Source organism: Rhodococcus sp. T7, from assembly GCF_009872365.1.
In the GTDB taxonomy this organism is placed as follows: Bacteria; Actinomycetota; Actinomycetes; order Mycobacteriales; family Mycobacteriaceae; genus Rhodococcus_F.
The window spans coordinates 82,716-137,902 of record NZ_WXYH01000390.1; the positions used below are offsets into that span (position 1 = coordinate 82,716).

General features: G+C 64.9%; 58 protein-coding genes and 2 pseudogenes (1 of these 60 only partly in view). 22 read left to right on the plus strand and 38 right to left on the minus strand.

All coding sequences use genetic code 11. The features are described from left to right. From MLGJGCBP_RS48860 to MLGJGCBP_RS48910, 11 genes are all read right to left on the minus strand, one after another. Window positions 1-4,944, minus strand: the 5' portion of a protein-coding gene (locus MLGJGCBP_RS48860) for a helicase-related protein (RefSeq protein ID WP_160098543.1). It extends 4,119 nt beyond the left edge of the window; only the first 4,944 of its 9,063 coding nucleotides appear in the window; the start codon lies at window positions 4,942-4,944; its stop codon lies beyond the left edge, outside the window. 77 nt (window positions 4,945-5,021) lie between these two features. Next, window positions 5,022-5,681 (minus strand): hypothetical protein, encoded by a 660-nt coding sequence (locus tag MLGJGCBP_RS48865; protein ID WP_201453180.1) that lies wholly within the window; start codon window positions 5,679-5,681, stop codon window positions 5,022-5,024. A 190-nt stretch (window positions 5,682-5,871) separates the two neighbouring features. Further along, window positions 5,872-6,084, minus strand: a complete 213-nt coding sequence (locus tag MLGJGCBP_RS48870; RefSeq protein ID WP_037198229.1) for a hypothetical protein — start codon at window positions 6,082-6,084, stop codon at window positions 5,872-5,874. A gap of 26 nt (window positions 6,085-6,110) precedes the next feature. After that, window positions 6,111-6,692, minus strand: coding sequence for a hypothetical protein (locus MLGJGCBP_RS48875; RefSeq protein ID WP_236581334.1), 582 nt, complete (start codon window positions 6,690-6,692; stop codon window positions 6,111-6,113). Between the two features lie 23 nt (window positions 6,693-6,715). Further along, the gene (locus MLGJGCBP_RS48880) at window positions 6,716-7,090 is read right to left on the minus strand and encodes a hypothetical protein (RefSeq protein WP_160098539.1); all 375 of its coding nucleotides are present in this window, start codon (window positions 7,088-7,090) and stop codon (window positions 6,716-6,718) included. 1,003 nt (window positions 7,091-8,093) lie between these two features. After that, window positions 8,094-8,624, minus strand: a complete 531-nt coding sequence (locus MLGJGCBP_RS48885) for a DnaB-like helicase N-terminal domain-containing protein (protein WP_160098537.1) — start codon at window positions 8,622-8,624, stop codon at window positions 8,094-8,096. A gap of 41 nt (window positions 8,625-8,665) precedes the next feature. After that, window positions 8,666-8,890 (minus strand): glutaredoxin-like protein NrdH, encoded by a 225-nt coding sequence (gene nrdH, locus MLGJGCBP_RS48890; protein ID WP_160098535.1) that lies wholly within the window; start codon window positions 8,888-8,890, stop codon window positions 8,666-8,668. 32 nt (window positions 8,891-8,922) lie between these two features. Beyond that, entirely contained in the window at window positions 8,923-9,312 is a 390-nt protein-coding gene (locus tag MLGJGCBP_RS48895) for a hypothetical protein (protein ID WP_160098533.1), read from the minus strand. A gap of 98 nt (window positions 9,313-9,410) precedes the next feature. After that, window positions 9,411-11,030, minus strand: a complete 1,620-nt coding sequence (locus MLGJGCBP_RS48900) for a ParB/RepB/Spo0J family partition protein (protein ID WP_160098531.1) — start codon at window positions 11,028-11,030, stop codon at window positions 9,411-9,413. 87 nt (window positions 11,031-11,117) lie between these two features. After that, window positions 11,118-11,486, minus strand: coding sequence for a hypothetical protein (locus MLGJGCBP_RS48905; RefSeq protein ID WP_160098529.1), 369 nt, complete (start codon window positions 11,484-11,486; stop codon window positions 11,118-11,120). Window positions 11,487-11,521: 35 nt separating this feature from the next. Continuing rightward, window positions 11,522-11,779, minus strand: a complete 258-nt coding sequence (locus MLGJGCBP_RS48910) for a hypothetical protein (protein WP_160098527.1) — start codon at window positions 11,777-11,779, stop codon at window positions 11,522-11,524. Between the two features lie 276 nt (window positions 11,780-12,055). On the opposite strand from MLGJGCBP_RS48910, the gene MLGJGCBP_RS48915 reads away from it, so the two are divergent. Together MLGJGCBP_RS48915 and MLGJGCBP_RS48920 are read left to right on the plus strand one after the other, a co-directional pair. After that, entirely contained in the window at window positions 12,056-12,370 is a 315-nt protein-coding gene (locus MLGJGCBP_RS48915) for a hypothetical protein (protein ID WP_160098525.1), read from the plus strand. 172 nt (window positions 12,371-12,542) lie between these two features. Continuing rightward, window positions 12,543-13,109, plus strand: coding sequence for a hypothetical protein (locus MLGJGCBP_RS48920; RefSeq protein ID WP_160098523.1), 567 nt, complete (start codon window positions 12,543-12,545; stop codon window positions 13,107-13,109). Between the two features lie 72 nt (window positions 13,110-13,181). On the opposite strand, the gene MLGJGCBP_RS48925 is transcribed toward MLGJGCBP_RS48920, so the two are convergent. After that, window positions 13,182-13,514: a hypothetical protein gene (locus MLGJGCBP_RS48925; protein ID WP_236581333.1), complete on the minus strand. Its 333-nt coding sequence runs from the start codon at window positions 13,512-13,514 to the stop codon at window positions 13,182-13,184. Continuing rightward, window positions 13,514-13,882 (minus strand): annotated as a pseudogene (locus MLGJGCBP_RS48930) (hypothetical protein); the annotation flags it as partial. The gene MLGJGCBP_RS48925 and the pseudogene MLGJGCBP_RS48930, both read right to left, overlap by 1 nt. Window positions 13,883-14,128: 246 nt before the next feature. Between MLGJGCBP_RS48930 and MLGJGCBP_RS48935 the strand changes: the two are divergent. The 5 genes from MLGJGCBP_RS48935 (at window position 14,129) to MLGJGCBP_RS48955 (ending at window position 18,378) form a co-directional block, all read left to right on the plus strand. After that, window positions 14,129-14,512, plus strand: a complete 384-nt coding sequence (locus tag MLGJGCBP_RS48935; protein ID WP_160098519.1) for an ArsR/SmtB family transcription factor — start codon at window positions 14,129-14,131, stop codon at window positions 14,510-14,512. Continuing rightward, a complete protein-coding gene (locus MLGJGCBP_RS48940; protein ID WP_160098517.1) occupies window positions 14,509-16,467 on the plus strand; it encodes a heavy metal translocating P-type ATPase in 1,959 nt (652 codons plus the stop codon). The genes MLGJGCBP_RS48935 and MLGJGCBP_RS48940 overlap by 4 nt, the downstream gene beginning before the upstream one ends. A gap of 88 nt (window positions 16,468-16,555) precedes the next feature. After that, a complete protein-coding gene (locus tag MLGJGCBP_RS48945; protein WP_160098515.1) occupies window positions 16,556-16,903 on the plus strand; it encodes a DUF3703 domain-containing protein in 348 nt (115 codons plus the stop codon). A 175-nt stretch (window positions 16,904-17,078) separates the two neighbouring features. After that, complete coding sequence (locus MLGJGCBP_RS48950) at window positions 17,079-17,723, plus strand: DsbA family protein (protein ID WP_160098513.1); 645 nt, start codon at window positions 17,079-17,081, stop codon at window positions 17,721-17,723. Next, window positions 17,698-18,378, plus strand: a complete 681-nt coding sequence (locus MLGJGCBP_RS48955) for a vitamin K epoxide reductase family protein (RefSeq protein ID WP_160098511.1) — start codon at window positions 17,698-17,700, stop codon at window positions 18,376-18,378. The genes MLGJGCBP_RS48950 and MLGJGCBP_RS48955 overlap by 26 nt, the downstream gene beginning before the upstream one ends. Window positions 18,379-18,450: 72 nt before the next feature. Here the strand turns inward: MLGJGCBP_RS48955 and MLGJGCBP_RS48960 are convergent, their stop codons facing one another. Both MLGJGCBP_RS48960 and MLGJGCBP_RS48965 read right to left on the minus strand, forming a co-directional pair. After that, window positions 18,451-18,972 carry a DUF6262 family protein gene (locus MLGJGCBP_RS48960; RefSeq protein WP_160098509.1) on the minus strand — a complete coding sequence of 174 codons (522 nt, stop codon included), beginning with the start codon at window positions 18,970-18,972 and terminating at the stop codon, window positions 18,451-18,453. Further along, the gene (locus MLGJGCBP_RS48965) at window positions 18,969-20,114 is read right to left on the minus strand and encodes a tyrosine-type recombinase/integrase (protein ID WP_236581330.1); all 1,146 of its coding nucleotides are present in this window, start codon (window positions 20,112-20,114) and stop codon (window positions 18,969-18,971) included. The genes MLGJGCBP_RS48960 and MLGJGCBP_RS48965 overlap by 4 nt, the downstream gene beginning before the upstream one ends. 143 nt (window positions 20,115-20,257) lie before the next feature. Here MLGJGCBP_RS48965 and MLGJGCBP_RS48970 point away from each other — a divergent pair. After that, window positions 20,258-21,489 (plus strand): IS3 family transposase gene (locus MLGJGCBP_RS48970; protein ID WP_160103114.1). Its coding sequence is split into 2 segments (ribosomal slippage): window positions 20,258-20,579 and window positions 20,579-21,489, totalling 1,233 coding nucleotides; the frame shifts between segments, so codons are not numbered across the junction. Window positions 21,490-22,813: 1,324 nt separating this feature from the next. On the opposite strand, the gene MLGJGCBP_RS48975 is transcribed toward MLGJGCBP_RS48970, so the two are convergent. The 5 genes from MLGJGCBP_RS48975 to MLGJGCBP_RS48995 form a co-directional block, all read right to left on the minus strand. After that, window positions 22,814-23,917 (minus strand): tyrosine-type recombinase/integrase, encoded by a 1,104-nt coding sequence (locus MLGJGCBP_RS48975; RefSeq protein WP_328799672.1) that lies wholly within the window; start codon window positions 23,915-23,917, stop codon window positions 22,814-22,816. A gap of 141 nt (window positions 23,918-24,058) precedes the next feature. Then, window positions 24,059-24,526 carry a hypothetical protein gene (locus MLGJGCBP_RS48980; RefSeq protein ID WP_160103059.1) on the minus strand — a complete coding sequence of 156 codons (468 nt, stop codon included), beginning with the start codon at window positions 24,524-24,526 and terminating at the stop codon, window positions 24,059-24,061. A 647-nt stretch (window positions 24,527-25,173) separates the two neighbouring features. After that, window positions 25,174-25,491 (minus strand): hypothetical protein, encoded by a 318-nt coding sequence (locus MLGJGCBP_RS48985; protein ID WP_160103061.1) that lies wholly within the window; start codon window positions 25,489-25,491, stop codon window positions 25,174-25,176. 56 nt (window positions 25,492-25,547) lie between these two features. Continuing rightward, entirely contained in the window at window positions 25,548-26,534 is a 987-nt protein-coding gene (locus MLGJGCBP_RS48990) for a hypothetical protein (RefSeq protein ID WP_160103063.1), read from the minus strand. 153 nt (window positions 26,535-26,687) lie between these two features. Continuing rightward, window positions 26,688-27,137: a hypothetical protein gene (locus tag MLGJGCBP_RS48995; protein ID WP_160103065.1), complete on the minus strand. Its 450-nt coding sequence runs from the start codon at window positions 27,135-27,137 to the stop codon at window positions 26,688-26,690. Window positions 27,138-27,188: 51 nt separating this feature from the next. Between MLGJGCBP_RS48995 and MLGJGCBP_RS52870 the strand changes: the two genes are divergently transcribed. Continuing rightward, window positions 27,189-27,650, plus strand: a complete 462-nt coding sequence (locus MLGJGCBP_RS52870) for a hypothetical protein (RefSeq protein ID WP_160103067.1) — start codon at window positions 27,189-27,191, stop codon at window positions 27,648-27,650. Between the two features lie 334 nt (window positions 27,651-27,984). Here MLGJGCBP_RS52870 and MLGJGCBP_RS49005 read toward each other — a convergent pair whose 3' ends face one another. From MLGJGCBP_RS49005 to MLGJGCBP_RS49025, 5 genes are all read right to left on the minus strand, one after another. Continuing rightward, window positions 27,985-28,413: a hypothetical protein gene (locus MLGJGCBP_RS49005; protein WP_160103069.1), complete on the minus strand. Its 429-nt coding sequence runs from the start codon at window positions 28,411-28,413 to the stop codon at window positions 27,985-27,987. Window positions 28,414-28,514: 101 nt separating this feature from the next. Further along, complete coding sequence (locus tag MLGJGCBP_RS49010; protein WP_160103071.1) at window positions 28,515-28,838, minus strand: hypothetical protein; 324 nt, start codon at window positions 28,836-28,838, stop codon at window positions 28,515-28,517. Between the two features lie 23 nt (window positions 28,839-28,861). After that, window positions 28,862-29,176, minus strand: a complete 315-nt coding sequence (locus tag MLGJGCBP_RS49015; protein WP_160103073.1) for a hypothetical protein — start codon at window positions 29,174-29,176, stop codon at window positions 28,862-28,864. A gap of 59 nt (window positions 29,177-29,235) precedes the next feature. Further along, a complete protein-coding gene (locus tag MLGJGCBP_RS49020; protein WP_160103075.1) occupies window positions 29,236-29,712 on the minus strand; it encodes a hypothetical protein in 477 nt (158 codons plus the stop codon). Window positions 29,713-30,071: 359 nt separating this feature from the next. After that, window positions 30,072-30,902, minus strand: coding sequence for a CopG family transcriptional regulator (locus tag MLGJGCBP_RS49025; RefSeq protein ID WP_160103077.1), 831 nt, complete (start codon window positions 30,900-30,902; stop codon window positions 30,072-30,074). Between the two features lie 547 nt (window positions 30,903-31,449). Here MLGJGCBP_RS49025 and MLGJGCBP_RS51210 point away from each other — a divergent pair. Next, entirely contained in the window at window positions 31,450-31,593 is a 144-nt protein-coding gene (locus MLGJGCBP_RS51210) for a hypothetical protein (RefSeq protein ID WP_201453340.1), read from the plus strand. A gap of 25 nt (window positions 31,594-31,618) precedes the next feature. Here the strand turns inward: MLGJGCBP_RS51210 and MLGJGCBP_RS49030 are convergent, their stop codons facing one another. Continuing rightward, window positions 31,619-32,569 (minus strand): recombinase family protein, encoded by a 951-nt coding sequence (locus tag MLGJGCBP_RS49030; protein ID WP_160103079.1) that lies wholly within the window; start codon window positions 32,567-32,569, stop codon window positions 31,619-31,621. Between the two features lie 219 nt (window positions 32,570-32,788). On the opposite strand from MLGJGCBP_RS49030, the gene MLGJGCBP_RS49035 reads away from it, so the two are divergent. Then, window positions 32,789-33,289: an N-formylglutamate amidohydrolase gene (locus tag MLGJGCBP_RS49035; RefSeq protein ID WP_160103081.1), complete on the plus strand. Its 501-nt coding sequence runs from the start codon at window positions 32,789-32,791 to the stop codon at window positions 33,287-33,289. A gap of 83 nt (window positions 33,290-33,372) precedes the next feature. On the opposite strand, the gene MLGJGCBP_RS49040 is transcribed toward MLGJGCBP_RS49035, so the two are convergent. Further along, window positions 33,373-33,675, minus strand: a complete 303-nt coding sequence (locus tag MLGJGCBP_RS49040; RefSeq protein ID WP_160103083.1) for a hypothetical protein — start codon at window positions 33,673-33,675, stop codon at window positions 33,373-33,375. Window positions 33,676-34,151: 476 nt separating this feature from the next. On the opposite strand from MLGJGCBP_RS49040, the gene MLGJGCBP_RS49045 reads away from it, so the two are divergent. From MLGJGCBP_RS49045 to MLGJGCBP_RS49075, 7 genes are all read left to right on the plus strand, one after another. After that, complete coding sequence (locus MLGJGCBP_RS49045) at window positions 34,152-34,676, plus strand: ATP-dependent DNA ligase (protein WP_442972148.1); 525 nt, start codon at window positions 34,152-34,154, stop codon at window positions 34,674-34,676. A gap of 49 nt (window positions 34,677-34,725) precedes the next feature. Further along, window positions 34,726-36,243 carry a site-specific integrase gene (locus MLGJGCBP_RS49050; RefSeq protein WP_236581663.1) on the plus strand — a complete coding sequence of 506 codons (1,518 nt, stop codon included), beginning with the start codon at window positions 34,726-34,728 and terminating at the stop codon, window positions 36,241-36,243. A gap of 80 nt (window positions 36,244-36,323) precedes the next feature. Further along, window positions 36,324-38,012 (plus strand): hypothetical protein, encoded by a 1,689-nt coding sequence (locus tag MLGJGCBP_RS49055; protein ID WP_160103086.1) that lies wholly within the window; start codon window positions 36,324-36,326, stop codon window positions 38,010-38,012. Next, entirely contained in the window at window positions 38,009-40,114 is a 2,106-nt protein-coding gene (locus MLGJGCBP_RS49060; RefSeq protein WP_160103088.1) for an integrase, read from the plus strand. Before MLGJGCBP_RS49055 ends, MLGJGCBP_RS49060 begins: the two co-directional genes overlap by 4 nt. Window positions 40,115-40,128: 14 nt before the next feature. Further along, a complete protein-coding gene (locus tag MLGJGCBP_RS49065) occupies window positions 40,129-40,539 on the plus strand; it encodes a hypothetical protein (RefSeq protein ID WP_141475986.1) in 411 nt (136 codons plus the stop codon). Window positions 40,540-40,587: 48 nt separating this feature from the next. Beyond that, on the plus strand, window positions 40,588-41,121 hold the full coding sequence (locus MLGJGCBP_RS49070; protein WP_236581664.1) for an ATP dependent DNA ligase: 534 nt from the start codon (window positions 40,588-40,590) through the stop codon (window positions 41,119-41,121). A 415-nt stretch (window positions 41,122-41,536) separates the two neighbouring features. Next, on the plus strand, window positions 41,537-41,797 hold the full coding sequence (locus MLGJGCBP_RS49075) for a hypothetical protein (RefSeq protein WP_160103090.1): 261 nt from the start codon (window positions 41,537-41,539) through the stop codon (window positions 41,795-41,797). Between the two features lie 8 nt (window positions 41,798-41,805). Here the strand turns inward: MLGJGCBP_RS49075 and MLGJGCBP_RS49080 are convergent, their stop codons facing one another. Continuing rightward, entirely contained in the window at window positions 41,806-42,555 is a 750-nt protein-coding gene (locus MLGJGCBP_RS49080; protein WP_160103092.1) for an SOS response-associated peptidase, read from the minus strand. A gap of 149 nt (window positions 42,556-42,704) precedes the next feature. Between MLGJGCBP_RS49080 and MLGJGCBP_RS49085 the strand changes: the two genes are divergently transcribed. Further along, window positions 42,705-43,427, plus strand: coding sequence for a hypothetical protein (locus MLGJGCBP_RS49085; protein WP_160103094.1), 723 nt, complete (start codon window positions 42,705-42,707; stop codon window positions 43,425-43,427). A gap of 70 nt (window positions 43,428-43,497) precedes the next feature. On the opposite strand, the gene MLGJGCBP_RS49090 is transcribed toward MLGJGCBP_RS49085, so the two are convergent. The 4 genes and pseudogenes from MLGJGCBP_RS49090 to MLGJGCBP_RS49100 all read right to left on the minus strand — a co-directional run bounded on the left by MLGJGCBP_RS49090 (window position 43,498) and on the right by MLGJGCBP_RS49100 (window position 46,221). Continuing rightward, complete coding sequence (locus MLGJGCBP_RS49090) at window positions 43,498-44,472, minus strand: hypothetical protein (RefSeq protein WP_236581670.1); 975 nt, start codon at window positions 44,470-44,472, stop codon at window positions 43,498-43,500. 129 nt (window positions 44,473-44,601) lie between these two features. Further along, window positions 44,602-44,748 (minus strand): annotated as a pseudogene (locus MLGJGCBP_RS54610) (zinc-ribbon domain-containing protein); the annotation flags it as partial. A 31-nt stretch (window positions 44,749-44,779) separates the two neighbouring features. Continuing rightward, window positions 44,780-45,127, minus strand: coding sequence for a histone-like nucleoid-structuring protein Lsr2 (locus tag MLGJGCBP_RS49095; protein WP_160103098.1), 348 nt, complete (start codon window positions 45,125-45,127; stop codon window positions 44,780-44,782). A gap of 77 nt (window positions 45,128-45,204) precedes the next feature. Next, entirely contained in the window at window positions 45,205-46,221 is a 1,017-nt protein-coding gene (locus MLGJGCBP_RS49100) for a hypothetical protein (protein ID WP_236581665.1), read from the minus strand. Window positions 46,222-46,390: 169 nt separating this feature from the next. Between MLGJGCBP_RS49100 and MLGJGCBP_RS49105 the strand changes: the two genes are divergently transcribed. The 3 genes from MLGJGCBP_RS49105 to MLGJGCBP_RS51215 all read left to right on the plus strand — a co-directional run bounded on the left by MLGJGCBP_RS49105 (window position 46,391) and on the right by MLGJGCBP_RS51215 (window position 47,989). Continuing rightward, window positions 46,391-46,810: a hypothetical protein gene (locus tag MLGJGCBP_RS49105; RefSeq protein ID WP_160103100.1), complete on the plus strand. Its 420-nt coding sequence runs from the start codon at window positions 46,391-46,393 to the stop codon at window positions 46,808-46,810. A gap of 171 nt (window positions 46,811-46,981) precedes the next feature. Next, window positions 46,982-47,446: a hypothetical protein gene (locus tag MLGJGCBP_RS49110; RefSeq protein WP_160103102.1), complete on the plus strand. Its 465-nt coding sequence runs from the start codon at window positions 46,982-46,984 to the stop codon at window positions 47,444-47,446. Window positions 47,447-47,515: 69 nt separating this feature from the next. Next, a complete protein-coding gene (locus MLGJGCBP_RS51215) occupies window positions 47,516-47,989 on the plus strand; it encodes a hypothetical protein (protein WP_236581666.1) in 474 nt (157 codons plus the stop codon). A 70-nt stretch (window positions 47,990-48,059) separates the two neighbouring features. On the opposite strand, the gene MLGJGCBP_RS49120 is transcribed toward MLGJGCBP_RS51215, so the two are convergent. The 6 genes from MLGJGCBP_RS49120 to MLGJGCBP_RS49145 form a co-directional block, all read right to left on the minus strand. Then, a complete protein-coding gene (locus MLGJGCBP_RS49120; protein WP_442972149.1) occupies window positions 48,060-48,620 on the minus strand; it encodes a recombinase family protein in 561 nt (186 codons plus the stop codon). 377 nt (window positions 48,621-48,997) lie between these two features. Continuing rightward, on the minus strand, window positions 48,998-51,253 hold the full coding sequence (gene katG / locus MLGJGCBP_RS49125; RefSeq protein WP_160103104.1) for a catalase/peroxidase HPI: 2,256 nt from the start codon (window positions 51,251-51,253) through the stop codon (window positions 48,998-49,000). Between the two features lie 47 nt (window positions 51,254-51,300). Continuing rightward, the gene (locus MLGJGCBP_RS49130) at window positions 51,301-51,732 is read right to left on the minus strand and encodes a Fur family transcriptional regulator (RefSeq protein ID WP_160103106.1); all 432 of its coding nucleotides are present in this window, start codon (window positions 51,730-51,732) and stop codon (window positions 51,301-51,303) included. A gap of 7 nt (window positions 51,733-51,739) precedes the next feature. Continuing rightward, window positions 51,740-52,285 (minus strand): hypothetical protein, encoded by a 546-nt coding sequence (locus tag MLGJGCBP_RS49135; protein ID WP_160103108.1) that lies wholly within the window; start codon window positions 52,283-52,285, stop codon window positions 51,740-51,742. A gap of 526 nt (window positions 52,286-52,811) precedes the next feature. After that, complete coding sequence (locus MLGJGCBP_RS49140; RefSeq protein WP_160103110.1) at window positions 52,812-53,057, minus strand: hypothetical protein; 246 nt, start codon at window positions 53,055-53,057, stop codon at window positions 52,812-52,814. A 370-nt stretch (window positions 53,058-53,427) separates the two neighbouring features. Then, window positions 53,428-55,176, minus strand: a complete 1,749-nt coding sequence (locus MLGJGCBP_RS49145; RefSeq protein ID WP_160103112.1) for a sigma-54-dependent Fis family transcriptional regulator — start codon at window positions 55,174-55,176, stop codon at window positions 53,428-53,430. Window positions 55,177-55,187 lie beyond the last annotated feature (11 nt).

Consider the following 55,187-nt stretch of genomic DNA (forward strand, 5'->3'; position numbering starts at 1 on the left):
CGAGGTGAAGTTCTCGATCGAGAGCACCATGCCGATTCGGGGATCACGCAGGATCGCACCCTTGAGGTGGTTCTGGTTCTTCTGCGGGATCGGCTCCGTAGCGGCCTTGTCCTGCATGTCCTCGAGGACATCGTCGGGGATCGGCCCCGTGTAGGGGCCGGCCTCCTCGGCGCTGAGCCCTTCCTCCCGCGCCTCGGCCTTGCCGGTCTTGATGCGCCACCGGGTGATGGCCTTGTCGAGGCGTTCGGCGATCTTCTTCTCGGTCAGCGGCGCGGGTTCGGTGAGGGTGAACCTGTTGAGCGGTCCCCACCGGTTGGTGTAGCGGTCGTAGAGGGTGCCCAGCTGAACTCGCAGGGCGTCGCGGTCGGCTCGGGTGGAGTCGGTCGAGCGGCTCGCCTCGGTCAGATTCATGACGGTCTCACCGAGTGCGATGAGTACCTTCCACTGCTCGGCCTTGTCCTTACCGATGCAGTTGACGTACGTCCATCCCTGACCGATCTTGAACTGCTCGAACTGGCCTTTGACCTCGTCGAACCGCATCGTTCCGGGTTCGACTGTGGTTGCTTCGATTCCGGTGCCGGTCAACAGGCCAGCGGAGGTGAACGGTTCGGCGGCCGTCGGCGACGGCCGGGGTGCGGTGAATCCGAGTCCGCGGTCGACGGCCCGGTCGATGATCGGGTCGAGCTGGCGGCGGATCTGCTCGGCCAGTGGTGTGTGGGTGCGGGGTTCGACGATCAGATTCAGTTTGCCGTTCGGACCGTTCCCGACCGCCAGGGTGCCCAGCACCCGCTCGGGGTGCTGTTCGAAGTAGCGGTTGATCCAGTACTGCGCTGTCGGTGCGCCGCCCTGGTCCGCGCCTTGGCGATGGTCGAGCGGAATGCTCTTGACCTCGCCGGCCCACGCCGCGGTCTCGGGGGATGGTTCCTGCCCGTCGGGGCGGCGCCGGAACACCAGTACGTCGGTGACGACCGCGGTCTTGGCCTGCCGGTCGAAAGCTCCGGTCGGCAGGCGCACCGCGCCGATCAGGTCCGCGGTCTCGGTGATCTTCTGACGTGCACCTGGCCGTCTCGCGTCGGAGGTGTACGCGGAGGTCACGACCGCGACGTAGCCGCCGGGGGCGGTGAGGGCGAGAGATTTGACGATGAATTGGTTGTGCAGGGAATGGCCGTCGGCGTTGTGGATCGGGTCGTAGACGCCGTCCTTGCCGAAGGGCACGTTGCCGATCGCGCCGGTGAAGGTGTCGTTTCCGGCGAAGTTGCGCTCGAATCCGTGGTTGCGGATCTGCTGCGACGGATACAGGTGGTGCGCGATCTGGGCGCTGATCGGCTCGATTTCGACGCCGACCATGTTCACTCCGGCCGGGGCGGTGCCGACGAAGTACCCGGCTCCGCAGCCGGGTTCGAGTATCAGGGCGTTCTTCGGCATCCCTGCGCGTTCGACGGCGCGCCAGAGTTCGTGGACCACGGCCGGATCGGTGTAGTGCGCGTTGAGGGTGGTCTCGCGGGCCTGCGCGAAGCCTCGCTCGCCGAGGAGCTCGTACAACTCGTCGCGTTCGGTGCGCCAGGTATCGCGGAACCGTGCCCGGTTGTCGAATACCTCGGGGACCGCGCCCCAGCCGGACCACTGGGCGAGGACTGTCTGTTCTTCCGCCGTCGCCAGCCGCTGTTCGCGGTCCAGCTCGGTGACCAGCCGGGCAGCGGCGATGTTGGCGCGGACACGGGCTTTCGCGCCGGACGGGACCAGGATGTCGGTGCCCAGCTCGAAGTCCGCGGGTGCCGCGATGGGCTCTGTCGGCCGCGAGATCTCGGCGATCTCCTCGGCCTCGGCTTCCTCGACCGCCTCGGAGTCCGCGAGCATCGACTCCAGCAGCGCCTGCCGTTGCGCCAGCTCGCCGGTGGTGGCGGTCAGCGGGTCCAGGGCGGCCAGCTCGTCCGGTGTGAGCGTTGCGGTGGCCTCGGGTGCCTGGGTGATCCCCGGCTCCGGCTCAGCGGCCGGTGCGGAGTCGGCGGGGGCGTACTGGGCGGCGGTCTCGGGGGAAACCCAGACGTGACCGCCGCTTTCCTTGCGGACCTCGATCAGGCCGCCGTTGCGCCACAGCGGACTGGTGATCGGTTCGCCGTGAACGTGATCGGGGACTACCGGCAACTCCGCGTCGGCGGTGCGAGGGGTCTGCTCAGTGGGGGCCGCCGGGTCGGCGACCCCGGGTTGTTCCGACGACGGGTCGGCCCCTTCTACCTGGGCGGTGGTCTCCTGGTGTTCGTCGAGGGCAGGCGGGCTGGCCGGCTCCGCCGCGATCTCGATCTCATCGGTGGTGGCCTGTTCGGACTGCGTCTGAGCGTCCCGTTCGGCCTCGACGATCTGAGTCGCCTCGGCCGTTTCGGACGAGGCAGCGGCGCGTTTGCGCGGCAGGAGCACGCGGGCCTCGTCGATGGCCTCGCGCCAGGAATGAACCTCGCTGTAGACCTGCCCGTCCAGTTCGGCGGCCTCGGTAACTCGGTTCTGCCTCGGCAATCTCAGCTCGATGTGGGTGCCCTCGGGGTCACCGACGTACACGCTGTCGTTTTGGTAGATCGTCAGATCGCTGACGTCGAAGGTGGCGTATGGGTCCTTTGCGTTTTTGTTCTTCCGCAGCCCGGTGATCAGCGCACGGTCTACCTCGGTCCGCAGCACCCAGTCCAGATCGAAGCCCTTCGCTTCGAGCAGGGAGACGTCGCCGGGCAGGGTGCGGCGCAGGTCGTCGATGATGCCGCGGCGCGCTTCCTGGACGGGCCCGGTGTCGGCGGCTGCGGATCCGTTCTTCGAGTACTTCCAGAGCGGATCGCTGTGTGCGGCTGCGTGGTAGAACTCGTGCCCGAGTGCGAGCATGGTGGCGGTGGACGTGACACGATCGCGTGCCTCGCGCACGGGCCGGTAGGTGCGTTCGACCCACGCCGGTATCGGGTGGCCGGCGGCTTCGAGAAGGCCACCGACGGCGACGCGGTAGTCGTCACCGCAGTTGACCTCGTTGTCGGCTCCGTTGAGGGTGTACTCCCACCCCACCGAGACGTGGCGGATTCCGGACCGTGGCTTCGATTTCAGCCGCAGTCCGTGCATGCCGCCTTGTTCGAAGTATTCGTGGCCGTTGTGGGCGTAGACGACCTCCATGTCGTCGTGGAGGTTGGGCACGATGGTGCGCCGCAGTTCGGCGGCGAGTCGCTCTTGGCCGATGCTCGCGGTGGCGTCGACGAGATCGGGACGCTCGAAGCTCAGGACATCGAAGGCGACCTCGATGGCGGCTTCGAGCTGCGGGACACGCGTCGCGGAGGGCAGACCTGCCCAGGGCGCGACGAGCGGATCGCTGCGCAGGTGCGCGCGCATCCACTGCGTCCACTCTTCGCGTACCGACTTGTCCCACGTCAGATCGTCGCGGTGCGCCTCGGTCCAGGCGTGGGTCACCGTGTCGTAGAACCCGGTGTCTCTGAGTTGGCGGCGGTCGCGGACGATGAGTTGGGCGGCTGCTTGTCGGGTTGTGGATCCGTCGCGGGCGAGGTCGACGATCTTTTCGTGGACCATTCGCGCGAATGGGTGGTGCGCCGCGAGGTCGTCGGCGAGGCGGCCGCCGACCGCGTCGATGATGTTCGGATCCGCGGCGGCCGCCGCGTACAGGAATGCCTGGTCGGCGGCCGTGACGTCGCGTTGGGCGTCGACGCAGCCCTTCCACCACTGGTTCGTCATTGCCTCCCGGGCCTTTACGCCCTTGAGCTTGCGCAGGGCGGTGACGAAGGCCAGGTCGCAGTCTGGATGCGGCAGGTCCAGCGGTGTGGCGGGGTCGAACTTCGCTCGGGCGCGCCGGTACCAGTCGTTCTCGGGGATGACGCCCAGGTCCAGGGCTTCCTGAACGGCCTCGAGGGTCTCGACTCGGTCGTTGAGTTCGAGGAGTTCGGCCTCTGCCTGTTCGAGACTCATCTCGTCGTCAAGATCGAGATCGGTGTCGATCTCGGTGTTCTCGTCGGCCGCCAGCACGGACTCTGCGGCCCGCTGCGCGGTTTCGAGGTAGGCCTCGCCGACCTCGCGTTCGTCGGCGTCTCGCGCGGCCACCACTGCGTCGGTGATCGCCGTGGTGATCGGGTGTTGGATCGTCTCGGGGCGGCGGGCTTCCCAGTACGCCTCGGCGGCCTTGCGGCCCAGTTCGTGCCACCGGTCGGTGTTGAGCAGAATCGTCCGGCACGCGGTGAACATCTCGTCCGAGATGTTCTGCCGGTCGCTCATCAGGTCGGCCAGCGCCACCTGGGCTTTCGTCTTGAAATGCCCCTCTGCCCAGGCGAGGAACTGGGTGGCGGTGTTCGCCGAGGAGGCGGCGGCGGTATCCGCTTCGGTGTTCGGCTCGGAGAGTGTCAGCAGGATTCTGGCTTCGACCTCGGCGGTCGCGTCCACAGCCGTCGTGACGGGCGCTGCGACCGGTTCGATGTCGGCAGAGGCGTCGGCGGTTGCGGTGTCGACCTGCGCATTGTCGGTGGGCGCGGACTCTGGGAACAGGGGGCCGGCGGGACGATCGCGGAACTGAACCTCTTTGAGGTTGCCGCTGAGGATGGCCGAAATCAGGTCGTGCGCTTCGCCCTTGGTGATCGTCGTGTCGACCGTGAACGGCTTCTCGACCTCACCGGCCAGCTGTTCGAGCTTGCGGATCTGTGCCCGGCTGATCGCCTCGCTACGCCAACCGGCGGCCGGGGTGCGCTCGGCTGTGGACATTTCCTGCACGAGGGCACGCGGCACCTCATGCGGATCGACGCCCAGCGCCTGGATCTGATTGCGCAGCTCACCCTCTCGGGCCGACTGGACGCGCCACTGGGTGCGGAGCCGCTCGATCTTTCCGGTGATGCTGTGGACGTTCTCGGTATTCGCGACGATCCCGGCCTGCAGCCCTCGCTGCTGCGCGGTCGCGAGCGCCCGCTGAGCGGCCGCCAACTGCCGGGTGAGCTTGGCGCCGTGCCGTTCGAGTTCTGTGACCTGCTCGCTGGCGGCCGCCCACTGCGCTTGTGCAGCTAGAACGGAAGATTCGGGTCCTCGGGCGGATTGCGCCGGATCTCCTCGTCGATCATCTCCGCCAGCTCGTCCGCGATCGGGTCGTACGCGGTCATCGGCACCGGCTGGTTGTCCTCGATCCGCTGCGCCACCAGCGCCCGCCCCAACTGCTGGAACCACGCCTGCCGATCGAGCCACACCCGGTGCACGATCTGTTCCGCCACCGGCATCGGCCGCACGTTCAGGCTCTTCCACCGGTCCGGATCGTGTTCCCGACGGGCCCGATCCTGCTCCGCCTCGATCTGGTTGTCCGCCCAGGCCTCGAATTCCGTCCTGCGGGCGGCGATCTCCGGTGTCACCTGCGGATACAGTTCCTCGGCGAGGATCATCTCCCGCGCGGCCCGCCACGCCGTTTCCTTCGCCTGCACCACGTTCCAGTAGGTCGGGGTCATGCCCCGGTTCGCCTCGGCCCACTGCTCGTGCGCCTGTGTCTCCAGCGGCCCGCTCGCGGACTCGGTCAGCTGCTGCAGGCGCAGAGCCTCGCGGTCGATCTGCTCCAGGTCCTGCGGGGACGTCGGGTCCAGGCCGAGCCACTCGACCAGAATCCGTCGCGTCTCGTCCGCGATCGTCACGTCGATTCCCTCGACCTGCTCGATCGCTTCCTCGCTCTGCGCTTCCATCCCCTGCTCCTTCATCCTCGAAATCGAACGCGCCCTGGTTGACGTTTCCGCGTGCCACTCGACCTCCTCGTCAGCGCCCATCCAGGGCGACACCCCACCCGAAAACGGGGAGTTTCTGAGGTCGATTTTACTACAGAACAACGACAAAAATGGTGTCTGACCTGCACTAATGCCGAATTGCTCGGTGGGTTCAGGAGCTTCGCTGAGCCCCCTGAGGGCGCGCCAGAGCGACGCACACCATCAGCACCAACGGGGCGATGAACAACCCGCCGATACCCGCCATGAACGCCCGTGCGGGGCGGCGATGGCGGTTGTACGAGCGGCGAGCACAGACCACCGCCCCTGTGATGGACAGCACATTGAACGCGACAAACACGGTGGTGGCGAACGCGTTTCCGTCCATCACGGGGCCAACCTCTCTAGCGGGTGTTAGGTGCCTTCATCGAACCGCACGGGATCGACATCGCTAATCCGGGAGGGGCTGCCGCCCCCGAAGGCGAAACTTCCGGGGGCGGCAGCCCCGCCGATCGTTGCGCCCGGGATTCCGGCCGCGAACGGCACGGCCCTCCATTGCGCATCCGACAGGGGGCTGCCGCCCTCCGCGGCCGCGGCTGGGAAGCCCAGGATCTGAGTGACCGCCTCGATCTTGGTCCATGGCAGTTCGACCTCGATCTTCGCCGGTTGCAGCCGCAGGCGTGAATTGGAGGGATCCAGCTCCCTGGCCTTTGCCAGCAAGCCCGCGAGAGGGTTCTCCACGGTGAACCACGCGGACGAGTGACCGGACTCGAAAACTGCGGTGTGCACGGATCGGTAGCCCTCCAGCGCCTCCAACGCGGCGAGGAACTTGACCTTCTGCGGCCCCAGCTTGGACCGTTCGCTCTCGTCGAGAACCTCGTGGCGGCGCGCCCACGCATCGAAGAGTTCGTTCAGCTCGACCATTTCGACATCGGTGGCGTAGTGCTCCAGGTACGGAATCCTCACGCCCTCCGCGAGGTGAACAACCTTGGCCATGCCTGCTCCTTCTGGATTCTGGTTCATGCCATCAGTAGTGAGATCAATTGCCAGACTGCGTGTGCGGAGCTGGCGGCATCGCGCGGGTCGACGGGTCGGTCTGCGACGGTAACCCAGCCCTCCGACGACTTCTCCAACGCTCGGACGAGGAGCCTTCCGGATACGTCCACAACGGTGAACAGGATGTCGTGGCCGTCGCCGCTGTGCCAGATGAGGTCGCCGTCGTCGAGCGTGATGTTCGAAGCCAGGGATTCGGTCTCGGCGTGCGAGTCGTTGCGCTCGTCGAACTCGCGCGCCAGCTGCGCCAGTGCCTGTTCGTGGCCGGCGCCCATCGGTTGATGCACCACCAGCCCTCCCTCGCCGCGCAACGACGCCTGGTCGATCAACAGAACCGTCATAAACCTGCCCTCCCGTTCACGCTTCATCCGCGTTTCAACTCGACAACTCAGGACCTACTCTACATAGAGACCTCTCCAAGTAGAATAGTTACGTACCGTCTGTTGCTCGGGCACAGAATCTGTCGGTACTGCTGGCTGCACTGATCAGCGAAGAAGGGGCCAGTTGCTCCCGGAAGGCTTACGCGTCGGTGCAGCACTTGTCTGCGGCCGCGCGTCGGACTGCGTGGTCGAGCTGAGCACCTCCACCACCATTTCGCTGCCGACTGCTTCCAACTCCGGCGGTGCGCTTGTTCATGGGTCACCTGACCCCAGTCGTGTGTCCTGGTTCGCCGAGCGGGCGGGGCCCCTGTTGGGTAACGAGCCTTGCCAGGTCAGCGATACGTCAGGCAGGTCGGGAGGACCAGGAGACAGTCATGATCGGCATTGTGTTCGACATCCCGGTGTTCGGCGACCCGATCTGGCCACCAGGCGTTTGGTACGTCAACTTCGCCAACTGGTGGAATCAGTTCTAGCCATGTCACCCCCAGGAATGTATGGCCCGATTGGTGACTTCTACGTGTGGTTCGCGACCGTGACCATGCCGGTCTGGTGGCCGATCGTCGAGTGGTGGCAGGCGATGAACTGATGGTTGGACTAATGCCCGACCTACCCGTCGACATCTTCTCGGCGCCCTACCTACTTCCGGGCTCCGCATGGATCGCATTCGCGACCTGGTGGAATCAGTTCTAAGGAGTCGAGATGATCGGCAGTCTGCCTGACCTCCCAGGCTGGTTTTCGGTAGGGGAATGGGCTTTCTGGTTCCCGATCCTTACCCAAATCGCCAACTGGTGGAATCCGTTCTAAGGAGCGCGCAATGATCGGAATATTGCCTGACCTTGGCTACACGTCTTGGCTTCCGGGCGCAATTGAATGGAACAACTTCGTTGATTGGTTCAATCAGCTCTGATCGCTCTGTCACGGCCGGATGGTGGCAGCCGCTCGTTCGACGTGTGTTCGCGCCATTTCATAGCTGCCCTCCCCGGATCTTGGTGAGTCGTTCGGTGGCTTCTCGTAGTCGGCGGCCGTGGGCGCACATGTGCTCGAAGAGATCCCGTTCGGGGAGGCGTTCTGCTGCTTCTGCCAGCGATTGTGCGGCGAGGTGGAATCCGCGGCGGTATGCCTGGGTGATCACGGCGTCGGCGTAGTGTTCGGCTCCGCCGGTTGCCCCGAGCGTCGTGACGTCGGCGAGGGCGGTGGTGAGCTGCTTCCCCTTGTGTCCGGCGGTGCGGCCTTCGCGGCTCAGCATAAGTGCGACGTGCGCCGAATCGTGGGGTTTGCCGGCCGCGACGAGTGCGGCGATCTGGCCGTACAGCTGCCCATAGGTCGGACGGTCGAAGTCCGCGGCCGTGATCAGCGCGGTCACGCGCCGGGCCTCGGCGGGCTGCGCCCACAGCAGCGCGCACAACAGTTGCGCCTCGACGTCCAGGCGCGGGTCGTAGTCCATGTCATCGGCCGAAATGGCCTCGTGTGGGTCGGCGGCGAGTGCGGTGCTCATCGGGTAGTCCTCCTGTCGGTGACTGGCTGCCGTGGCGTCCATCAGGCCGCGAGCGCCTTGATGCGGTCGATTCGGAAACCGGACCAGTGATCGTCTCCTGCAACGACAACCGGCGCCTGGAGGTATCCCAGGCTCATCACGTAGTCCCGCGCCTCGGCGTCTTCGGTGATGTCGACGATCTGGTATTCGATGCCGCGCTTGTCGAGTTGCAGGTAGGTGGCGTGGCATTGAGCGCACGCGGGCTTGCTGTAGACGGTGACGGCCATGAGACTTCCTCCCCTACTCCCACACCTGACGGTCAGGTGGTGGTGTGTTCCTTGTCGAGCTGGGCGACGCGCTGGTGGCTGATCTCGAGGATGGTGGCCACGTCACGCACGGACAGTCCCCGGGCGCGCAAATCGCGCACCAGCGCGCGGGACAGTCGCGAGGCCTTCTCCACGGCTCGCTGCGCCTCCGCGCTTCGCTGCTTCGCCTCGGCGATGTTCCGCAGCACGGCCGGATCACCGAGGTCGTAGTCGAGCGTGACCTCCACCTGGTCCGCAGCCACCTCGGTGAGCAGTGCGGCGGCGTCGGCCACCATCGCGGGAATCTGGTCGAGCCGCTTCGCCGGGATGAACAGCCCGTCCACCTCCGGTACGTCGACCGTCCACCACTCCCCGATGCGCACCGCATGTGCTGTGACCTTCATTTCCTGCCCTTCCCCGGCACGCTTCAGTCATTCCGAGCTGCTTCACCTAGTGAAAGTCTATCCCCCTAGACTAGTTCAGTCTAGGGGGATAGATACTTCTATTCGTCCAGGTCGAAGACCTGATCGGGGGTCCGTCGTCCGACCATGATTTCCTCGATCGGCGTCAGCGGATGCCCCTGTTCCTCGAGATATTCGAGGTAGGCGTCGGTGCCCCGGCGCTTCGATCGCCAGGAGTCCTTGAGGATCCGCGACTCCTGGGCTGCCAGGACCAGGGCCAGTGTGAGGACTTGGGCTCGGGATGCTCCTGCCTTGACGACCTGGTCGGCCACGAAATCCGATTTGAAGAGAGCCTTGATCGCCAGCACCTCCTTGAGGACTTCGTCCGCCCGGTACTCGGTGAGCAGGTGCCCGTCGGCGGCGAGTGTGGTGGCGACGTACGCGGCAGCGGACTTCGGGGGCGTCTTGGCCGCCAGCAGACCACTCAGGAACTTCCGGCGGACGACGGTCGCGGCCTCTGCCTTGATGTTCAGCGCGCGGACCATCTTGCGCTCACGCCGCACACGCTCCTCGGTCTCGAGCTCCTTCCGCCTGGCCTCGGCCTGGGCTTCGAGCCTCTGACGTTCCGCCTCCGCGCGTGGATCCCCCTCAGTCACCGCAGCGTCCACGCCCGGTCCGCCAGCTCGCACCGCTGCCATCACGGGTGAGAGCTGCAATCCTGCGGCGTCCGGATCGGCGCACACGTACTCGGGGAGCCACGTGTCCTCAATGTTGACGGTGTTGACGTGGACCAACCCTTCGCCGGCCTCGATGTCGGCCTGACCCTCGGTGTACCAGTCGATAGCATCCTCGTGGAGCGGCAGTCCGGTCTCGATGTCGGAGATGAGCTGGCCTTTGCTCAGGACCACCGTCCAGTGCTCGGCGTTCGCCTCGACGTTCTCGAGGGTGACCTCGCCGCCATCGCGGGTACGCAGGTCCGCCATCGCGAGCACGGTTCCGTAGCCGGGGTGCTCGCGCAGAACGAGGAAACCCTTGTCCTCGTACGGTGCGGCCGCATCCTCGAATTCTTCACGTGCGATTCGGGCTGCCCTCAGCTCCTCGGCGGTCGACTCCATCCGAAAGCTCGGGCAATAGCGTAACCGCTGCACTGCCTCCTCGTCGCCGTCGAACTCCGCGAGGATCGCGGCACTCGCGAAGTCGAGCTGGTCCTCGTCGACGAGGGTGCGCGCGACCTTGGATTTGCCGACCTTGGCTGCCTGCTCCACCCACGCCTTGTCTTCGTGGATGGCCTTGGCGACCTTGGTCACCGAGACACCCAGGTCCAGTAGTTCGGCTGCTCCTGCGGCGCGCTGGCCGGGCGTGAGGGCAAGTCTCTGGTCGTTCGCCTCCATCTGGGCGATCAACCGCTCGGCGTTGCGTGCACGCTCGTCTGTGGCGGTGTCCAGGCGCACGATCACCGGAATCGACGTCGCGCCGGTCTCTCGCGCCGCGAGCGTTCGTCTCTGACCGTCCCGCACGACGATCTGCCCGTCGGCGAGCTGCACGGCGCTGATCGCCTCGAGCACTCCGTGGTCGCGGATGGATTCCACGAAATCGGGCGTCTCGGACAGGTCGACCTGGTCGCGGACGTTGGCCCCGATGTCGAGAGCGTGCGGGTCGAGACGGACGAACATCTCGCCGTCGATGATCTCGGCCACGGGGCCGTTCTGAATTGCAGTCATGCTGGTCTCTCTCCTAGGATTCGGATCCAAGACACCGGGCAGGTACCAACTGCCCGGTGTCTTGTGTTTCCGGTGGGAATGGCTCAGTTAGCCGGTCGCGGAACCGTCATGTGCGGGAAGCCCGGTCACCCTTCTCCACGTAGTTCCCGTGTGGAAGTAGTGCTCCGAGATGTGAAGTTTCTGAAGGTCGGCGGCGAGTGTGTCGAACCCCAGCGCTTCCAGCAACGCGACGTAACGGTCGACGTAGCGGCAGTCGAGAAGCGCGACTTGCCGGATCACGGACTTGTCCGCGAAAACTACTTCGGCGAACTTGTCGGCGGCCTCGCAGATAGCCAGAATGTCGTACACCTTGTGGGCCTTTCGTTCGGTGATTGGTGCCTGCGCCAGTTCCGCGCGGGCATCGTCAGGACTGCTGCTGATGACTCCGTTGACGATGAAATCCGCTGTGCTGCTCATAAGTTCCTCCTGGTATTTCTGTGTGGCTGGGTCGATCAGTTGTTTGGTGTAACCGGGGGGCTCCAGCAGGCGCAGAGCTCGGGCCCGGGGGCGCACCCATTGGGGCAGACGAAGTCCTCGACACGGAGGATCAGCGGGAGCCAGTCCCCGACCTCGTAGTCCTGCTCGGCGCAGGTCTCGGTGGCGTCGCTCATCGCGGGGCAGGAGTAGTCGCCGCAGCAGCAGAGCAGTCCGGCGTAGTGGTTGGTTGCTGCGTTGTAGTCGTCGCCTGGCTCGTACTCGTAACCGCTCACAGTGGTGACCTTTCGTTCGTGCCCGGACACGTCCCGTGCCCTGACAATTTTTTTTCCGTTCTGGCAAAGGAGGTTCGGGGCGACGGATCAGGGCATGGCGCAACCCCTGGTCAGGAAAGTTTTTCAGCGAAGCGTCTTTGAAAAAGTTTTCTGAGCCGAAGGCCGGCGAAGCCGCCAGGGGTTTTGCCAGGACCGCCGTCGCCCAGAATCGGAAGGCCAGAAAGGAAAACAAATCAAAACGCTCTTCTACAGAGCGGAGCGAAGCGGAGCATCCTCTTGGAGGACACCGAAGGTGGCCAGGCCGCCGGGCAGGCGGATCCCCAGCCGATAGACGATGTAGGTCTCGAGTGGCCAAATCTCATCTGGGATGGCCAAGTGGGTGAGAGGGCATTCAGCGAAGGCTGCGTACCGGGTCTCAATCCCATGGCGGAATCTCACGGCGAGTGGCGGCCACCATCTTGGCGAGACACGCCCATCGTCAGTATCTGGTCACGGATCGCCAATGACGGCCGCGGCGGCGTGATCCAGATCGTTCAGGGGGCCCGATTGACGCCCCAAAACAAAATCATCACCGGACGGGTCTCATGCTGAGAGTCCGTCGTCGCAAGGTGGGCGTCTCGTCGCCTTCGAGCGCATCGTCCCGCGGATCGCATTAGACGAAGTTCATTCACGAAGCGTATTGACAATGGGATCTAGTTGCGATTCAGGGGGTTTGCTCCCTCCCGCCGCAAGCCATGTCGGATTCGTCTGATTCCATACAGCGATGAAGAAGATGTTCGCGGCTGGCGCCGTATTGGGACTCCTGTCGCTAACCGGGTGCAACTCGAGCACGACCGCGGACACTGAAGCGGTGCCCGCGACGTCGGTGACTGACGACGGGACGGCGCTGAACAAGCGGGGTGCCGTCGAGGTTGCCCTCGGTGAACCGGCAACGGTCCGCGATCCGTCCGGTGCCCTCATTCTTGAGGTCACTGGTACCGCTCTATCTTCGGAGGGATGCCCTGACAACACCACCGACCGGACGCAGATCACTAAGCAAAAGCTGACGGCCACGGTCAGCATCGGGAACCAAACGTCCACACAATGGCTGTGGCCGTCCGACTTTTACTACGTCGACGCCAACGGGAAGGTAACCCGCAATCTGACCACATCGGACGCGAACCCCTGTCCAGGCGCGGGTAAGAACGCTTTCATCGATCTCCCCGCCAACTCGAGCGCTGACGGATTTGCGACCCTGGATATTCCGAAGACCGCGACCGTAATCGGCTACCAGTCAGACCTCAGCGGCAGCGACGTGCAAATCGAGTGGACGCTCCCAACTAGCGGCTAGCCAACCTTGGACCGTCTATCCCAGGCGACCAATTTGCCCCCACTTCCACTCGAGGGTGGGGGCTTTCGCCGTTTAGGCGGAGGGCGGTTCGCTGATGGCGTCGGCAGTGACGACCATGTCGAGTTCGAGGCTGTTCATGCCTGCGGCGTCGGTGACATACACGGTGATCGCGGCGCACCACTGTCCGTCGTGGATTTGAAACCAGTGCGTTTGAAGTGCCGGCCGCAGACCCGACAGATACACCGATGAGCTCTTCACCCTCATGCTGACGTAGTCGGCGCGTGCCGCTCCCCCACGCCCGAGCGGCAACGCCTTGCTGATGTCCACCTGGACTGACCGCGGCGGGTCGAATGTCCTGATGACCGGGTGTTCGGGCCATCGTTCGGTCCAGCTGTCGGTGTTCATCACAGTGCAGCTCGCAGTGGGGTGTGGCCAGTGACCGGGATTTCGGGGACCGTGCGCCAGGCAACCGCACCGGAGTCGCTGCGGATCTCCATGCGGAGCGTGCGCCGTTGGAATCCTTTGCCGGCGGCTGCGATGTCGAGTTGCACCGCAGTGACGCGGCCGTGTCCCTCGCCGAGACCGGAGTATCCGGCGACGCGGGACTCGATGCGCAGATCCACCCCGTCCCAGTGCCCCTCGGTTACCAGCAACACGGCGCCCTTCGACCGTGCCCGCGCCACCACCGCCCTCGCCCTCGACGGCGTCACAGCCGCGCCCGAAAGCCCGAGAATCACGAGGTCAACACCATCGAGAAGAATCGCCGCGACTTCTCTAGGGGGACAAAGCTGTTTCGCTGGTTCTCTAACAAAGACCATGCAGGTCAGCGTCCTCTGCCCGGAACATAACACATGCAACAGGTGTGGCACAGAGAAGATGCGGGACACAGCGGCAGGCGACTCTTGGCCGAGCGCGTTGCTGATGTCCGTTCAAAACTAAGTGTTCCGCCACGGAACAGCCTGGGCACTTTTGCGGACCGACAACTTCCATCATCGCCGAAATCCGGTTATTATCGCTATATGACGATTGATAGTGCGGGCAGTTGCCTCGTCTCCGGAGGAACCGGATCGAGCCTGGATGCGGCGGTGGCGTTGTTCCACAGCCTCTCCGATGGCACCCGGTTGGCGATCGTGCGGCGCCTCGCGGACGGGGAGTCGCGGGTGGCGGATCTGGTCGGTGAGCTCGGGTTGGCGCAGTCGACGGTGTCGGCGCACGTGGCATGCCTGCGCGACTGCGGCCTGGTTGAGGGCCGCCCGCAGGGGCGGCAGGTGTTCTACTCGCTGGCCCGGCCGGAGTTGCTGGATCTGCTCGCTGCCGCGGAAACCCTCCTTGCGGCCACCGGTAACGCGGTCGCGTTGTGCCCGAACTACGGCACCGACACCGGCACGGAGGTGACGGAATGAGCGACGCCTGCGGCTGCGGCCACGACGAACCCCGCCCCGAGGGGGAAGAGGAAAACGAACCCGACAAATTGTGGCAGGTCACCGAGATTCGGGCCGCCGCGATCGCCGGGGTGCTCCTGGTCGCCGCGCTGATCGTCGGCTGGACAGCCGGCCCGCGCCCGGTGGAGCTGACCCTCGAGGCGCTGGCACTGCTCGTCGCCGGCTACACCTTCGTCCCCTCTACCCTCAAGCGGCTGGCCAGGGGCAAGATCGGCGTCGGCACCCTGATGACGATCGCCGCCGTCGGCGCCGTGATGCTCGGCGAGGTCGGCGAGGCCGCCATGCTGGCGTTCCTGTTCGCCATCAGCGAGGGACTCGAGGAGTACGCGGTCACCCGCACCCGCCGCGGCCTGCGCGCTCTGCTGTCCCTGGTCCCGGACACCGCCACCGTCCTGCGCGGCGGCCGCGAACAGGTCGTCGCCCCAGCGGATTTGGCGCTCGGTGAACTGATGATCGTCAAGCCCGGGGAGCGGATCGCCACCGACGGCATCATCCGATCGGGGCGCACCGCCCTGGACACCTCGGCCATCACCGGGGAATCGGTGCCGGTCGAGGCCGGACCCGGCGGGGAGGTGTTCGCCGGCTCGATCAACGGCACCGGTGTCCTCGAGGTCGAGGTCACCGCCCGGGCGGAGGACAACTCGCTGGCCAAGATCGTGCGGATCGTCGAGGCCGAGCAGTCCCGCAAGGGGCAGGCGCAGCGGCTGGCCGACAAGATCGCCAAACCGTTGGTTCCGGGGGTGATGGTCGCCGCGGTGCTGATCGCCGCGATCGGCAGCGTGTTCGGCGATCCGCGGGTGTGGATCGAACGGGCCCTGGTGGTGCTGGTCGCCGCGTCCCCGTGTGCGCTGGCCATTGCGATTCCGGTGACGGTGGTCGCCGCGATCGGCGCCGCGTCCAAGCTGGGGGTGTTGGTCAAGGGTGGTGCCGCGCTCGAGGCGTTGGGCCGCATCCGCGGTATCGCCCTGGACAAGACCGGCACCCTGACCCGTAACCGTCCCGAAGTCATCGACGTTGCCACCACCGGTGGCGCCACCCGCGGCGCGGTCCTCGGTGTCGCGGCCGCTTTGGAGGCGCGCAGCGAACATCCCCTGGCCGCCGCGATCCTCGCCGCCGTCGACGAGTACGCCCCGGCCGAGGACGTCGACGCCGTCCCCGGCGCCGGCCTGACCGGCCACATCACGGGCATCCCGGCCCGGTTGGGGCGGCCGGGCTGGATCGACCCCGGACCACTGTCCGGGGATGTCGAGCGGATGCAGCACGCCGGGGCCACCGCGGTCCTGATCGAACGCGGCGGCACCCTAATCGGGGCGGTCGCGGTGCGCGACGAACTGCGCCCCGAGGCCCGCGAGGTCGTCGCCGGGCTACGCCGTGACGGCTATACCGTCGCCATGCTCACCGGCGACAACGACCGCACCGCAAGAGCATTGGCGGCGGACGTCGGCATCGACGAGGTACATGCGGACCTGCGCCCGGAGGATAAGGCCCGCATCGTCTCCGATCTGCGGACCCGGCGGGCGACGGCGATGGTCGGTGACGGTGTCAACGACGCCCCCGCCCTGGCGACCGCCGACCTGGGCATCGCGATGGGCGCGATGGGGACCGACGTGGCCATCGAAACGGCGGACGTCGCCCTGATGGGTGAGGACCTGCGGCACCTGCCCCAGGCGCTGGCGCATGCCCGGCGGTCCCGGGCGATCATGCTGCAGAACGTCGGCCTCTCGCTCGCGATCATCACCGTCCTGATGCCGCTTGCCCTGTTCGGGGTCCTCGGCCTGGCTGCGGTGGTCCTGGTGCACGAGGTCGCCGAGATCGTGGTCATCGCCAACGGGGTCCGCGCCGGCCGCGCCCGCGCCCTCACCGGCCCGGAAACGGCCGCACCCGAACCGGTTCCAGCGACCGCGGCCCACCCATGACCCCGTACACCGGTGTCGAGGGCACGGCGCCGATGTCTCGTCTCCGTTCCTCTCGAATCTGCTCTGCCGAAGCGAAGGAGACCATGTCATGACCGCGATGCCCACCGTCATCCGCGCCGCCTACACCGCCGAGATGGCCGCCGCCCGCACCACCACCGAGGACGCCCGGCGGTGGGCGCACCTCGAACGCGCGCATATCCTTTCCCAGCCCTATCCGTGGCCGCACACCCGCAACCACCTCGCCATGCTCGCCCTCGCCCTGCACCAACACGACCGCCGCGAGGCCCTCGGCCAGGTGGTGCGGATCATCGTCGCCGCCCCCGGCTCGGCCCTGGGCCGCTACCCCGAGGGCAACACCGGCCGCACCCGCGCCGGACTGAGAACCCCGATGCCGATCCCGGCGGACCTCGCCGACACCCTGGCCGCGGCCCGCTGACCCCAGCTGCCTGAGAAGACGGTGCAGCGGCCAGCGCGCCCCGGCCGCGGTGGTGAGGACCACCACATCCCGGCAAGGCGCGGCAACCAGCACAAAGTGTGGTTCGTTAGGGTGTCGCCATGCTCCGTGTGCCCTGTTTGCCCGATTTCCCGGTGTCGCTGCGGCGGGGTACGCGGTGAGCCGCGGGATCCGTCTGTCGGTGGCGCTGGTCGTCGCGTTCGTCGTCGGCCTGGGCGTGTTGTTACTGGTCAACCGCTCCGACACGGAGCCGGTCCCCACCGACAGCGTGGCAGCGCCGGTGGTTCGCCCGGACAGTCACCGGCTCAACACGGTCGCCGACGGCAAGGCCACCTTCGTGGAGTTCCTCGACTTCGAATGTGAGGCCTGCCGGGCGGTGTATCCGGCGATCGAGCAGCTGCGCACCGACTACGGCGACCGGGTCAGCTTCGTCGTCCGCTACTTCCCGCTGCCCGGCCACTTCAATGCGGAGCGGGCGGCCCGGGCGGTCGAAGCGGCCGCCGGTCAGGGCCGGTTCGAGCAGATGTATCAGCGGATGTACGACACTCAAGCCCAGTGGGGTGAGCAGCGCACCCCGAAGGATGAGGTGTTCCGCGGATATGCCGCCGACCTCGGTCTCGATCTGGCCGCCTTCGACGCCGCCTACACCGATCCCGCGACCCTCGACCGCGTCCGCGCCGACGTCGCCGACGGGGAAGCGCTCGGGGTGCAGGGCACCCCGACGTTCTTCCTGAACGGCGAGAAGATCGAACCCACCAGCTACCAGGATCTGACCGATGCTCTCGACGCCGCCCTCCGCTGACACCGCTGACACCGCGGCTACCGACACCGGACGCGCCGCGGCCGCATCGCCCCTCAGCCCGGGCAGTGATGCTGCGCCGTTCGCGCGGTCGCTGCCGTGGCTGCTGCTGGTCGGTGGCCTCACTGGCCTCGTGGCCGCGTTCGTGCTCACCATCGAGAAGTTCGCCCTCGCCGCCGACAGCGCGTACGTCCCCTCGTGCAGCCTCAACCCGGTTCTGAACTGCGGCTCGGTGATGGGCACCGCACAGGCCTCGGTGTTCGGATTCCCCAACTCGCTCCTCGGAGTCGCCGGGTTCGCGGTCGTCGCTGCGACCGGGGCGGGGTTGCTGGCCGGTGCCCGGTTCGCCCGCTGGTACTGGCTGGGCTTGCAGGTAGGTGTCACCGCGGCGGTGGTGTTCGTGCACTGGTTGATCGTGCAAAGCCTCTACGTGATCGGCGCCCTGTGCCCGTACTGCATGGTGGTGTGGGCGGTGACCATGCCGATCTTCTGGTACGTCACCCTGCGCAACCTGCACCACGGCACCCTTGCCCGCCCGGTACCCGCGGCCGTGGTCACCGCAAGCGGAAACCACGTTCTTCCCCTGACGGTATGGGTGCTGGGTGTGGCCGGGTTGGTCGCCTACCGGTTCTGGTCCTACTGGTCCACCCTGCTCTGACTCCCGCCCGACGGTGTTGTTGGGGGCGAAAGGAACCACCGATTCAGGTTGGCTTACTCCCCAGATCTCAGTTCAGTGTTGTTTGTTCATGTTCGTGAACAGTTCTCGGTTCGCTGAGCGGGCGGCATCGAGTTCCTGGCTACGTTCCTCGAGCTGCCCGGTGAGATCGACGACGTGCTGTTCGAGCATCGTGATGCGCCTCTGGAGTTGATCGATGTCGGTGGGTGCGCCGAGTCCGGATTCTCGCCATGCTGCTTCGCCGAGCAGTTCGGAGAGTTTTCGCTCGAGTTGCACGTTATGCGCGACAAGACGGGCGATGCGTTGATGGGTATTGGCGAGGTCGGCTTTGAGCGATTCCCGTGTCACGGGTTCCCCGTTCCCGCTTGCCGTGGACGGACAACTTTGGGCGGTGTGAATCCGGGCGAGCAGGTCGCTGTGCCGATACAGGAAACTGCGATCCACCCCAGCAGCGCGGGCTATCGACGAGACGGTGATCTCCCCTCCAGCTGCTCCGGCAACGCTCAGCGCCTTGACGACTCGTTGCCGACGACGGATGGAATCGGCGCGGCGGCCCTCGATCATCGGGTTCGTCATCGCTCATACTCTCCTGGTGCCTGGCGAAGATTGGGCAGTGGTTGACGAACCAGGGGTGTCCCCAGTCCGATGATCTGGTTGCGTGCACGGCGCACGGTCGCCGCCGCTTGTTCTATCTGGGAGCGGTCCTCATCGGACAAGTCGTCGACGTCGGCACCGATCTGCGCTATCAGTCTGCGGATTCGGTGAATTTCCTCGTCCGACGGCATCGCCTCGGCTTTTGCCCAGTCGTCGGCGGCGAGCGCACCTCGCAGCCGTTCGCGGCTGCGCAACAGATCGGAGAGGTACGCCTGCAGATCCGGCAGGTAAGACACGTCGGTGGAGAAGTGGGAGCACCCGATACAGCGGAACCGGACGGGGCAGTCGTGTCCGCCGGCCGCGACGTTGCTGGGTTCGCTGCACGTCCCGTAGGGGACGGCGACCTCGCCGACCGCGCGGCGTAGATGTTCGGAGTCGAGCAGGGCCCTGGCCTCCCGCCAGATCTTGTTGCCGTGCCGATCGAAATGCATGGTGGCGAGCCTGTCGACGGCATCGCGCCGTCGCGTTTCACCGACACGGTAGTAGGCCTGTGTGGTCCCGAACTGCCGGTGATCCATCAGGTCGGACAAGACGTCGATGGCGACCCCGGCATCCGCATGACGTTGGGCGTAGGTGTGTCGGTACGCGTAAAGGAAGATCTTGTTTCGGTCGAAGGGCAGCATCTTCGTCACGTGTTGCCCATCGATGTCGACGACCACGGGAACCGTGATGTCGGGCAATGTGACGACCCAGTCGCGATGTCGCATGGTGAGCCAGTCGTCGTTCAGGCCCCGGGTTCCGTGCGGATTCCGCGTGAGGGCGGGGATGAGTTTCATCTGTGCGGTGGCCTCGTGCGGGTATCGAGCTCGGACACGTTCTTGTTGGGTGGTGATTACTGCGGCCGTGGGCTCGGTGATCGGTAGCCGACGGTCGAGCCTGTTGGCCTTGATGTTGGTGTAAACCAGGACGGGTTTTCCCTGTTCGTCACGTTCGAGACAATCGAGGCGGAGCTGGCAGATCTCGTCGGGGCGGCGGCCGGTATCGATGATCAGTTCCACCGCTACCCGCACTTCCCGTGAGTTGTTCTCCTCGAGACTGCTCAGATGCGCACAGACGTGCCGCATGACCTCGACCGGTAGATCTCGATGTTCCTTGTTTCGCTCACCCTGGAGGGGAACGTCTTCCGGGTCGAGGGTGGAGGTTCCCCCCTGAGTGAGGACATCGTGAACACTGGGTCGTGAAGGTCCCAGAGGAAGAGATGTCACTGATGGCGATGAAGGCGTACTCGGCGGAGTTCAAGGCCGATGCCGTCGCGCTGTACCTGACCGACCCGAGCCACACTTTCGACGGAATCGGCCGGGATCTGGGTGTCAGCCGCGAGACCCTGCGCAACTGGGTGCGGGCCGAACGCAAACGCACCGGTACCTCCACGGCCGAGCTCCGGGCCAGCGGGGCCGCGCGGCCGGCGTCGCGGGTCGGGGAGGTATCGTCCGAGTCCGTGTTGGAGGAAGAGAACAAGCAGCTCAAGGCCCAGATCCGGAAGCTCGAAACCGAACGGGAGATTCTGCGCAAGGCGGCAAAATATTTCGCGGGCGAGACGAATTGGTGAGCCGCTTCCAGTTCGTTGATGACCACCGCGACACCGTTCCGGTGAAGTGGCTGTGCCAGATCCTTGAGGTCTCCCGCTCGGGTTTCTACCGGTGGCGGACCTCCGCGCCGGCCCGGGCCGCCCGTGCCCGCGCCGACGAGGAGCTGGCTGCGCGGATCCGTGCCATCCATGCCGACTTCGATGGCACCTACGGTGCTCCGCGCATCACGGCCGAGCTGCGCGAGGCCGGGATCGAGGTCAATCACAAGCGGGTCGAGCGGGTGATGCGCGAGCACGGGATCGTCGGTGTGCACCTGCGCAAACCGGTGCGCACCACCGTCCCCGCCCCGGACGCGGCCCCGGTGCCGGACCTGATCCGGCGGGATTTCACCGCGAGCGCACCGAACACCAAATACGTCGGGGACATCACCTACCTTCCAGTCGGTGACGGTGAATTTCTGTATTTGGCGACGGTGTTGGACCTGAGTTCGCGACGGTTGGCGGGGTGGTCGATCGCCGACCACATGCGCACCGAGTTGGTCACCGACGCGCTGCGGGCGGCCGCCGCCTGTCGTGGCGCCGCCGGTCTCGATGGCGCAATTTTCCACTCCGACAACGGGGCTCAATATGTATCGGCTGAGTTCGCTGACCTCTGCCGCGAGTTGGGGGTGACCCGGTCACGGGGTGCGGTCGGGACGTCGGCGGACAACGCCGCCGCCGAATCGCTGAACGCGACGTTGAAACGGGAGACGCTGCAGGGGCGGAAGCGCTGGAACAGCGCGGGTGAGGCGCGCGCTGCCGTCTTCCGCTGGATCACGCGATACAACACGAGAAGGAGACATTCCACTCTCGGCCAGATCTGTCCGATCGAGTACGAGCAGCGATCGGCTAGGCTGGCCACCGCCGCATAGGAACTGGTGTCCACATCTCGGGGGGAACGCCCGGTGAAGTCTTCGGGCAGGCCGTGCATCGGTTGCCCGGGCCGTCTCAAGCCCAGCCCCCTCATCGTGGCCAGGATCCGCCGAATCCCACGGATCGCGGTCATGCGGGCATAGGCCGACATCGATCCATCGTTGTGCAGGAAGGTCAGCCTGTTCAGAAAGCCCGCGATATCGCTGCGTGAGAGGACACGCGGATCGTTTCCGTGATCGCCTGGACGCTGCAATCGCAGGCTGTCCGAGAGCATCACGAGGAATCGGATTTCGTTTTGCACCATCGCTTTTGCGTTATTGGAACGCCGACGGGAGATGTCGTTGTAAGCCCAGATCTTGGCGGCTTCTCGTAACCAGGGCTGCGTGATCTTGGTAAATCGCAACGTTCCCCTGAACCCGAAAACGGTGGCATCCCATTCGTCTTTGAACCGTTCGGTCTCCGGCGACAGGTGCATACGCCGGAGCTCGGTGGTCGCCGTCGACCACACGTTCTTCACTGCCGGACGCAGATCGCCCGGGACCACGTCCTCCAGTGTCCGATATTCGTTGGCCAGAAGATGTGTTACGAGCGGCCTGACCTGGTCGGCACGGGTTGTGGCCCCCTGAGCTGTGCGTTGCTGGAGTCCGTAGATCAGTTCGGCGACAACCCGGTCCGGCAGCCCCAGCAGAGTGCACTCATTGAGATACGAGATCGCCGGCGCGGTCCTACGGAACCGCATCTCGTCCGCTGCTGCCGATCCGACAGCGTCAGCTCCATCACGCACCTTGCGCCACTGTATTCCGTGGTTCATGCAGTACGGGATCTTCCCAGACCGTACGCGCCCGCACGCGACGACCTCACATGGTCCGAAGGACTTACGCGCCACAACCCTCGGGTGCTCCAGAAAGTCTGCCAGCGAAACCTGCAATCTGATGCGCTGTGAACGGTGCGCCTCGCACAGTCCGGAGTTCATCGAAGACCACGGACGCTCACACTGCGAAACCGCGCACAAACCGTACGCGCGGAGCCGTGACCTCGGCGTTCCCGCGAAATCGTTCACGTCCGGTGATCCTGCGATCTTCCACCGCTTCCTACAGTCTGCACACAAACCGTGCGCCGCGTGTGACTCGGATTCGCAATTGACCACGACACATTCGTTCCAGAGGAGCGAGGGGTGTCCTCGCGGGAAGACCAGTACCTTGCCCTCGTCCGACCACCCCATCAAGTCCACGAACTCCGGGGTGATTACCGACCACAACTGAGCAGTGATCGTCTTGTCTTCCGCGGCGGCAGAATCCCGCCCGATGCGCGGCTGCGCGGCCGTCACCGCAGACCATCCGTCAGTGCCCTCGGCGACGGCACCCGTTCGACTGCCTCGCGCAGCCGGTCCGGTGACGGATGTAGATACGGCATCGACGAGGAGGCAGACGCATGCCCGAGTAACCCTTGGATCTCGTCGAGCAAAGCCCCGGAGTCCGCGAGGTTGCTGGCGAACCCGTGCCGGCACTGATGCGGGGAAATCGACCGAGCCAACCGCGCCCGAACACACAGCGCCTCGAACAATTCGTTGATCGCACCCACCGTCATCGGAGCTCCCAACGGTTCCCGAAACAGATTGACCAGCAAGAAGTCGCAGTCGTCAGCCGCGGGCTGCTCGGCGCGTTCGAGGAGGTACAAATCCAGGGCCCGTACCAGCAGGAAGTCGATCGGTACAGCTCGTGAGTTCCGCGATTTCGCTATCGCGCCGTTCGAGTTCTCTCGTCGCACCACATGCACGTGCGCTCCCCGTACCGGACAGTGGTGCACGGCATTATCCGGCAGCAGATGCAGGTCACTGCGCCGCATCCCGACCAACTCTCCGCGCCGCATTCCCGCTCGTGAGAGCATCAACACGATCAGCCGATCGCGCGCAGACCGGCACTCCCGAAACAAGGCGATGACCTCCTCGTCGCTCGCCCGATCCACCACAGTTTCCGGCTCGTGCAAGCTGTGCCGAGCCCGCAACCGGTACCTCAACCGCGCACTCTCACCCTGCGCCGCCAACGGTAGGTCACGAGCATCAGCCAGCTCGTAGATCTGTTCGAGTACCGCCGCCGGCGCTTCCTTCGCCACCACCGCGAACGACAGGAACCCTCGAACTGCGACCAAGATCTTGTTGATCCGCCCCGCACCACGCACCTGCCGGGCATCCGGGCCCGCCAACACCACCGAACCGTCCGATCGCGTGTACTTCAACCAGACGATGAACAGTCCGATATCTCGTGCCGCTGTGCGCCATTCACGACCGGTGCGGTCACACCATCGCAAGAACAGCGAGATGGCTTCGGCATACGCCTTCGAAGTCGACTCCGCCCGATCCCGGCCGAATCGTAACTCGCGCAAATACCTGTCCGCGATCGACTCCACCGCGTAGTTGTCATCGACCACAGTCCAATACGCGCCGCCCGACGGCATCCGAACCCGAAAAGCTCGCACAATTGCCTCCACTCCATCGATCGACGAGGAACCACAGAGCGACACCCCCAAAGAACCGTCGCACGAGACCCACACAGTGTCTCCCACACGACGTCACGCCACAGGCTGAGAACCCCCGGAGAAGGCGACCTCGACCGCAGAGTCCTTCGGCTCGGGTACAAGCGCAATCTTGGAGAGGTCCGCGCCTTGCTCGACCGCTGCGAGCAGACTCAGATCCGGCATTCCGATCACGGCCGCGTGTGAACCGCTGGCAGTGACCGAGGCGAGTAGGCCGACCAGCACCGAAGACGTTCCGGCGACGCTAGCAACGGTTCCCCGGGCAAGTCCTCCACGCGGAAGAAGCTTCGCGATCGGAGAGGGCACGGGAAGCGTTCGCAGCGTGGTCTGAGCGGTGGCCACAATCGGTGTCGGCTCGTCGACCGACCGCAGCATCACCGCAGGCATGGCCGGCTCAGCACCCTCGGATCGGGCGGGAATCGCCGCCATCTTCCGGCGCAGCTGTTCGAGCTTCTCCGCCTTACTGAGCGCGTCCGAGGCGGGGGCGATCGGCTGTTCGCTCATATCGCCGCCTTCGCACATCCCTGAACCCGATCCGATTTGCCCCACCAGTGTAGTCGAACATAAGTTCGATCCGCACACTTCCTCAAAGCCGGCCCGCCGCCTTGCACCCCAGCTCAGGGCATCATCCGAACGGTCCAGCACATCCGCGGGCAGGTCCTTCGCTACGAACCGGGCAGCACCGCCCCGTGCAAGAAGGCCCGCCCCATTCGGGGCGGGCCTTCGAAGATTGGGACGAGAACGATGGTTGCCATACCGCGGACGGTAAGCGCGGCGGGTGCACCGGCCCCGGGACTATGTCAGAGCATCACAGTCCGTGCACGCCAAACGCGCCCATCTTCCAGTCGGCCACTGCGTAGGGTCGACATGCTCCTGCTGCTCCATGCCTCGCGTCGACCGGCCGCACACCGTTTCCAGGTCGTCCCACGATCGCCCCTGAGGATCAGGCCAGTGGACGGCGTGCACGTGACCGGCCGTTACCGCTCCCGGTACGTATCGGTCACCGCCGAAAGTAGGATTGTCCTGCGCCGTATTCTGGAGCGCCGTGCAATAGCTCGGCATGAGTCCACAGTAGGCCGGTCATCGACCCGTTGGAGGCCCCGTTGGGCCATCGGCGCCCCCACGACTGGTGCGGTATTCGTTGTCCATCTTCACGACCTCCCTGTCGTGTCCGGCCGGTCGGCGTTGAGCGGTCCCGCCTCTGATCCCTCATTCCGCTGCGAGATGCGCCGGATCGTCCAGGCGCAGACCGCGAGCAAGCCCGTCATGGTCGCGACGAGGAGCACCTTGAGGATGGTCGAGACGTCCGAGGTGATCGCCGCGTAGATCAGGATGGGACAGGCGACGATGACGAGGGCGAGCGCCCATTCGCGTATCCGCCAGGGATTGTTGGATCGCCGAGCAACGGGTCCGCCGAGCAGACCTCCGGCGAGCAAGACCCCCAGCCCCACCGTGAATGCGGAATTCATATTTCCCCTCTGCGCCCCGCGACCGTGTTATCGATCGCCTGTGCGGAATGGTCTCATCAGCCACTGACGGTGAGAGCGGGTCGGCTGGCTGCGGTGATCGCAACAGTCATCGTGGTCTTCGCGGCAGTAGGGATCTCGGTGATTCCGGCCAGGAGCTCGATGACCTTCTCGAACGCGGCCTGCACCTCTCCCGGGGCGGCGGCCGGATTGTTGGCCACGGCCAATGCCTTGCGGGCGAGTCTGGTGCGTCGTATCTCGGCGCCGGTGAGGTGGCGGTTGCCTGCGACGATGTTGGCGCGGGCCTTGGTCCGTGCGTTGGTATCGGCGGCCGTGAAGGCGCGGTACGCGGTGGTGGCGGCGTCGACGAATCGTTGGATCTGGTCGTCGCTGTAGGGGACGTTCTCGAGGTGCCGCTCCTGGGCGGTCTCGAACGCGGCGTAGAAGGCTGCGGTGGCCGGTTCGTTGACGTCGCCGAGTAGGGGGCGGTCGAAGATCGATTCGAGGTTGGTCTCGAAGTCCATCAGCCCGTCGCAGGTCGCGTTGTAGGCGGCGACGCCCTTCGCCCAGAGTTCGAGCTGAGCGGCACGGGCCTGATCGCGGCGTTCGTGTTCGGTCTTCCGTCGGATGCGTGCCCGGTTCGCCGCGACGACGAGCGCAACTGCCAGACCGATCGCGGCGATGCCGCCGAAGATGATGGCGACGATGGACCAGTCGAACGGTTCGGAGGCCTGGGCGGTCGGCGGGTTGGGGGCGGGTTGCGGCGCCGGGAGGGGGGCGGCACCGGTCGGGTCGTCCGCATCATCCGCGTCGAGCGGTGAGAGCACTTGCCGGAGGAGGACGTTCAGCATTTGCGCACCGGTGCTGGTGACGATGCCGCCGATGGCCATCGCCATCCCTGCCCCTGGGGATTCTCCGTACCGGCGAGCGTTCATCGCTTTGATACCGCCACCGAGGATGAAGAGCACGCCAATCACTGTTGCGGCCAATAAGCCGTAGTCGGCCAGACGGCCGATGAGGTCAGCCGTTCCCCCGGGTGGTGTCATATCCTCATTCATGGTCACAGGTCCAATCTGTGGTCGATTGCCCTGGCGGTGTTTGCCCACCGTCAGGGCTTTTTCTTGAGGGTGTTAGGTGCTAATCGTCAACATATTGCTGACGATTAGCACCCTTTCCCGGATCACCAGGAGTCCACGGATTCAGCTCGAGCTGCCCGAGTCGCCGCCGGCACCGCCGGCACCGCCGTCGGTACCGCTCGTGCCGCCGTCGGTGTAGTAGATGCTCGCGGGGACATAACCGGCCGCCGAAGTTCGCGGTTGCCGAGCTGCCGGGCTCCCCGCACCGCCGATCGACCGGTCACGGGCATCGTCCTCGACCGCAGCTTTGGCAAGCCGATCGAGATCGGGCTCGACGGGGTCGGGTGCGTCCAGTTCTCCGCCCCTCCGGCGCACGAACGCGATGATCATGGTGACCGCGAGGCAGATGACGCCGGCAATGAGTCCGGCCAGCCATCCCGGCCCGAGATCGGTGGGCGAGGTGGGAGTGATCGCGCCACCGCCGCCGCCAGGCCAGAGGAGTGCAACGACCACGCCAATGACCGCGGCGAACGCGAGTTCGATGAGCAGGATGCGGCGCATTCCAAGGGTCATGCTGATGTCTCCTTCGGTGAACGAACCGTCAGTGTGCCGTAAGGGTCTGTCATGTTCACGACCCGCTCAGAAGAGCACTATCTGATGCTCGGCGGCCGCGGCGTCGGTCCGCCGCCGATAGGCATCAGCAAGTTTCCGGACCGCACCCTCGCTGTATCCCATCTCCTTGGCCACCCGAGACCAGGTCAACCCATCCTCGTGGTGGAGTTGCCAGGCATCGCGCGCGTCGTCGTCAGCGATCATCATTTCACCCTCCCAATTTTGGGCATGCGGTTTTACAGCAACCGTCACGCCTTTCCCTCCGAGTCAATTTCAATTGAACTCATAATATCGAATAAAACAAAGTTCCCCAACCCTTTTGCGTTAATTTATCGAGTAATTTACGGCGCCTTCATAACCAATTTGGAAACCATCCGTGGCGAAGCGACCACGTCGCCACCGCGCCCACTGCAACCCTTCCACCCCAGTTCAGACGTTGCATTGGCGGCGTCGCTAACTTCGGAGGAGAGGTGAGGGAGGATTTCGTGAATTGCGGAGTCAACCCCTGAACACTATTAATTCCCGGCGCGCCGCGAGAGCACGCCAAACGAAAGGATCGCAAAGGGATACTCGGCCGGGCTTCGACTCCATACTTCACATTTCCTTGGAGTGAAAATATGGCGCGAATTGTGCTGCCGGCCGCCCGTTAAGAATTGTGGTGATCCATGCCCCGCGCCCGGGTCCTGATTGGGCGGGGCTGGATCCGGGCCTATGTTGCGGTCGCGCGCTGCCCCCTCCTAGTCTTTCGGGAGAGAACACCGGGCAGGCTCCTACTGCCCGGTGTTCTTGTTCCCGCGAGGTGGAGGGATCAGACTTCGGCCGCCTGGGCGCTCGCAGCGGCTGCGACGAGGTCGATCGTCACCTTCTCGAGCCAGGTCCGAGGCACATTCCAGTACCGGCTCTCGTCGTTACCCAGCTTGGCGACCTTCACCTTGCTGCCGTTCGAGAGGACTACGAACAGTGTGGACGGATCGATATTCGCCGCCTTCACTCGAACAGTCGAGCCGAGCTCAAAGGGCGTGACCGCCACGATCGGCTTCGCCAACAGTTCCTTGGGGGCGGGCACGATCTCCCCAGGGTGGGCCGCCAAATTGCGGCCGACACCGTCGAGCGGCCGCAGCTCGTAGTTCACCTTCATCCGGCGAACCACCTCGAAAACGCGCCCTCTCAGGGACTTGGTCACGTATTCGGGGTCGATGATGACCTGGTCACCGGACTGAAACTCGTTCTCCGACATCTTGTTCGTTCTCCCTTGGGTATGTGGGTTGTGTTGCGGGGATGGTCCACCGGGCAGGCTCCTACTGCCCGGTGGCCCCCACTTCTGCGTGCGATGAGAGCTCAGCTGCCGACGTCGTGATCGTCGGAGCCGTCGATCCTGGCGCAGATCCTGCATTCCCATCGGCCCCTGACTCGGGTGCAGGTCCGCCTGCTTTCGCAGATCCAACACTGGCTGGCTCTCCGCTCGGGGCCGTTTGGTTCTCTGAGATCGGCGTCGGCGCCGGGTTCGCTCTGGTCCTGGCCTGGGGCTTCCGGCTCAAGGATGCGAATCTCCTGCAGCATCCAGCCGAAGGCGATGCGGCATCGTTCGCACACGTCACCGTCCTGAGCGACGGATGATGAGCAGGGGCGAATTTTGCACGGACTGAGCAATTCCAACTGCATGGGACCTCCTCGTGTTGGCGTTGTTACATCGCCTGTTCCAGCAGAACCTGGACGGCCTTGAACAAGCAGTCCGCGCACTCTGTGACCCGATGTTCGGTTCGCTCCGGGGTGGTGTTCTCCCACGGTTTGCCGTTGTGGTGGAGAGCCACGGAGTAGCCGTCATCGCCGATGTGGAAGGCCCCGTACATGCCCGGAGACCCGCCGTCGTACCCGATGGCACCGGCCTTGTAGTACAGGTAGTCGCAGGTAGCGTCCGGGTCGACGGTCAGGTCGGCTTCGTTGGCATCGGCGAGGCGGTTGAACTCGGCCGCAATTTCGGGGTTGATGTGGATGGTCACGGGCAGAATCCCTTTCAGGATGGGTGGGTCGATCGCGGAGACTGAGACGCCGCTATCGGTCACTCGGGGCTCCAGCTCATGCCGCGATCGCCGATGTGTGCGACCTTCCCTGCCGGTGCGGCGCTGGCGTACTGGTGCAGTGCCGTGCAGGCGCGGGTGATCGCGCAGCCGAGGGCATCGGGAGAGTTGCCGAGTGCGTCGACGCTGGCCTCGCCCATGGCCAGGGCGACCGAGTCGCCCTGGTCCTCGTACAGGCCGACAGCCCAGCTCGTGATCGGCGAATCGGTGGTCAGAGCGGGTTCACCGTTGGTGGTGGCGAGGAGGTAGATCGACCGGCCGTCGGCAGTGCGGCCGGGATTGCCGGTGAGGGCGTAGCAGTTCCCGCCGGTCGAGGTCACCTCAGGATCCCCGACGCCCGCCTCTGCCAGTCGACCCATCTCGTGGGCGTAGATCTCCTCCAAGGTGCCGAAGTGCCGGTAGTCGAGCAGCTCGGACGTCCCCACGACGGGAGCCATGGATGCTGTTGCTGTGCTCATGGTCAGTGACCTTTCGTACGGGATCGGACCACTCGCGTGCCCCGATCGTTCGTTTTGCCGTGCTGGCAAAGGAGAGTCGGATCGGCGGTATCAGGGCATGGCGCAACCCCTGGGCCGGGAAGTTTCTCTGCGAGCGCCAGCGAGTGCGGGTTGAGAAAGTTTCCGGAGCCTTGTGCCGGCGCTTGCGCCGCCAGGGGTTGCGACAGGACCGCCGTCGATCAGGATCGGAAGGCCAGCACGTCAAACGAACGATGTTCTTCAACAGGGCGGAGCGCAGCGGAGTTCGAATCAAGGGACACCGCAGGTGGCCAGGTAGCCGCCCGAGGCGGGTACATCACGAACCGAGTCGCCCGATGCGGTCAGTCGTGTTGGGTGTGGCGCCGCGCCTGGCGGCGAGCGTGCCTGGCCATGAGGTGCTTCCGGTTCTTCTCGCTGCGAAAGATCTCGTTGTTCACTGCTTGTTCGATCTTTCCGGGATCGTCGAGCACGCGTTTGGCCGCGAGGCGCATCAACTCGGCGCGATCGGACCCGAGCTGTTCTGCCAGCCCGTCGAGCTTGTCGCGTAGTGGTGGGTCGAAGTGCACATTCGCCCTGGCTGGATAGATTTCAGGTCTGAGGTCTCGCAGTGGGGCGATGGTTTCGAGGTCCGTGGTGAGATCGCCGGGCTCGTCGAGTAGGCGTCGTAGGGCGACTCGGAGCAGTGCGGTGTTGAGCTTGTCCCCGTATCGGCTGGCGAGTCTCCAGATTTGCTGCTTGCCGGAGGGGTTGACCATGACGTCGACCCAGTCGGACAGGCCGGTGCGCTCGGCCTCGCGGAGCATCGGATGCTTGTAGCGACCGGGGGTTTCGAGAAATCGGTGCAGCGCGATCCGCATGAGTGCGCTGACCGTGGTGTCGTACTCGGCGGCCAGCGCGGCGAACTTCTGCGCGGTGTCCGGTTCCAACTTGATTTTGAGCATGACCAGCGGGATCGCCCGCAGCGTTTCCGAGAGTCGCCGCTGTTCGGCGAGACCAGTTCCGACGGCTTTGGGTTGGGTGACGAGGCGTCGGCAGGCGACACGGATAAGCGCGCCGAAGCGGCGGGGCCCGATGCCCTCGGCGATCTCTTCGAATCGGCGTTTGGTCTCGGGGTCGAAGCGAAGCGCGATGGGATCGCCCACGGGGATCCGACCTGGCTTCGACTCCGTCATCCCTCGATCTTCTCTCCGGCAGTGGGCATGGTTGTGCCCCGGCATCGGGGGGGAGTGACGCCGGGGCACAGGGGGGTTCTGCGAACAAAATTGGGGGGATGCTCAACAGAACGAACCTGAGTCTACGGAGCGCCACTGACACGCGATCGCGCGGCCGCGGTGCGTCTCAGATGGGCTTGGGCGGAGTGAACCACCGGTCCGCCTGTGGTTGCGCACCGGCACAGGGCGGTGTCCGCACCGTCTGCCCGCATGAGCGACAGAAGTGCGTGCGGTGGCCGCCGTTGCTCGCGGTGTCACAGGCGCACACCTCCCAACCGACGACACACGTGTTCGGCCCGAGCATGTGCCCGGAGGGGCAGTGCACCGGAGCCTGTTCGACGTGCTTCACCCCTCAATTTTCGCACATCCGTTCGATAGATGTAATCTTGCTGCTGCCTCGGCTCGGAGAGAATCCGCCGGGGTGCACAAATCTCGCACCGCCGATGACCTGCAATTTCGGCGTCTTGAGGACTGGAGGGCTGATCGGATGGCGCCTGGGGACACGGTCATGCTGCACCCGCAAGGGGTCTCGAAGTTCAAAATTCTCTCCATCGATGAGGACGGCCACGCACTCATCGAGTCCTTGCTCGCCAGTCCGGGCACCTATCCGTTCAGCGTCCAGACGAAGTTTCTGGTCCCGGCCGATTCCTAGCAGTCAGCCGCCTCGACTGAGCTCATCATCGCCCGCGGGATGCGTGGTCCGGGCACAAGAGGCCCGGCGCAACGGTCCATCCCGCTGCGGTGAGCCATCGTTCGACCGGCTTGGTCAGGTCGCCGCACCGCGCCTCTTCAGCGAGTACGCCGGCGAGGATGGGTCCGTCGCCACAAATACTGCAGGCAATATCGAATGCCGGTTGCCCTGGTTCGCAGTGCCGACAGTGGTGTCGACTGATCAGCGTTCCGCGGTGTTGGGGATCGGGATGAAGCCAGATCACCGCGAGGTCAGCGCGTTGATGCGCTGCCTCGGCGCGAGTGGTCGGCTCGTGGCCGCAAGTCGGGCACATGCGAGAGTTGGCCGCCGGCGGGCCAGCGACTACGGCGGCCTCCTGCGCGAGCGGTGCGACGTCCACCCTTCGCTTGTTTAGATGCCCATACACCGTGGTCCGCGGCGCTTTCAGCATGTCGGCGATCTGGGCGACGGTGTGCTCTCCTGCGTCGTACAGGCGTTGAGCGAGTTCAATCTGGTCTGGACCGAGCTTCGAGGGTCGACCACCCTTGCGGCCGCGGGCACGGGCGGCGGCCAGTCCGTCACGAGTGTTGGCCGCGATCATCTCGCGTTGGAACTCGGCCAGGACCGACAGCATCCCGAACATGGCGCGGCCCTCGGCGGTGGCGGTATCTATGCCCTGCTCGAGGACCCTCAGACCGATTCCGCGCTCTCGCAGGTCGGCGCCGAGGGTGATCAGGTGCAACATCGACCGTCCGAGCCGGTCCAGCCGGGTGATCACCAAGACGTCGCCCTCGCGCAGCCGCGACAGCACCAGATCGAGTTGAGGGCGTGACGCCTTTGCCCCGCCCGCCTGGTCGACGTGAATGTCCTCGGCCGCCACTCCGGCGCGGCGCAGCGCATCGACCTGGTGTTCGGGGTTCTGGTCTGCGCTGCGCACCCGCGCGTAGCCGATCAACATGTGTCGAGAATACCTTCGGCAGGGTTTTTCGACATAGTTTTTCGACACGAGTTTTCGACGCTCTGTGCTGGCACTTCTCCGTGTCGACGGGGTGTCGGAAACGCATCAGAGCAGTGCACACAGACGGGCTCGTGGGCATTTCGTGCCCGGGCGGTACTGGTGCGGCATGCGGGTGATCGCTCAGGCCGATCTGTGCAGGTGGACCCGTAGTCTTTCCTGGTGTCCGCTCCCCCCGACGACCTCTCCGCCGAGCATCCCCCGGTCCTGCCGTCACTGACCGCACTGGGTCCGTCGGCGGATCCGCACGTGATCACCGTGCCTGCCCGGACCGGCACGAACATCGAGCTGCGGATCCACACTTGGCTCACGGCATTCGATGTCGCGGCCGCGGAGTGGGTGCCGGCGGCATCGGGGTTCGCGGTCACCGTGCTCGTGCACATCGTCGACGCCGCAACGGGCCTACCGCGGTATCTCCCCGTCACCGAGCCGGGCGAGTGGGCGCGGGCGATCTTCGCCGATGCCGACGCGACGCAGGGGTATTTCCTCGGCGCCGTCGACCCGGACACCGGTGAGCACCGGGACGGGCAGCTGGCCTACCGGCTCTACCTCGACGCCGACCGGCAGGCGATCCGGGCGCCCCGCCAAGTCGTTGGATGTCCGCACTACCGCCTGCAGGCAGGCGATACCGATCCCGAGATTCGGATCGTCACCACCGCCTGACCCAACGACAGGTGCCCTCCATCCAGCCGGACAGCGTCAGAACGCCCTGCGGATGTTCTCCACCGGGCCGTTCCTGGTGCGTCTCAGGGATTCCGGCCATTGCCTGACTCTCGCACGGTCACGCGCGCGAGCATCTGTTCCATCTGCGGCCACCCCACCCGCAGATCGGCGGCGATCATCCCTGCACGGGTGTCGAGCTGCGGCTCGAACGCGGCGAAGATCACCCGCGCAGCTGGGGCGAGGACCTCGTGTTCAACGGCTTCAACGGTCTCGCGTGACCAGCGGTCCTCGTTGGTGGTGGTGTCGGGTTCCCCGAACAGCTCCGTCAGCCGGTACCGGACGTATCCGGCCTGCTCGAGGTCGGTTGCGGTGTAGAACTCGGTCATAGTTCCCCTTGTGCGTTCGGGCTTGGCAGTTCCGATGTCTTCTTACTGGGCAGTTGTACCGATCCGCCTCCGGCGGGCGATACACAGCGCAGGAGGTCGTTTCCGACCAAGGAGTTCACCAATGTTAGACCTGGGATTTTTCTCTGCTTTCCCTGAGTTCACCGATGCCTGGGTGGCAGTAGCTATGTGGTGGGACTCGCTTCCATTCAACTAACTCCGGAGGTGATGACGGTGATTCCGATCTCCCCGTACGGGTTGGGAACGAGCTGGATGGTGTGGACACCTTGGCTGGTGCCCATCGTTCTCTGGTGGAACTCCTGGCACTGACCCAGTACCTACCGCCCGCCGCCGGCGACGGATGGGCGGTGACGGCTGTGTGGTTGTCGCGATTCTGAAACCGGCGGCGGCTCGATGCAATCGCGCTGTCCTGAGCCTTCTACCTGCGTAGCTCCCAGGTCGCGGGCACAATCGGGCGTATGCGGCTGATCGCGCCCATGCTGGCCACGGCCGGCACACTCCCGGACGACACGGCGGAACGGCCGTGGAGTTTCGAGATGAAGTACGACGGGTGCCGGATGCTGGCCTCGGTTGGCGGCGGCCACGAGCCGGTGCTGTGGACCCGCGCCATGAACGTGGTGACACCCTCATATCCCGAGATCGCCGAGGCATTGACAGCAGCGTTCGGCGGCCGCGGGCGCATCGTTCTCGACGGTGAGGTAGTCGTACTCGATCACGGCAAACCCTCGTTCGGACTTCTCCAGAGAAGAATGGGTGTAGCCCACGCGACAAAGCCGCTACAACGACGAATACCTGTGACATTCTTACCCTTTGACGTCCTGGTGCTCGACGACCTGGACCTGATGAGCGCCTCGTACCTGGATCGGCGGGCAAAACTGACCGAGCTGGATTCGATCATCCAGGACGTCGGCGGACTGCCCATCACCGCCCCTCCGCACTGGGAATTCACTCTCCCTTCCGACACCTGTCGGACTCGTGGTTGATCATTGCTCAATTGGTCATGAGATGGAGGGGCTGGACGTGGACTCTGGATTGGCTGCACAGCAGGGTTGGACGCTGAATTTCTATGATTTCCAGCGCAGGTGGGCGTCTGTCGAAAGTTTGGTTTCCGGCGTTGACGACGTACTGACGCGGGCGAGGCGGAACGGGGCGGTCGACGGCACTCCGTTCTTCATCGACCCTTGGGGCCGCGCAGATCCGCTGGTCAATGCGTACTGGAGGGCACCGAGGCCGGGTGCGATGGGGTTGAAGATCGATACTGTGCGCCGATACGCGTACTCGCTGAAGGTGTGGCTGGATTTCCTTCATGCGGTCGGCGCACGGTGGGACACGGCGGCGCGTGATGAGCTGGCGATGTTCAAGCAGTGGCGTCTGTCGGCAGAGGAGAACCCCGATGCGATCTCGCCCAGCGCATTTCACGTCGATAGGGCGGCTATCCGGCGGTTCTACGAGTGGGCTGCTCACCATCGACCGGTGGATAACCCTGTCCGTGTCCGCCTTATCGATCGTGGTCTCGATGGCGTAACAGCGAAGGAAGTGCTGGAGGGCACACCTTCGGCGGTTCGCCGGGCGGATGTGAAGTGGATGACCCCCGAGGCGTTCCGTTTATGGCGCAATCTCGGCCTCCGTGGATTCACCATGGACGGGCTACCGGCCGATACCTGGCAAGGTCGAACCGAGGACCGCGATACCGCATTCGCAGAGGGCCTGTTCGGCACCGGGCTGCGGATGGGCGAGTGGTCCAGCCAGCTGACCATCGAGATACCGGCGTCGCATGGCGCTGGGCTATTTCGGGGTCAGCTGTCGGCGGCGTGCGCGAAAGGAGCTGTGGGGCGACGGTTCTGGATGCGTCGGAGAGTTGCACAGTTGGTCCGCTACTACATCGACGACGGCAGCCGAGCCGCGGCGATCGCACGCGCGCAGGTCGCCGGCCGATACGAGCATGTGCAAGGCCGCTGGTTGCTGCGGCAGGTTCGCCGGGGCGGCGTGATCGAGGTGGTCGACGATTTAGGGCGCCTGCGTGATGTCCATCTCGACGCGATGGGCCCCCGGCTTCGGATGAGGCTGTTTCGGGAGGGCGACGGCGGCCTGGAACCGGTGTGGTTGTGGTTGAACGACGACGGTACGCCGCGACCGAAGAAGGCCTGGTACAAGACGTTCGATCGCGCCAATACCCGGGTTGCGCGGGCGATGGGCACCGTGAATGGGCAGGCCCGATTGTGGTGTCGACCGCATATGCTGCGGCATTCTTTCGCGTTGCGCTGGTACTGCATTGCGACCTTCGTTGCCTGGCATCGGACCAACGTGCTGACGACAAAGGAGCAGCGCGACTTCCGTAACCAGCTCGGGGATGTGTGGTATCTGATGGCGACCCTGTTGGGACACAGTAGTGCCGAGGTCACCCGGGAGGTGTATCTCGAACCGTTCAAGGCACTGGAGGTCGAGCAGCTGATCGGGTTGATGGATGCCGATGACCGGCACGCGCTGGAGAAGTTGGTCGATGTCCTGGCGCTCGGAGAGCCGCGGGTGCTGACGGGGGCCACCTCGTGAGCGGCAAAGGACGCCCGGCCGCATTACCGCCCCAGGGTTGGCAACCACCCCAGCGAAGTCCTGGCCTCGTCGTGGAATTCGTGAGCGACGATGGCGGCCAGCGGAAGGCTTTCGATTTCGGCGTCCTACCCGGCCATCCGAGCGTCCGAGAGGAACTCGCGTCGGCATTCAGCGAGGTCACCGGGCCGCTGGGGCGTTGGCGGCGGCTGCAATCGGCAGAACGCATGTGGGCGGTGGCGCGCAGGACGAACAAATGGGTGGCCGAGAACCGTCCGACCATGTCCGAGCTCGGCGAGCTCACCGTCGCTGATGCCCGAATGTTGCTGCACGCGTTGCGGACACCTGCGGGTCATCATCCCATGTCGGAACTGCGAACGCTGCTCAGTTGCTGCCCCGCCGTGAAGGAGGAGGTTCTCCGCGAGATCGCCCGGCATAAGAACGTCGGGACTAAAGGTGGCGGCCACCAGCCCTATACCGAGCAGGAATGGAGATGGATCAGCACCGCCATGCGGACGGTGATTCGTCGTGCTCGGGAGCGGATAGTCGCTCATCGACAGCTCGTCGCGGACTTCCGGGCCGGGAAGCTGGACGACCGTGACACCAGGGACCCGGAGCGATGCTTGGGTGAGGTGTTGGACCACTATCTGCGCACCGGCGACTTTCCCCATGCGACGAGCAATGGGTTTCCGACGCAGTCGGTCAGAATCGCCAGCCTGGTGACCGGTCGCCCGCTCAGATCGCTGCTGCACTTGTCGACCGGCGAGGCGTGGGCGTTCGGTGCGCTACTGGTAGGACTGACCGGCTTGAACCCATCGACGGTCTTCGAACTGCCGGTCCCGCGGATTCTGGCGACCGCCCCACACGAACCCGGAGTCGTCTTCGTCGATGCGATCAAACATCGGCGTGGTCCCCGCGCTGCCATGACGATTGCGTTGACAGACCTGCGCACCGAGTTGCATCCACCCGACCACGATCGGCGACCACAGCACGTGCGCGAGACGTCGTTGACCACACCGTATGGCGTATTCATGTCGTTGTTGGACTTGACGGAGTCGGCACGTCACATGGTGGGCAGCGAAAAGGCTTTCACCTTCTACGTCCGAGCAACGCAGACCTTGACCGCCACAACGCCCAAGGTCCGAGGCGAACACCGTAAGAGCTGGTTCGCTGAGGCTCTGACCGGCGACCCGGAGCGCGATGACGTTCTCCTGGGGTTCTCCTTGAACCGGCTACGCAAGACCCACCTCGAGCGGCATCGGCGCCCGGTGGCTCACACACCTGCCACCCTCGGCCGCTATCTGCGGAACATGGACACGGTCACCGAGGAGGGCTATCAGCTAATCCGGGAGGCGCTCGATGAGCAGGTTGCCGATGCACGGAAGCGGCGAAGGATGCACGTCGAGGCGTTGGCGTCGCTGGGATCCGACCACGACACCGTGATCGGAGCCTGCACCGATTTCGACCATTCACCACACGACGGCGGAGCGACCTGTCGGCAAACCTTCCTGACCTGCCTCGACTGTTCCAACGCCCGCGCGTTCCCGCGGCATCTTCCGTTCCAGCTCGCCGTCCTCGATGAGCTGCAAAGACAGAGGGACCACGTGTCGGCGCTGCGGTGGGTCACCGAGTTCGCCGGCAGGGTAGCGCAATTGGAAGAAATCATCGCCGAGTTCGAACCCGCACAGCGCACGCAAGCCCGCGACCAGATCACCGACCTGCACCGCCGCACGGCGGCCCGCTTGTTGACAGGAGACCTCGATCCCATATGACCAGCCCATTCCATGACGATGAATTCCGCATCGACGGCCTGCCCATCACCTCGACGACGACAGTGCTGCAGCGCCGCCGACTACACGACGCCACGGCGATGCTGTCGCGCTTCGCTGATCCGGTCTGGGACCTGTTCCCCGCCTTGCCCGACCGACACCGCGCCAACCAGGCGATCCACTGGGACACCTATCCCCAGCCACTGCTGTTCGCCTGCAAACTCTATGTCTTCGCGCTGGTCAACGTCACCGAGCACGCACCCCGCGTGGCCGGGTCACGTGCGGACGTGCTGTCGATTCCGTCGATCTGGGCCGATCTGTCGCACCTGCGGGTATTCCTCCGTTGGCTCGCCGACCGCGGTATCACATCCTTGGCCGACGCCACCGAGATCGATCTGGATCGCTACTACAGCCATGTTCGGGAACAACCCGACTCCACACCCCGTCAGCGCAAGTTACTGCTGGCCGTCCAACGCCTCCACCTCTACCGGGACTATCTGCCCGCGTTCGCTCGAATGCCCATCGCCGTCCTATGGGGCGGTGCCAGCGCGGCGGAACTGGCAGGCGACCCGGATCCGCGGCGCCTCGGCAACCGCACCCCACGCATCCACCCCGACGTCATGGGAAAGTTGCTGTCGGCGGCACTGCTGGTGACCGAAACAATCGCCGCCGACGTCCTGCCCGCCGCCCGTCAGATGATCACCATGCGCGCTCTGGCCGTGTCCGTGGCCGCGGACCCAAGGCCATACAGCCACTGGAACACCACCCGCTGGAACGCGGCCGAAGAGCAGCTCGCCCGCGTACTGCACGCCTTCGCCGCGGCCGGTCACCCCCTGCCAGGCCGTCGTGACGGCAGGCGCACAGTTGTCGATCTCGCCGGGCTGGTTCACGCCGGCCAGTTGCCGCATGTCGCACAGCTCAAACTAGATCCCTGCGCCGCCGCCATCACCAACAGCGGCCTGCCCGTCGTTCGTGACCTGCTACGGGTTACGAAATTCACGAAGGTCGGGGACCGAGCATGGCACGACGGCCCAGTGGAAACATCCGAACTGCGCCCACTGATCCGACACATCACCACCGCCTGCTTCATCGTCATCGCCTACCTATCCGGGATGCGGGTCGGAGAAGTGCTCAACCTCCGGCGCGGCTGCGTCACCCGCGACCCGAAGCTCGATCTGATCTTCCTGTCCGGCCACCAACTCAAGACCACCCCACAGAGAGCCGAACGCTCACCCGCGACGATTCCCTGGGTCATCAATGCTCAGGGCGCCCAGGCGATTGCGATTCTCGAAGACCTCGCTCCCAGTGCGACGCTGTTTCCGTTCGGGCACTTCGGAACCGCCAACTGGTTGCGATCACCGCGCACCCGAACCAAAAACAGCCTCGCCGACGACGTCCACGCCTTCATTACCTGGTTCAACACCACCATCGCAGATACCGTCGATCACCCCACCATCGGTGAAGACGAGCACGGACCAATCACTGGGGTGAGGCTGCGCCGCACCCTCGCCTGGCACATCGTCCGCCGCCCCGGCGGCACCATCGCCGGCGCCAACCAATACGGCCACCTATTTACCCGAATGACTCACGGCTACGCCGGGCAAGCCGACGCCGGATTCCTCGACGAGATCACCTTCGAGCAATTCTTACTGCGGACAGAGCAACTGCACGACGACCACCAGCGCCTCACCCGACGCGAACACGTCTCCGGCCCCGCCGCCGACACCTACCGGCACCGAGTCAGGGAGGGACAACGGTTCAACGGTGTCACCCTCACCAGCGCAGCACAGGCGAACACCGCACTGTCCAACCCGGACCTCCAAATTCATCACGGAGCACTGCTCACCTGCGTCTGGCGTCCGGAAACCGCAGCCTGCCAAGCCCCCACCAACGACGAGAACGGCCCGGTCTGGGCGCGTTGCCGACTGAACTGCAGCAACATCGCCTACACCGAACGCGACATAACCGAGCTGCGCAACCATGTCACGAAGCTCCGCACCGATCTCGACCTGCAGGTGCTGCCTCTGCCGCTACACCGCCGCCTCCACGAGCGCCTGACCGAACACGACAGAGCGATTCACGCCCACGAGTCGACGCGCCCCTAGACAGGAACGGCACCATGCCTACCACCGATCGTCTCGCCCAGCTCAAAGCCGAGCGTCAGCGCATCCGCGATGCATCCCAGCGCTTGCTGACCGGCACTTCTGCATGCAGCAATGGCAAATTCACCATCTCTACGCTCGCTACCGAGGCCGAGGTGTCGCGCCAACGTCTCTACGAACACCACCCCGACCTCGTCGCAGATTTCAAGGCAAGTGCTGGCCTGGGACCGATCCCGCCGAATATAGACGCGCTGCAACAGCAATTGGCGGATGCTCGAGAACAGATCAGGGAGCTCAAAGCCCGCGAGGCCACGAATCTCGACCAAATCAAGACCCTCTGCGCGGTAATCACAGAACTCACCCATCAGGACCACGCCGGCAATCTGATCGCCCTGCCGACCGCTGGACCTCGACCACTGAAGTATTAGCAGTAGCGCGACTCGATGCTCGAACCGACGGTCTTTTGATGAGCTAGAGTGGCGCCGCGAGTTCCGACACTGCTGTCGGGCAGTGAATGGGAGAATCAGAGCAGCAAAATCATGCTAAATGCCGCGAAAAGTGCTGGTATGGAAGGAATTTTAGCCAAACGTTCGACTTCGATCTACCTTCCGGGCCAGCGGAGCCGAGCCTGGATCAAGCACGCAATCCGCACTCGCAGTTCGGTTTTGGTGATCGGCTTCGTCGGCTCCAGTCGATCGGTCGCGGCGCTGATCCTCGGGGCGTATGACGCCGAGAACCGATTAGTCCAGGTCGGTTCCGTTTCTTCCGGACTCACGGTGCCGATGCGCCGACAGCTCCGGGAGGACTTCCGGCCGCTGGAACGCCCTAGCAGCCCTCTCACGGACCCGTCAGCGGCCGCGGAGACCTTCCCCGGGGTTCAGTGGCTGACTCCTCGACTGGTCGTGGACGTCGCCTACAGGGCGCACACGGCGGGTGGTTTGCGCCATCCCTCGCTGAAAGGCCGGCGCTTCGACGTCGATGATCGCTCGGTTCGTGTGGAGGACCTGTAGACCGGCCAGAGGAAAGCCGCCGACACCTTCCCCGGCGTCAGCGGCTCCTCATCCCCAATGTCGTCGGGAACGCTACGCAATGTAGGTCTTACCCGGCTCGGGGGTGACCGTGACGCCATATCGCCTCTCGGCAAGTGGTCGCTCGCAGCGACTTTTCTGGTGTGGTACCCGGGGTATGCGCGCCACCGTCAGCTGCTTCAACAGCACACGGTGTGGTGATATTCCGGCGCCTGGCCGCCTGAAGGAAACCCGCTTCGAAGATCGTGTGAGCGACACTCCGAGACGGCATTGGGACACGCCCGACTTGGGGCGTGGTTGTTAGGCTCAGCGATGCGCCCCAGGGGCGCATCGCTGCTGTTCAGAGCCGGTCAATCTGCCCCCGGCATTCTCCGAATTTGGTCTAGCGTGCGCAGTCATGACGAACTTCCTCGCTCTGAACGGTGACGCACCGGGCCTCACCCATGTGGTTGCGGTCAGGCTGCCGACGATCGAAGATGTCTTCCAGTTCCTCGGCCCATGGGCTGGATACCTCATGGTCCTGGGCGGGATTGCCGCGCTAGTCGGGTACATCTCGTCCACAGGACTCATCGGCCGCATGAACATGAGCAAAGAAGGCACGGTACTGCTTAGCGGCCTGGCCGCTTTTGTCCTCGGATTCATGGTCTGGCTGGGGTAACTGCGTGGTCAGTGGGCGTTCTCGACGGTGATCGGCTTCAAGAGGTCGGCGCCGTTGTTCTTGACGTTGTTGACGGCCTTGGACACCGGATAGGTGTCGAGGCTGCCCGGCGCCGGCGGCGCCATCAGGGATCGGGCGTAGTCGACGTCGGTGTTGGTCGGGTCGAGCCAATCCGCCCAGTTCTCCGGGACAACGCTCATCGGCATCCGATCGTGAATGTGTCCCACATCGTCGGTGGCCTCGGTCGTGATCACCGAAAATGTGACCAGCCAGGCGTCCGGGTCCTCGTCGGGGACATCAGGGTTGCGCCAGAAATCGAAGATGCCGGCCAGAGGCAGAATGTCGCCCTCGGCAGGGTGGATGAAGTACGGCTGTTTCAGCGGCTTCCCGGACTTGCCCACCTCATCGGTCGGGAACCACTCATAGAACCCGGCCACCGGGACAATCCCGCGCCTCGACTTGAAGCAATTCCTGTACGCAGGCTTTTCGTGCACGGTCTCGGCGCGGGCGTTGATCATGCGGGAGCCGATTTTTGGGTCTTTCGACCAGAAGGGCGTCAAGCCCCATTTGAGGTTGCGCAACTGTCGCTGGGGCCGTTCGTCGGTGTCCTTCGGTACCCGGGCGATCACGACTGGGGAGGTCTTCGTGGGTGCCACGTTGTAGTCCGGCGACATCTCCGGGTCGGCCCGCTCGGGGTCGATCTCGAAGGTCTCGAGCAGCGTTTTCCGGCTCGTCGTCGATGCGTAGCGACCGCACATACCGATAGCGTGCCACGACCTAGGTGCCGTGAGGTGATGGTTCGAGTTGTCTATGTCGCGTTTCCTGGGGACTCAGGATTGTCGAGCCTTGGGGGTTGGTCTTGGGCGCGTTCGACAAAGGTGCGGCCCGAGTTCGGCACACTGGGGGCATGGCGGATCAGCAACGGGAGAAGTCGTGGTCGGCCCGATACGTATCGCTGTTGGCTACCGAACTCGCCGCCCGCGGCGTGCAGTACCCGGACGAGATGCTGGCGGCGTTCATTGACGGCAATGTCACCACGGTCGCCGCGATCGCCGGCATCAGTGAGCGCGACGCTCAGCTGACGATCAATGCAGACGCCGTTCCGGCGTGGGCCGACATGGTTGCGGGAATGACGATCGAATGCGCGGACGTCGACGTCGCCGAGGCGTCGTGGGTGCGCATCTCGATGGCGACGGCGGCGAAGACCACAGCTGCCCTGGCCCAATGTCACGAGATGATCGTGCACAGCATCGAGACCGAACAGGAGCTGGCCTCCGAGGACGAGGCCACCGCAGACACCCTCACCGTGCTTGTCGCTCAAGGGGACACAATTTCTCGGTTGTCGCGGCACCTGGCCATCGTGATCGCGGAGACCGCATTCACTGCAGGTGATGTGCTCGTCGAGGAGGACTTCTACGAAGCGGTCCTCGAGGTACTCACCGACATCATCGAAGGCGACGACGCCGAAATCCACGACCAACTGCTCCCCGGCTGGTATTGCCAGGCCTGGCACGACCCCAATCCCTTCGCAGGGCCATGGGAGTCGTGTGGGAACCCGGCGCACTCGCTCACCGGGATACTCGCCGCCGCGGTCACCGAACTCCAGGACACCCACATCCACGTGGAGTAACCAGCCGGCCACCGACGAAGAGTCGTCGGACAGCACGGAACGCCCATCCTTTCCCTGGGGTCACGCCCGTTCACCGATTGATGACGCCATAAGCAAGGGGGTTCGGTGTATGCAGCGGGTCAGGCTTACCGATGAGAGGGTGATTGGTAAGCGGTTCACCGAGAATGGCCAGGCCGCCGCGGTGCAGGGTGAGTCCGGTGATCGATGCCACCAGGACAACCGTCTTGTCGTGGACCATGAGGACGATCGTTGATGCGGCGACGTGGTCGGCGCGCAGTTTCCAGATCCCGCGGCCGCGCTCCCACAGTTCTTGCGGCGTGAGATCCGGGGAGTAGCCGATGTGCGTTCGGCCGAGGGGGTCGTCGGTCTCGGCGGGTGAGGATTCGTCGAGCCTGACCCGAACTGCGGTGATCCGTGGTGGGAGCTGCTTCGGGCGGAATCCTTGCAGCTCGGTCAACGACCCTCTCTCGCGGTCCCGAGGCAGGTGGATATAGGCGGGATAGTGCCTACCTGCGAGGTTGACCGGAGGCAGTTCACCGGTCGCGGAGAAGCGTTGTTGCTCGCAGAATTGCACGCGCCGCTCGATGTCGTCTTGTAGGGGTGTGTCGACGATGTCGAAGCCGCGCTTCTTCAACGCCCATCCGAGCTCGGCAGTGTGCCGGCCGGGAAGATACGTGGAATGAAAGTGCCCGGCATCTTCCGGCACGGCCGAATGCATCTCCTCCCGGCAGTCCTGCGGCAGCGCATCGAGGAGGCGCAGCATGCACGCGCCGAGCAGGCTCGATATCGGTTCGCTCAGCGTGGGACGATGCTCGACGGTCGCGATGGCGGCGTACACGCTGACCATGCGAACGAAATATGCCTCCACCAGCGGGAAGATCTCGTCCCACCACTCGACTGCCTCGGCCGATTTGCCGCAGAACTGGGCGTAAACCGGGCTCTCATCGAGGATGCGGACCGCGGTCGCGGCCGAATCGTCCAGCGCGTCGAGAATCAGTTGTGCGTGCTCTGTGATCTCACACTTGTCGCACGGGTGGGCGAGCACACGGAAGGTGGATTCACTGCGCCGAAACCTACGATGACCGCAGCTGTAGACGAGGCAGCCAGGAGCTACGCAGTACAGGCATGCGTGGAGATCCCCCTGCTTCCACGTCGCGTGCGATCGCCGTTGCAGCGGCGTTTCTCGCCACTCGTGACCAACAGGGCAACGCCACCAAAGCATCTCGTGTGAAGATGCGGTGATCGAATCAAGATCGACCCCGGCATTGCGGGCCCGATGCAGTTGCCGAAACAGTTCTGGGTGCTCATCTTTGAAACGCATACTCCCCCCTTGTGTCTCCTGTTCGAGGCCCTCAGTGGGCGTCGCGGAAGGCCTGCTCGACCTCGGCGGGGATACGGCCGCGGGAAGAGAGCTCGTAGCCCTGCTCGAGCGCCCAAGCGCGGATCTTCTTCGTTTCGTCCCGCGGCCGCTTCCCGGCAGTGGGGTTGCCCGGTCGGTCCGCGCGGTGCTTGCGGCCGCCGACCCGGGTGGAGTGCGCGATGTAGTACTCGAAGGTCTCTCGGAGTTCCTTCGCGTGCTCGTCTTTCAGGTCGATCACGTACTCGACGCCGTCGACTGCATAGTGGATGCTCTCGCCGTCCTCACCGAAGGCTGTGCCGTCGATGTCGTCGACCATCTCAACTACGACCTTGCGTGCCACAGATTCCACTCCTCGTTCTTCGGTACAGACCGGATGACAGTACTGGCAGTATCAGAAAACTCCGCGGATCCCGGGTCCTATGGGTTCGTGCCCCGTTCGCCGTCCTTGGTGGCCGCGCTGGCGCTACGCGCTTCGGCGAGTTCGGCGCGCAGCTCATCGGCTCGCTCGCGGGCGGTCGCTGCCTGCGCCTGCGCGGTCACGAGATCCGCCTTGGTGGCGCCGAGTTCGTCGCGGAGTTCGCCGGCTCGCTCGCGAGCGGCCGCTGCCTGCGCCTGGGCAGTTGCGAGATCCGCCTTAGTGGTGGCGAGTTCGTCGCGGGCTGCGTCCGCCCGGCTGCGTTCGGACTGCACCGCGGTCCGGGCCTCCGTGAGGTCGGCCTCGAGCCGCTCGATGCTGGCTGTCGCCGCCGCTGCTGCGCGATCGGATTCACTCCGGACCTGGTCAATCTGAGTAAGAAGGTCGGCGTTGTGGCGACGCAGCGACTCGACAAGTTCATGCTGTTCTGCCGCCTTGTCGCGGTGCTCGGCAGCCGCGGTCTCCATCTCTTGTCGCCACCGATCGAGGACGGCGGCGTGTTCCTCAGCAAGCACGGTCAGCTCCTCCCCGTGCGCTACCCGCAGGGCCTGCACCTGTTCGGCGTGCTCGCGCTGGGCTTCAGCCAACGCCGTCGCTGACTCCGCGGCCGCCGCTTCGGCGGCCTGGGCGGCGACGTCGGCATTGGCGCGGTCATCGAGCGCCGCCTCGAGCTGGTTACGGAGTTTCTCGATCTCATCCGCGGCGTCGGCCTTCACCTTGTCCGCGGTGACCTGTGCGCGGCGTAGGTGGGCGTCTATCGCTGCCGGATCTCCGAGCAGGTCGACCGCACCGGTGATCCGATCGGCGACCGCAGACAGCCTGTCCAATGCGCCGCCGGCCTCCTGCCGCAGCAAGGGCAGGACCTGCGCCAACGCGGCCGCTGCCTCCGCCGGGTCGGTAGGCAGTTCCGCCTCTGCCGCGGCGGAGGCGGTCTCCTGCTTTTGCCGCGCCCGCCAGGCCCGGACCCGGTCGGCGTCCGACGCGTACTCCCGGGGCCTACCCGGCTTGTTTTCAGCCATTTTCGACGCTCCCACCGTTGACGTGAGGTAAATCGTAACACATTATCGTATCGTTTCATTACGTATCCATTATGAAATGAAACGATACGAAACTGTAAAACGTGTAGCGCGCTTCACAAAAGGTGTGTAGCGTGCTTTACGTAAAGCCCGCCGATGAAGGAGAGACGGAATGTCGCCGACCTATGCCGCTCACATCGTGACCAGCGACGCCGTCGCCCTCGGCGATCCCGAGATCCTCGTGATGACTTCCCCGGACGAACCTGGCCTCATTGCCAGCTATCCCCTGGCCGCCGACGAAGCCCCAGAGGACGTCCTGGCGGCGAACGGGTGGCGGGTCACCAGCGGCGACACTCCCGCGGTCGAGAAGGGCTACAGGATCGTGGAGGTCGAGTCCGTCGATTGGGAGCAGATCGTCAAACACGTCACCTTCGCCAAGGCGCAGGCAGAGATTGAGGCGGGCCGGCGGGACCTCGCGTGGCGTACCGTGCTCCGCGATGCGATGCGCGCCGGCGGTTCAGCTACACGGCTCGCAGGAGCGGCCGGAGTCAGCCGCGAGCGGGTCTACCAGATTCGCGACGGTCGCCGGTAAATCCCGACAACGGATGAAGACGAGCAGAGTTCCCGGTGCTGTTCGGCGGCCTGGGGGTCTTCCTCGTCGGTTTCATGACCTGGCTGGCGTAACAACCCCGGATCAACAGAAATCAGCGACAATCGGGCAGTGACGGACTCTCACGGATCCGGTGGAATGGCAGCGTGGTGGGTGAGCACCACCCAGGTACCCCGTTGGGGAATCCCGCTTTTCGTCAGCCTCTCGATGTTCATCGGCTTCTTACTTGGCCGCTGGTTCGAGGTTCCGGGATCGTCCGAGTTCTGGACGATTGCGGGCCAACCTGTGGCGACTCTCTTCGCTGGGCTAGCTGCGTTGGGGGCGGCTATTCTCGCCTACATCACAGGTAAACGTGCGTGGCACCAGGCGAAGGAACATCATCGCTCGGACAGGAGCTGGTCAAGGCTTCAGTGGGTGATCGACAAAGGTGCAAGCCCAGGTAGTAATGATCCAGGCCTAACGGAAACGCTGCGTGAGAAGATCCTCGACGCGATCGAAGCCGAGTCTTACAGTCTCGACGACAGCACATTGAAGGAGGCCGTCGTCGCCTACTCAACCGAAGTTATTGACAGGTATCGCGAGGTTAAGGATGCTCAGCCAGGCGTCCTAAAAACCTAAGGTCCGGATGCAGCGACCTCCTGACCACTGCAACACCAGCGATGACGCCACAACTAGACAGGCCGCACGATGAGCACTCTTCGAGAGCAGATCGCCAACCTAGAACCCATCGAGTACGCGCGAGACGCACACGCAGCGGCGCGCTCGGCGAAACGTCGCGCTGAACGGTTGGGTCGTCCCGTACCGGCCTCTGCGCTTGAGATCTTGGCCATTCCTGAGGACGAGCTGGCCCGTCAGCGTGAGAAAGCAATCGAAGTTGCCCGCGAGGCCGCAGCGAGTACACCTTCAACACGAGCGAATGAGGTCAGTGGCGTCGGCCGCGATCACGTCCTCGATTCTGACGTTGAACTCGAGGAGGAGGACGAAGAGGACGAATACGAGGAGGACGAGGAGGACGAGGACGAGGACGAGGACGAGCGGAAGGCGCGCCCCAGGAAGAGCATTTCCGCAACTCGGAGGACCGGGGCGAACGTGAAACGAACCGCCCGCGGCGCCCGCGGCGAGGGGACACAGCCCAGGCCCCGACGACGAATGAGTAGGTAACGCGCACCCCCCGCGACGTCTTCTCAGGAGTCGCCGCTCACCCCGAATCAACAACGGTGGGGACGCCGCATCAATCCGACGCTTCCGCAAGATGTCTGTAGAGGGTTGCTCGTCCGATTTCGAGGACGGCGGCGATCTCAGTTTTCGGTGTGCCGTCCTCAAGCATTCGCAGGATCTGGCGTGCTTTGGCAGGGGTGATCTTGGCTGGCTGGCCACCGACCCGGCCACGAGCGCGCGCTGCGGCGAGGCCGGCCAAGGTGCGTTCCTTGACCAACTCACGTTCAAATTCTGCGAGAGAGCTGAATATGTGGAACACCAATCGTCCTGTGGGCGTGGAGGTATCGATACCCTCGGTCAGGCTCCGGAAGGCCGCCCCCTTGCTTTCGATGAGTCCTACCGTCTCGATGAGATGACTCAGCGAGCGGCCAAGCCGGTCCAGTCTCCACACCACCAAGGTGTCGCCGACGCGGAGGCTGTCGAGAGCCTGTTGCAGCTGCGGGCGCTCCTTCTGCGCGCCTGAAGCAACTTCTTCCCACACGCGTAAACAGTTCTCGGCCGCCAGAGCGTCTCTCTGAAGATCCAACGACTGATCGGCGGTTGACACTCTCAGGTACCCCAATGTCAGTTTCAGATGACGCCTGCACGACGACCAGGCAATTCACGCATCAGTGCAGCCTACTGTTGACATTCTTTATCGGAAGTGGGCTGCATAAGCAAGCGGTCTGACTTCGACCGTCAGTGAGCGAGCGTCGAGATGTGAGCCCTGGGTAGTGTGAGAATCACGAGCACCATTCCCTATTCGCCATTCCCGATTACTGGATCCCGCACTCCCCGGCCCCTGTGAAAGCACTGCCGCACAGGACGATCAGATCACTGGATGGTACGCCTGCCACGGGGCCGAGAGTTAGGCCTGTCCGACTCGTTGTGAGGGTGGCACAACCGTGCCACCGGGTACGGCAGCCCGCGGCGGTGAGCTCGCGGGGTGCCGCACCCGGTGGCACGAGTGGGTCAGGGGAGGTCGAACCGATCGAGGTTCATCACCTTGTCCCACGCGGACACGAAGTCCTGCACGAACTTCCCCTTCGCGTCGTCGGCGGCGTAGACCTCGGCCAGAGCGCGCAGCTCCGAGTTCGACCCGAACAGCAAGTCGACGCGGCTGCCGGTCCACTTCACCTCATTGGTGGCGAGGTCGCGGCCCTCGTAGATGCCCGAGTTCGCAGACGTCGGCGCCCACTCCGTTTCCAGGTCGAGCAAGTTCACGAAGAAGTCGTTGGTCAACGACCCAAGGTTCGAGGTGAACACGCCGAGCGACGACTGGTTGTGGTTCGCGCCCAGCACCCGTAGGCCACCGATCAGTACCGTCAACTCGGGGACGCTGAGGTTCAGCAGATTCGCCCTGTCGATCAGCAGGTACTCGGCGGGCAGCCGGTGAGCCTTCCCGAGGTAGTTGCGGAACCCGTCCGCAGTCGGCTCGAGTGCGGAGAAGGATTCCACATCGGTCTGGCCCTGCGTGGCATCGGCGCGTCCCGGAGTGAAAGGCACCTCGATGTCGTGGCCGGCGTTCTTGGCGGCCTGCTCGACGGCCGCAGTTCCGCCCAGCACGACGAGGTCGGCGAACGACACCCGGGTGTTCCCGGTCTGGGAGGAGTTGAACGACTCCGCGATGCCCTCGAGTGTGCGCACCACCTGCGCGAGCTCGTCGGGGTTGTTGACCTCCCAGCTCGCCTGCGGCTCGAGGCGGATACGACCACCGTTGGCGCCGCCGCGCATGTCGCTGCCGCGGAACGACGACGCCGCCGCCCACGCAGTCGAGATCAACTGTGGGACAGTCAGGCCTGACGACAGGAGCTGCGCCTTGAGGGTGGCGATGTCGTCGGCGCCGATGAGGTCGTGGGTCACGGCCGGGATGGGGTCCTGCCACAGCAGGGTCTCCTGCGGGACCAGCGGCCCGAGGTAGCGGGCGATCGGGCCCATGTCACGGTGGGTCAGCTTGTACCAGGCCTTGGCGAACTCGTCCGCGAGCTCCTCCGGGTGGTCGAGCCAGCGACGGGTGATCTCCTCGTAGGCCGGGTCGATCCGCAAGGAGAGGTCGGTGGTCAGCATCGTGGGGGCGTGCCGCACCAAGGGGTCGAAGGCGTCGGGGACGGTGCCGGCTCCGGCGCCGTCCTTCGCCATCCACTGGTTGGCTCCGGCGGGGCTCTTGCTCAGCTCCCATTCGTAGCCGTACAGGGTCTCGAGGAAGCTGTTGTCCCACGTGGTCGGGGTGGGTGTCCAGGTCACCTCGAGGCCACTGGTGATCGCGTCCTTGCCTTTACCTGTGCCGAAGGAGCTCTTCCAGCCCAGGCCCTGCTCCTCGAGCGGCGCGGCTTCGGGCTCCGGGCCGACGTGGTCGGCGGGGCCGGCACCGTGGGCCTTGCCGAAGGTGTGGCCTCCGACGATCAGGGCGGCGGTTTCGACATCGTTCATCGCCATCCGCCGGAACGTCTCCCGGATGTCCGTGGCCGCTGCGAGGGGGTCCGGGTTGCCGTTCGGTCCTTCGGGGTTGACGTAGATCAAACCCATCTGGACTGCACCGAGGGGCTTTTCGAGGTCCCGGTCACCGGTGTAGCGGTCGTCGCCGAGCCAGGTGAGCTCCGGGCCCCAGTACACGTCCTCTTCCGGCTCCCACCGGTCCACCCGGCCGCCGCCGAAGCCGAAGGTCGCGAAGCCCATCGACTCGAGTGCGACGTTGCCGGCGAAAACCATCAGGTCGGCCCACGACACCGTCTTGCCGTACTTCTTCTTCACCGGCCACAGCAGCCGGCGCGCCTTGTCGAGGTTCCCGTTGTCGGGCCAGCTGTTGAGCGGCGCGAACCGCTGCATGCCGGCTCCCGCTCCGCCGCGGCCGTCGGTGATGCGGTAGGTACCCGCGGCGTGCCAGGCCATGCGGACGAAGAGGGGCCCGTAGTGCCCGAAGTCGGCGGGCCACAACTCGTGTGAGGTGGTCATGACCTCCTCAATGTCCCGCTTCAGGGCTTCGAGGTCGACGGACGCGAATTCCTTGGCGTAGTCGAAGTCCTCGTCCATGGGATTGCGCACGGCGGGGTTCTTCTGGAGGATCTTCAGGTTGAGTTGGTTCGGCCACCAGTCACGGTTGCCACCACCTTCGGTGGGGTACTTGAGCTGACCGTGGGCAACGGGGCAGCCGCCGCTCTGTGCGGGTTCGGTGTTGGCCTCGGCGATCGGCGGGTGCTCTTCCGCGAGGGTTTGGGTGTTGTCGGGCACGGCTTTCCTTCCAAGAGGGGTACTTCGGGCTGTGGTTCGTTGATCGGCTAGGTGGGGTGGGAGGTGGAGCAGTCGGGGCACAGGCCCCAGAAGATGACCTCCGCCTCGTCGACACGGAATCCGTTGTCGTCAGGCGCGGTCAGGCAGGGCGTGTCACCGACGGCACAGTCGACGTCCGCGATGGCCTTGCAGGACCGGCACACCAGGTGGTGGTGGTTGTCGCCGACTCGCGACTCGTAGCGGGCCACGGATCCGGATGGTTGGATCCGCCGCACCAACCCGGCGGCGGTGACGGCGTGTAGCACGTCGTACACCGCTTGCTGAGACACTCGGGGCAGAACGCCGCGTACCGCTGCGAGGATCGTCTCCGTGTCGGCGTGGGGATTGGCCTGCACCGCGTCCAATACCGCCACCCGGGGCTGGGTCACACGCAGGTCGGCGAGTCGCAGCTGTCGTGCGAAATCCATGGTCGAGGACACGGGCAGACTATGCCCCGGCTTTCTGTAATTGATCAAGATCGTGAGTCATATTGAGACGCTCATGGCGGCGGATGCCGGGCAGTAGACTGAACTGTCGTGTGTTGCGGCGGTGATCGGTGGCGTCCTCGGCCAGCGCAATCAGTTCCCCCTCGAGACGGATGAGGGTGGAGTAGAGCGGCCGGTCCGGTTGCGGTGCCAGCGCCCGCAGTTGATGTAACCGGCAGAGGGAAGCGTTGCCAAAAGATATTGTTGCCGTTATTATTTCGCCCCATCCCAGCCTTCCGATCGAACGGGCATAGTCTTCGGCCCGAGTGTCGGTGTCCATGAGCGGCGCGGCGGCTCGATCGGTGAACAGGGAGGCGAGTTGGTGGTGCAGGGTCGATTCGACGTCCCGGAGTTGTTTCAAGTCCCCTCGATGGTGTGAGTACTGGGTGTCATCGAGAAGGAGGTCGAACACTGTCGTCGCGAATAACGCACCCATGTAGGCGTGGTCGAGAAGGTACTGGTACTCAGAAGGATTCGTGTGCAACGTATTCGGCCTATCGTCGGCCACTGAGCTCACCTCGCCTGTTCTTCGGATTCGTTGGCCACCGACCGGCACTCCTACGTCACCGTTTCGGCCGGCGCTGGTGAGCGGGTTGCGGGACTCGGGGACTGGGCGGGTGTTGTCGGCGCTGATCGAACGCGGTAGGTAGCAAGATCGGGGTCATACCGTCGGTGCGCCTCGTTCCGCGAGGCAGCGAGACTGGCGCGGCATGCGGTGATCAGGCGGGTGGTGGCCGGGCTGCTCCCGTCGCCGCATCGAGGGCAGTCGATGGTGGCCGTTCCCGCGATCTCGTCGATGATCACGGGCAGGGGGACGGCGCAGCGTCGGCACCAACGGTGTCGAGTCACTGCGTTGATATGGGTTGGCGACGCGACACATTGGTGGATCCACCGATGGTGTAGCGGGCACGTGACGCGGTCGTCAGGAGCCAAGCGCAGAGCGTCCTCGGCAGCGTCCTCGCGTGCGAGCCGCTCGTCGAATGCGCCCCCTGGGTACCGAGATGCAGATGAGCAGATGGTGTCGGTCAGGGTGGTCATGACGTCACCTCCACCAGATCGTGTTGCGAATGCAGCTGCGCCCAGGTGGCTCGGCGGCGGCCGTCGGAGCTGCGGTAGGTAGCGTCGCCGTCCGGCAGCCAGGTGCGCATCAGGTCATCGCGCACGGGAGGACGGTCGGTGGGGGCGGCCGTGTTGCACAGTGGAGCCACCAGCCAGACCCGACCACTACCGGAGTGCTCTCGCGCAGTCGTTGTGGGCAGGGTGTGCGGGTTCGTCGTCATCGGAATCGCCTTCTCGGTTGCCTCGGTAGTGCGCAGCCTCGGTGTGGAGTCGGCAACGATGCCTTCGAGTTTCGTACCGGGTGCACCATCTCTGTGTTCCCATGATCCGGCGGAATCTGTGTGACGGCCGTCTCATTTCCGGACACGGAAGGTGGTGCTGCCCGGCGAACTGGATGACGACGACAGACGGCGATGCACGCCCGATCGGACGCGATTCGGACGGGTTCCCCGTCGGTGGTGGGTTCTGGGAGTGAGAGATCCGGCGCCGGCGCAGGGGAACCACCACGGCGCAGGCTCTACCGGTGATGAGCGATGGCAGAGTGGCTTCACGTCGCCGTGGTGACCGCCAGTCAGGCTCGGGGAACGCTTTTTACAAGCCTATTCCGAATTCCTTGATCTTCCGGTAGATCGTGGCACGTGAGATCCCGAGCGCGGTTGCGGCCGCCTTCTTGTTACCGTGGTTCGCCTCGAGACTGCGGACGATGGCGTCTCGTTCCAGGGCTTCGATCTGTGTGAGCATGTGTCGGCTCAGCGCCCGGCACATCGGTGGGAGCTGCTCGACTCCGGCGATGCCGGAGCGTTGCCGCTGCACCACCTCGTGGAGGACCTGCCGTAGCTCGCTGACGTTTCCGGGCCAGCTGTACTTGCACAGTTGACGCATCGCCACGGGTGAGAGGGATAGCTCTGCTCCGTGGCTGAGTTGACGGAGCAGGAGCGGCACCAGGTCGTGGAGATCCTCGATGCGGTGGCGCAACGCGGGCACGGGCACGGTGTGGCTGAAATGGGGGAGGATCAGTGTGTCGAGATCGGTGTTGTGCACTGCAGCGCCGATGGTCACAGCGATCCAGCCGGCGTGTTCGCGTCCTGGGATGAGGTCGGCGACAGCCCTCTGATGCTCCTCGTCGAGCAGGTCGATGTCACGGAGGATGATGCTGAAGCGGTCCTGTTCGAGTTCTTGCCGGAGGGCCGCCATGGCGTTACTGTCCCCCGACAGCTCCGTCGCATCGAAGATTCGGGTGCGGATCGGAATATGGGCGATAGCAACTGCTTTGAGGGCTGATGTGCGACCGCTTCCCGGCTCCCCGGAGACCGTGACCCACTGTTGTTCGCGGGCGCAGCGGGCGATCTGCTGGCAGCTGCGGCGCCAGGACGCGCTGCTGCCGGTGATGCCGGGCAGGATGTCGGGTTTCTCGGCTGCCGGGACCACGGAGTTGGGGGTGTCGAGGAGATGTACGTAGAACAATGCCATCTGCCGTCGCGATCCAAATCCGAAGTCCTCGACGGACGACAGACGCGCTGACTGTCCGCTGGGGAGGGCGACGATGTGTCGATGCGTGGCAGGCGCACCTGTCAGATCGACAGCGTGCTCGAGTAGTGCAGCTTGGTCTTGGGCGTCCAGTGCCAGGCGCAGGCGACGGTTGAGGAGGACCAGATCGTCCCCGAGCGCGAGGACTCCCGCTTGCGGTGCCCGCCGGCCAGCCTTCAAGTAGGCGTTCAGCAGTGCGGTTTGCTCGGCACTGGCCTGCTCGAGGAGGCGGCCTTCGATCTGGGCGGTGGCGGATTTGGCGAGGGTGGCCAGCAGTGGGCCCCCGTCCTCTACCCAGCCGGTGAGGTCGAGCGCGCCGACCAGGGCGCCGGAAATCGGGTGGGTGATCGGGACACCGGCACATGCCAGTTGTCCGAGACAGCCGACGTAGTGTTCGGCGCCGGTGACCAGGGTTGGTTGTCGGGTCTCGAGGGCAGTGCCGATACCGTTGGTACCTGCGAATTCTTCCGAGTAGCTGAAACCCGGGGCCAGGTTGACCGCATCGAGCGTGCGATTGAGTCGCCGACTGGAGGCGATCCTGGTCAGTACCACGCCGTCGGCCGATGTGAGTATGACACTGACCGGCTCGTCCACCAGTCCGTCCGCGAGCTGCTTCAGGACCGGTCCGGCGGCCGTGACGAGGGGAGAGTCCAGGTTCGGCTCTCGAACAAACGGGAGATCGAGCTGATCGGGTTCCACTTTCAGTGACTTCGACCGCTGCCAGGAGGAGTAGATTTCCTGCCGAATGGAGCTGTCGAGATCATGCTCGACGAGAAAACGCTCGCGTGCTACCTGTAGGTCCTTGGTGGTCATGGTTTGTTTAC

Bases quoted from the DNA above. Each gene is read 5' to 3' on its own strand.
- MLGJGCBP_RS49030 (WP_160103079.1), bottom strand. From the start codon at position 32,569: ATGTTGATCGGCTACGCGCGGGTGCGCAGCGCAGACCAGAACCCCGAA.
- MLGJGCBP_RS49100 (WP_236581665.1), bottom strand. From the start codon at position 46,221: ATGGCTGAAAACAAGCCGGGTAGGCCCCGGGAGTACGCGTCGGACGCC.
- MLGJGCBP_RS48870 (WP_037198229.1), bottom strand. From the start codon at position 6,084: ATGGACGGAAACGCGTTCGCCACCACCGTGTTTGTCGCGTTCAATGTG.
- MLGJGCBP_RS48985 (WP_160103061.1), bottom strand. From the start codon at position 25,491: ATGAATTCCGCATTCACGGTGGGGCTGGGGGTCTTGCTCGCCGGAGGT.
- MLGJGCBP_RS49145 (WP_160103112.1), bottom strand. From the start codon at position 55,176: ATGACCACCAAGGACCTACAGGTAGCACGCGAGCGTTTTCTCGTCGAG.
- MLGJGCBP_RS51215 (WP_236581666.1), top strand. From the start codon at position 47,516: ATGAGCACTCTTCGAGAGCAGATCGCCAACCTAGAACCCATCGAGTAC.
- MLGJGCBP_RS48925 (WP_236581333.1), bottom strand. From the start codon at position 13,514: ATGAACACCGACAGCTGGACCGAACGATGGCCCGAACACCCGGTCATC.
- MLGJGCBP_RS51210 (WP_201453340.1), top strand. From the start codon at position 31,450: ATGCTGCACCCGCAAGGGGTCTCGAAGTTCAAAATTCTCTCCATCGAT.
- MLGJGCBP_RS49065 (WP_141475986.1), top strand. From the start codon at position 40,129: ATGCCTACCACCGATCGTCTCGCCCAGCTCAAAGCCGAGCGTCAGCGC.
- MLGJGCBP_RS48895 (WP_160098533.1), bottom strand. From the start codon at position 9,312: ATGAAGGTCACAGCACATGCGGTGCGCATCGGGGAGTGGTGGACGGTC.
- MLGJGCBP_RS48990 (WP_160103063.1), bottom strand. From the start codon at position 26,534: ATGACACCACCCGGGGGAACGGCTGACCTCATCGGCCGTCTGGCCGAC.
- MLGJGCBP_RS49105 (WP_160103100.1), top strand. From the start codon at position 46,391: ATGTCGCCGACCTATGCCGCTCACATCGTGACCAGCGACGCCGTCGCC.
- MLGJGCBP_RS49025 (WP_160103077.1), bottom strand. From the start codon at position 30,902: ATGACGGAGTCGAAGCCAGGTCGGATCCCCGTGGGCGATCCCATCGCG.
- nrdH (WP_160098535.1), bottom strand. From the start codon at position 8,890: ATGGCCGTCACCGTCTACAGCAAGCCCGCGTGCGCTCAATGCCACGCC.
- MLGJGCBP_RS49040 (WP_160103083.1), bottom strand. From the start codon at position 33,675: ATGACCGAGTTCTACACCGCAACCGACCTCGAGCAGGCCGGATACGTC.
- MLGJGCBP_RS48940 (WP_160098517.1), top strand. From the start codon at position 14,509: ATGAGCGACGCCTGCGGCTGCGGCCACGACGAACCCCGCCCCGAGGGG.
- MLGJGCBP_RS48885 (WP_160098537.1), bottom strand. From the start codon at position 8,624: ATGAGCACCGCACTCGCCGCCGACCCACACGAGGCCATTTCGGCCGAT.
- MLGJGCBP_RS49140 (WP_160103110.1), bottom strand. From the start codon at position 53,057: ATGACGACGAACCCGCACACCCTGCCCACAACGACTGCGCGAGAGCAC.
- MLGJGCBP_RS48980 (WP_160103059.1), bottom strand. From the start codon at position 24,526: ATGAGCGAACAGCCGATCGCCCCCGCCTCGGACGCGCTCAGTAAGGCG.
- MLGJGCBP_RS49045 (WP_442972148.1), top strand. From the start codon at position 34,152: ATGCGGCTGATCGCGCCCATGCTGGCCACGGCCGGCACACTCCCGGAC.
- MLGJGCBP_RS48960 (WP_160098509.1), bottom strand. From the start codon at position 18,972: ATGACGAACCCGATGATCGAGGGCCGCCGCGCCGATTCCATCCGTCGT.
- MLGJGCBP_RS52870 (WP_160103067.1), top strand. From the start codon at position 27,189: ATGTTCACGACCCGCTCAGAAGAGCACTATCTGATGCTCGGCGGCCGC.
- MLGJGCBP_RS49075 (WP_160103090.1), top strand. From the start codon at position 41,537: ATGACGAACTTCCTCGCTCTGAACGGTGACGCACCGGGCCTCACCCAT.
- MLGJGCBP_RS48880 (WP_160098539.1), bottom strand. From the start codon at position 7,090: ATGACGGTTCTGTTGATCGACCAGGCGTCGTTGCGCGGCGAGGGAGGG.
- MLGJGCBP_RS49060 (WP_160103088.1), top strand. From the start codon at position 38,009: ATGACCAGCCCATTCCATGACGATGAATTCCGCATCGACGGCCTGCCC.
- MLGJGCBP_RS48935 (WP_160098519.1), top strand. From the start codon at position 14,129: ATGACGATTGATAGTGCGGGCAGTTGCCTCGTCTCCGGAGGAACCGGA.
- MLGJGCBP_RS48865 (WP_201453180.1), bottom strand. From the start codon at position 5,681: ATGGAAGCGCAGAGCGAGGAAGCGATCGAGCAGGTCGAGGGAATCGAC.
- MLGJGCBP_RS49020 (WP_160103075.1), bottom strand. From the start codon at position 29,712: ATGAGCACAGCAACAGCATCCATGGCTCCCGTCGTGGGGACGTCCGAG.
- MLGJGCBP_RS49085 (WP_160103094.1), top strand. From the start codon at position 42,705: ATGGCGGATCAGCAACGGGAGAAGTCGTGGTCGGCCCGATACGTATCG.
- MLGJGCBP_RS48955 (WP_160098511.1), top strand. From the start codon at position 17,698: ATGCTCTCGACGCCGCCCTCCGCTGACACCGCTGACACCGCGGCTACC.
- MLGJGCBP_RS48875 (WP_236581334.1), bottom strand. From the start codon at position 6,692: ATGGCCAAGGTTGTTCACCTCGCGGAGGGCGTGAGGATTCCGTACCTG.
- MLGJGCBP_RS48920 (WP_160098523.1), top strand. From the start codon at position 12,543: ATGAAGAAGATGTTCGCGGCTGGCGCCGTATTGGGACTCCTGTCGCTA.
- MLGJGCBP_RS48945 (WP_160098515.1), top strand. From the start codon at position 16,556: ATGACCGCGATGCCCACCGTCATCCGCGCCGCCTACACCGCCGAGATG.
- MLGJGCBP_RS48900 (WP_160098531.1), bottom strand. From the start codon at position 11,030: ATGACTGCAATTCAGAACGGCCCCGTGGCCGAGATCATCGACGGCGAG.
- MLGJGCBP_RS49005 (WP_160103069.1), bottom strand. From the start codon at position 28,413: ATGTCGGAGAACGAGTTTCAGTCCGGTGACCAGGTCATCATCGACCCC.
- MLGJGCBP_RS48995 (WP_160103065.1), bottom strand. From the start codon at position 27,137: ATGACCCTTGGAATGCGCCGCATCCTGCTCATCGAACTCGCGTTCGCC.
- MLGJGCBP_RS49080 (WP_160103092.1), bottom strand. From the start codon at position 42,555: ATGTGCGGTCGCTACGCATCGACGACGAGCCGGAAAACGCTGCTCGAG.
- MLGJGCBP_RS48905 (WP_160098529.1), bottom strand. From the start codon at position 11,486: ATGAGCAGCACAGCGGATTTCATCGTCAACGGAGTCATCAGCAGCAGT.
- MLGJGCBP_RS49010 (WP_160103071.1), bottom strand. From the start codon at position 28,838: ATGCAGTTGGAATTGCTCAGTCCGTGCAAAATTCGCCCCTGCTCATCA.
- MLGJGCBP_RS48965 (WP_236581330.1), bottom strand. From the start codon at position 20,114: ATGCGGCACGTCTGTGCGCATCTGAGCAGTCTCGAGGAGAACAACTCA.